The sequence below is a fragment of the Streptococcus sp. Marseille-Q6504 genome, from assembly GCF_965111625.1.
Window position 1 is genome coordinate 1 of record NZ_CBCOON010000006.1, and the last position, 57,671, is coordinate 57,671.

The 57,671-nt window shown below is 37.3% G+C and carries 41 protein-coding genes (1 of these 41 running past the window's edge); 11 read left to right on the forward strand and 30 right to left on the reverse strand.

Annotation, left to right across the window (positions count from 1 at the left end; all coding sequences use genetic code 11):
• From ACWPUA_RS06425 to ACWPUA_RS06455, 7 genes are all read right to left on the reverse strand, one after another.
• The coding region (locus ACWPUA_RS06425) for a Spy0128 family protein (protein ID WP_454379904.1) at positions 1-5,670 on the reverse strand (5,670 nt) is incomplete at its 3' end.
• 389 nt (positions 5,671-6,059) lie between these two features.
• On the reverse strand, positions 6,060-9,236 hold the full coding sequence (gene carB, locus ACWPUA_RS06430) for a carbamoyl-phosphate synthase large subunit (protein ID WP_454379906.1): 3,177 nt from the start codon (positions 9,234-9,236) through the stop codon (positions 6,060-6,062).
• Positions 9,237-9,436: 200 nt separating this feature from the next.
• Entirely contained in the window at positions 9,437-10,516 is a 1,080-nt protein-coding gene (locus ACWPUA_RS06435) for a carbamoyl phosphate synthase small subunit (protein WP_006151564.1), read from the reverse strand.
• Positions 10,517-10,565: 49 nt separating this feature from the next.
• Positions 10,566-11,489, reverse strand: a complete 924-nt coding sequence (locus ACWPUA_RS06440; protein WP_454379909.1) for an aspartate carbamoyltransferase catalytic subunit — start codon at positions 11,487-11,489, stop codon at positions 10,566-10,568.
• A 17-nt stretch (positions 11,490-11,506) separates the two neighbouring features.
• The gene (gene pyrR / locus ACWPUA_RS06445) at positions 11,507-12,028 is read right to left on the reverse strand and encodes a bifunctional pyr operon transcriptional regulator/uracil phosphoribosyltransferase PyrR (RefSeq protein WP_454379911.1); all 522 of its coding nucleotides are present in this window, start codon (positions 12,026-12,028) and stop codon (positions 11,507-11,509) included.
• Positions 12,029-12,237: 209 nt separating this feature from the next.
• Positions 12,238-12,867 (reverse strand): endonuclease III, encoded by a 630-nt coding sequence (nth, locus tag ACWPUA_RS06450; protein WP_454379913.1) that lies wholly within the window; start codon positions 12,865-12,867, stop codon positions 12,238-12,240.
• Complete coding sequence (locus tag ACWPUA_RS06455; RefSeq protein WP_454379915.1) at positions 12,868-13,410, reverse strand: YceD family protein; 543 nt, start codon at positions 13,408-13,410, stop codon at positions 12,868-12,870. It lies immediately after the preceding gene.
• A 168-nt stretch (positions 13,411-13,578) separates the two neighbouring features.
• Between ACWPUA_RS06455 and ACWPUA_RS06460 the strand changes: the two genes are divergently transcribed.
• Together ACWPUA_RS06460 and ACWPUA_RS06465 are read left to right on the forward strand one after the other, a co-directional pair.
• Positions 13,579-13,908: a helicase BlpT gene (locus tag ACWPUA_RS06460; protein WP_454379917.1), complete on the forward strand. Its 330-nt coding sequence runs from the start codon at positions 13,579-13,581 to the stop codon at positions 13,906-13,908.
• A gap of 229 nt (positions 13,909-14,137) precedes the next feature.
• Complete coding sequence (locus ACWPUA_RS06465) at positions 14,138-15,697, forward strand: ATP-binding cassette domain-containing protein (RefSeq protein ID WP_454379919.1); 1,560 nt, start codon at positions 14,138-14,140, stop codon at positions 15,695-15,697.
• Between the two features lie 42 nt (positions 15,698-15,739).
• Here the strand turns inward: ACWPUA_RS06465 and htpX are convergent, their stop codons facing one another.
• On the reverse strand, positions 15,740-16,639 hold the full coding sequence (htpX, locus tag ACWPUA_RS06470) for a zinc metalloprotease HtpX (protein ID WP_454379921.1): 900 nt from the start codon (positions 16,637-16,639) through the stop codon (positions 15,740-15,742).
• A gap of 1 nt (position 16,640) precedes the next feature.
• Positions 16,641-17,201, reverse strand: a complete 561-nt coding sequence (locus ACWPUA_RS06475; protein ID WP_454379923.1) for a LemA family protein — start codon at positions 17,199-17,201, stop codon at positions 16,641-16,643.
• Between the two features lie 93 nt (positions 17,202-17,294).
• Here ACWPUA_RS06475 and rsmG point away from each other — a divergent pair, with 93 nt between their 5' ends.
• Positions 17,295-18,008 (forward strand): 16S rRNA (guanine(527)-N(7))-methyltransferase RsmG, encoded by a 714-nt coding sequence (rsmG, locus tag ACWPUA_RS06480; RefSeq protein ID WP_254724342.1) that lies wholly within the window; start codon positions 17,295-17,297, stop codon positions 18,006-18,008.
• Positions 18,009-18,524: 516 nt separating this feature from the next.
• Positions 18,525-19,808 (forward strand): uracil-xanthine permease family protein, encoded by a 1,284-nt coding sequence (locus ACWPUA_RS06485; protein WP_036753427.1) that lies wholly within the window; start codon positions 18,525-18,527, stop codon positions 19,806-19,808.
• 43 nt (positions 19,809-19,851) lie between these two features.
• Here ACWPUA_RS06485 and ACWPUA_RS06490 read toward each other — a convergent pair whose 3' ends face one another.
• The 6 genes from ACWPUA_RS06490 to ACWPUA_RS06515 all read right to left on the reverse strand — a co-directional run bounded on the left by ACWPUA_RS06490 (position 19,852) and on the right by ACWPUA_RS06515 (position 26,506).
• Positions 19,852-20,610 carry a CPBP family intramembrane glutamic endopeptidase gene (locus tag ACWPUA_RS06490; protein ID WP_454379926.1) on the reverse strand — a complete coding sequence of 253 codons (759 nt, stop codon included), beginning with the start codon at positions 20,608-20,610 and terminating at the stop codon, positions 19,852-19,854.
• 113 nt (positions 20,611-20,723) lie between these two features.
• Positions 20,724-21,635 (reverse strand): DMT family transporter, encoded by a 912-nt coding sequence (locus tag ACWPUA_RS06495; RefSeq protein WP_454379928.1) that lies wholly within the window; start codon positions 21,633-21,635, stop codon positions 20,724-20,726.
• 9 nt (positions 21,636-21,644) lie between these two features.
• Complete coding sequence (locus ACWPUA_RS06500; RefSeq protein WP_454379930.1) at positions 21,645-22,577, reverse strand: serine hydrolase domain-containing protein; 933 nt, start codon at positions 22,575-22,577, stop codon at positions 21,645-21,647.
• A complete protein-coding gene (locus tag ACWPUA_RS06505) occupies positions 22,574-23,299 on the reverse strand; it encodes a CppA family protein (protein WP_223333214.1) in 726 nt (241 codons plus the stop codon). Before ACWPUA_RS06505 ends, ACWPUA_RS06500 begins: the two co-directional genes overlap by 4 nt.
• 148 nt (positions 23,300-23,447) lie before the next feature.
• Entirely contained in the window at positions 23,448-24,266 is an 819-nt protein-coding gene (locus ACWPUA_RS06510; RefSeq protein ID WP_006152055.1) for an endonuclease/exonuclease/phosphatase family protein, read from the reverse strand.
• 53 nt (positions 24,267-24,319) lie between these two features.
• Positions 24,320-26,506 (reverse strand): PTS transporter subunit IIBC, encoded by a 2,187-nt coding sequence (locus tag ACWPUA_RS06515; protein ID WP_454379932.1) that lies wholly within the window; start codon positions 26,504-26,506, stop codon positions 24,320-24,322.
• Between the two features lie 183 nt (positions 26,507-26,689).
• Here ACWPUA_RS06515 and ACWPUA_RS06520 point away from each other — a divergent pair, with 183 nt between their 5' ends.
• From ACWPUA_RS06520 to ACWPUA_RS06540, 5 genes are read left to right on the forward strand one after another with little or no spacing between them, the layout of a single operon-like run.
• On the forward strand, positions 26,690-27,646 hold the full coding sequence (locus ACWPUA_RS06520) for a TIGR01212 family radical SAM protein (RefSeq protein ID WP_247912887.1): 957 nt from the start codon (positions 26,690-26,692) through the stop codon (positions 27,644-27,646).
• Complete coding sequence (locus ACWPUA_RS06525) at positions 27,630-28,187, forward strand: class I SAM-dependent methyltransferase (protein WP_454379935.1); 558 nt, start codon at positions 27,630-27,632, stop codon at positions 28,185-28,187. The genes ACWPUA_RS06520 and ACWPUA_RS06525 overlap by 17 nt, the downstream gene beginning before the upstream one ends.
• Positions 28,180-28,434 carry a hypothetical protein gene (locus ACWPUA_RS06530; protein ID WP_006148185.1) on the forward strand — a complete coding sequence of 85 codons (255 nt, stop codon included), beginning with the start codon at positions 28,180-28,182 and terminating at the stop codon, positions 28,432-28,434. The genes ACWPUA_RS06525 and ACWPUA_RS06530 overlap by 8 nt, the downstream gene beginning before the upstream one ends.
• A gap of 11 nt (positions 28,435-28,445) precedes the next feature.
• Positions 28,446-30,500 carry a cation:proton antiporter gene (locus tag ACWPUA_RS06535; protein ID WP_454379937.1) on the forward strand — a complete coding sequence of 685 codons (2,055 nt, stop codon included), beginning with the start codon at positions 28,446-28,448 and terminating at the stop codon, positions 30,498-30,500.
• A gap of 39 nt (positions 30,501-30,539) precedes the next feature.
• Positions 30,540-31,403, forward strand: coding sequence for a YihY/virulence factor BrkB family protein (locus ACWPUA_RS06540; protein ID WP_036753455.1), 864 nt, complete (start codon positions 30,540-30,542; stop codon positions 31,401-31,403).
• A gap of 227 nt (positions 31,404-31,630) precedes the next feature.
• Here the strand turns inward: ACWPUA_RS06540 and ACWPUA_RS06545 are convergent, their stop codons facing one another.
• The gene (locus ACWPUA_RS06545; protein WP_454379939.1) at positions 31,631-32,572 is read right to left on the reverse strand and encodes an ATP-grasp domain-containing protein; all 942 of its coding nucleotides are present in this window, start codon (positions 32,570-32,572) and stop codon (positions 31,631-31,633) included.
• Positions 32,573-32,585: 13 nt separating this feature from the next.
• Complete coding sequence (locus ACWPUA_RS06550) at positions 32,586-33,836, reverse strand: dicarboxylate/amino acid:cation symporter (protein ID WP_225750514.1); 1,251 nt, start codon at positions 33,834-33,836, stop codon at positions 32,586-32,588.
• A gap of 246 nt (positions 33,837-34,082) precedes the next feature.
• Here ACWPUA_RS06550 and ACWPUA_RS06555 point away from each other — a divergent pair, with 246 nt between their 5' ends.
• Positions 34,083-34,442, forward strand: coding sequence for a DUF3397 domain-containing protein (locus ACWPUA_RS06555; RefSeq protein WP_454379961.1), 360 nt, complete (start codon positions 34,083-34,085; stop codon positions 34,440-34,442).
• A gap of 112 nt (positions 34,443-34,554) precedes the next feature.
• Positions 34,555-36,240, forward strand: a complete 1,686-nt coding sequence (locus tag ACWPUA_RS06560) for an N-acetylmuramoyl-L-alanine amidase (protein ID WP_454379942.1) — start codon at positions 34,555-34,557, stop codon at positions 36,238-36,240.
• Between the two features lie 36 nt (positions 36,241-36,276).
• Here the strand turns inward: ACWPUA_RS06560 and ACWPUA_RS06565 are convergent, their stop codons facing one another.
• The 13 genes from ACWPUA_RS06565 to vex3 all read right to left on the reverse strand — a co-directional run.
• Positions 36,277-36,591 (reverse strand): hypothetical protein, encoded by a 315-nt coding sequence (locus ACWPUA_RS06565; protein WP_223333230.1) that lies wholly within the window; start codon positions 36,589-36,591, stop codon positions 36,277-36,279.
• Between the two features lie 440 nt (positions 36,592-37,031).
• Entirely contained in the window at positions 37,032-43,463 is a 6,432-nt protein-coding gene (locus ACWPUA_RS06570; protein WP_373075898.1) for a S8 family serine peptidase, read from the reverse strand.
• A gap of 429 nt (positions 43,464-43,892) precedes the next feature.
• Positions 43,893-44,678, reverse strand: coding sequence for an ABC transporter permease (locus ACWPUA_RS06575; RefSeq protein WP_223333237.1), 786 nt, complete (start codon positions 44,676-44,678; stop codon positions 43,893-43,895).
• 1 nt (position 44,679) lies between these two features.
• The gene (locus tag ACWPUA_RS06580) at positions 44,680-45,498 is read right to left on the reverse strand and encodes an ABC transporter permease (RefSeq protein WP_223333240.1); all 819 of its coding nucleotides are present in this window, start codon (positions 45,496-45,498) and stop codon (positions 44,680-44,682) included.
• Between the two features lies 1 nt (position 45,499).
• Entirely contained in the window at positions 45,500-46,492 is a 993-nt protein-coding gene (locus ACWPUA_RS06585) for an ABC transporter ATP-binding protein (protein ID WP_454379945.1), read from the reverse strand.
• 365 nt (positions 46,493-46,857) lie between these two features.
• On the reverse strand, positions 46,858-47,790 hold the full coding sequence (locus tag ACWPUA_RS06590; RefSeq protein WP_454379947.1) for an alpha/beta fold hydrolase: 933 nt from the start codon (positions 47,788-47,790) through the stop codon (positions 46,858-46,860).
• Positions 47,791-48,145: 355 nt separating this feature from the next.
• On the reverse strand, positions 48,146-48,712 hold the full coding sequence (locus ACWPUA_RS06595) for a hypothetical protein (RefSeq protein WP_454379949.1): 567 nt from the start codon (positions 48,710-48,712) through the stop codon (positions 48,146-48,148).
• 123 nt (positions 48,713-48,835) lie between these two features.
• Entirely contained in the window at positions 48,836-50,560 is a 1,725-nt protein-coding gene (locus tag ACWPUA_RS06600; RefSeq protein ID WP_454379951.1) for a DNA/RNA helicase domain-containing protein, read from the reverse strand.
• Between the two features lie 12 nt (positions 50,561-50,572).
• Positions 50,573-54,007 carry a DEAD/DEAH box helicase gene (locus tag ACWPUA_RS06605; RefSeq protein WP_454379953.1) on the reverse strand — a complete coding sequence of 1,145 codons (3,435 nt, stop codon included), beginning with the start codon at positions 54,005-54,007 and terminating at the stop codon, positions 50,573-50,575.
• A 268-nt stretch (positions 54,008-54,275) separates the two neighbouring features.
• Positions 54,276-55,157: a class II fructose-bisphosphate aldolase gene (locus tag ACWPUA_RS06610; RefSeq protein WP_033688381.1), complete on the reverse strand. Its 882-nt coding sequence runs from the start codon at positions 55,155-55,157 to the stop codon at positions 54,276-54,278.
• Positions 55,158-55,304: 147 nt separating this feature from the next.
• Entirely contained in the window at positions 55,305-56,624 is a 1,320-nt protein-coding gene (gene vncS / locus ACWPUA_RS06615; RefSeq protein WP_454379956.1) for a sensor histidine kinase VncS, read from the reverse strand.
• Entirely contained in the window at positions 56,621-57,277 is a 657-nt protein-coding gene (gene vncR, locus ACWPUA_RS06620) for a response regulator transcription factor VncR (RefSeq protein ID WP_414287362.1), read from the reverse strand. Before vncR ends, vncS begins: the two co-directional genes overlap by 4 nt.
• Positions 57,278-57,348: 71 nt before the next feature.
• On the reverse strand, positions 57,349-57,671 hold the 3' end of the coding sequence (gene vex3 / locus ACWPUA_RS06625; protein WP_454379958.1) for an ABC transporter permease subunit Vex3. 1,057 nt of this gene lie beyond the right edge of the window; only the last 323 of its 1,380 coding nucleotides appear in the window; the start codon falls outside the window, past its right edge — the gene reads right to left on this strand; it ends in the stop codon at positions 57,349-57,351.

Here is a 57,671-nt window from a genome sequence, read left to right on the forward strand (position 1 = left end):
GTTTTCTGCTTCGTTGTTGTCAGTCTTATCTGCGTATGGATCTTTATTGGTATCTCCGTACTTGTCTGTCAACTCAGAATCATCATCGAGAAGCTTGTTATCAGTAATTGAGAACTTAGCTGTATCCAATACATACTTCTCTGGTTGGAACTTAGGTTCTTCCGGAGGAGTCACAGTGTTGTTGAACTCTGTATCTGGAGCGTCAGTCACTGTCTTCACAAGTGCTTTAGATTTTCCATTGTGTTCAACTTCTACTGTGATTTCAGCCTTCATGGTATCGTAAGTGACTGTAGCGTCAGATCCTTTAACTTCTTCTACAGTGTACTTATGAGTTCCAACTTGAGCCTTAGTGAATTCAAGTTTAGCGAATTTCACCTTACCATCTTTGTCGTTCTGAACTGTTTCGATTTCAGTACCTTTAGAGTCTTTCAATACGAAGCTAAACTCGCCAGCTTTCAACTCACGGCCTTCGAGTTTCTTAGTGAAGTTGAATTCGACTTCAATTGGAACTGAGTTGACACGTTTTTCAGTTGGTTTTTCTGGTTTCTCAACTTTCTTCGTAGATGGGTTGTAGTAGTTTACAATTTGCGCTGCTGTATTTTCGATGTCTACTCCACCTTCAACGTCTGTTTTAACAGTGGCTGGGATATCGAATTTATAGTAGCGACCAAACTCGAATTTAGTTGTGTCGATGATTTGTGTATTGTCTGCGTCTCCAAGTGACTTGGTGAAGCCAGATTTAAGAGTTGCGGTCATAACACCATTTTCAACCTTAATGTCGAACTTGTCTGTCACATCTGCACCAGTTACTGAATCGTAAGCCTTGATAGCTGAAGCATCTACATCAACCTTCGTTTCATCGAAGTCATCAGTGATTCCTACTGATTGAACGTTTTCTTTGTTAGTTGCTGAGAATTTAGTTGTATCCAACCATACTTGATAGTAGAGCTTAGCTCCACGCTTAACAGTCTTGGTATTGATGTTTTCTGCTTCGTTGTTGTCAGTCTTATCTACGTATGGATCTTTATTAGTATCTCCGTACTTGTCTGTCAACTCAGAATCATCATCAAGAAGCTTGTTATCAGTAATTGAGAACTTAGCTGTATCCAATACATACTTCTCTGGTTGGAACTTAGGTTCTTCCGGAGGAGTCACAGTGTTATTGAACTCTTTATCTGGAGCATCAGTTAGTGTCTTCACAAGTGCTTTAGCTGTACCATCGTAAGAAATTTCAACAGTAATTTCAGCCTTCATGGTATCGTAAGTTACTGTAGCGTCAGAACCTTTAACTTCTTCTACAGTATACTTATGAGTTCCTTCGTCACCCTTCATGAATGAAAGTGGTTCAAATTTCACCTTACCATCTTTATCATTCTTGACAGTTTCGATCTCGTTACCTTCTTCGTCTTTCAATACGAAGCTGAACTCACCAGCTTGCAGTTCACGACCTTCGAGTTTCTTAGTGAAGTTGAATTCGATATCAATTGGAATTGAGTTGACACGTTTTTCAGTTGGTTTAACTGGTTTTTCAACCTTCTTGGTTGATGGATTGTAATAATGTACTAACTGACTTGCAGTATTTTCAATATCAGCACCTGGTTTAACAGTATCTTTGACAGTAGCTGGGATATCGAATTTATAGTAACGTCCAAATGCGAACTTAGTTGTGTCGATGATCTGAGTGTTTTCCGCGTCTCCAAGTGACTTGGTGAAGCCAGCTTTAAGAGTTGCGGTCATGACACCATTTTCAACCTTTATGTCGAACTTATTAGTCACATCAGCACCAGTTACAGAGTCATATGCCTTGATAGCTGAAGCATCTACATCAAGTTTAGTTTCATCGTAATCATCTGTGATTCCAACAGTTTGGATATTATTCTTATTGTTTTCGTTAAACTGAGTTGTATCCAACCAAACTTGGTAAACGATTTTATCACCTTTATGAACTCCCAATGTGTTGATGTTATGTTCTTCGTTATTGTCATATCTATCAACATAAGGGTCGTTGTTTGTCTCTGTTACTGAATCAGCTAGTTCTTTATCATCATCTAATAATGACTTACCTTTAATATCAAAACCTTCTTGATCCAAAACATATTTCTTAGGTTGGAACTTAGGTTCTTCCGGTGGAGTTACAGTATTATTGAACTCTTTATCTGGAGCGTCTGTAACAGTTGCTACAATTGCCTTAGCAGTACCATCATGGGCTACCTTCACTGTAACTGTTGCAACCATATCGTCGTAAGTTACTGTTGTATCAGTACCTGCAACCTCTGAAACAGTATAAGTGTAGGTCTTGCCAAGATCATCTTTTCCAAACTTAAGTGTCTTAAAGGTAATCTTACCATCTTTATCATTCTTAACAGTTTCAACTGCAACATTGTCTTTCTTAAGAACAAAGCTAAATTCACCAGCTGCTAGAGTACGGCCTTCCAGCTTTTTAGTGAACTTGAGATCAACTGTAACTGGTACAGAGTTGACACGTTTCTGAGTTGGTTTTTCAGGTGTTTCTACAGATTTGCTTACTGGGTTATAGACATGAACGATTTGGTTGGCCTTATTTTCAATATCTACTCCACCTTTAACATCTGATTTAACAGTAGCTGGAATATCAAATTTATAGTAGCGACCAAATTCAAATTTAGTTGTGTCGATAACTTGAGTATTATCCGCATCACCTAAAGACTTGTTCATAGAAGCTTTAGAAGTTGCTGTAATAACACCATTTTCAACTTTAATGTCAAACTTAGCAGTTACATCTTGGCCAGTTACACTGTCATATGCCTTAATATCAGCAGCATTAACTGTCACTTTTTCAGCGTCATAAGTATCAGAGATACCAACAGATTGGATGTTATTCTTATCTGAGAAGTTTCTAGTATCTAACCATACTTGGTAAACTAATTTCTCACCACGTTCAACGGTCTTAGTATTGATATTTTCTGCTTCGTTGTTAGTAGTTTTATCAGCATACGGATCTGCATTGGTTTCTGTATACTCATTAGTCAACTCGTTGTCATCATCAACTAATTTAGTACCAGTGATGTCATACTTTTCTTTGTTAAGTACAAATTTTTCTGGTTGGAATTCAGGCGTTGCTGGAGGAGTGATTTTGTTGTTGAATACTTTATCTTCCTTACCATCAGTTGATGCTCCGTTATCATCTACACCACCAGTTGATGATAGGCTTGTTACTGTAGTAAGTGTATGACCGTTCTTAGCAACCTTAACTGTAATAGTTGCCTTCATCGTATCGTAAGTCATACCAACTTCTTTCGTTGTTGGAATAACTTCTTCTACAGTATAGGTATGTGTACCAATTTTCGTATTGTCGAATGACAATTCAGTAAATGTCACTGTACCATCTTTTTTGTTGGCAACAGTTTCAACTTCTTGACCTCTTGAATCTTTAAGAACAAAGTTGAATTCTCCGTCTTTAAGTTCACGTCCAGCCAATTTCTTCGTGAAGTCAAATTTAACTTTTACTGGTGCTACCACATAGTTGTTGAAGACCTTATCATCATCACTTGATTTGAATCCACCTTCAGCACTGTATTTAACAGTTGCTTGCAATTCACCTTTAGAATTCTCAGTTACAGTAACTGTCATGGTAACAGTCATTGCGTCGTAGTCAACATCTGTATCAGAACCCTTTTGTTCAGTGATCTTGTATTTATAAGTACCAGCTTTGTTAAAAGTAAGCTTGCTGAATGTAGCTTTTCCATCCTTGTTGGTAACAGTTTCTTCGTGCTTATCAGGAGTACTTTTCTCTTCTGTTAATTTGAAAGTAAACTCGCCGTCTGTCAAGACACGTCCCTCTAATTGTTTTTCAACTTCTGGAATGACTTCAACTGGCTTTTGTTTGACATAGTAATAAATTGGTTGCTTGTATGGTGTCAATGAGTTGAGCAAGTCAACGTTTGTACCAATACCATTTACTCCACGAACTAATTGTTCGTTTGGAGAAAGGTGACCAATGTTATCTCCCAAGAATGGAACAAAGACAGTCTTATACGGTGTATATCCTGCAGCTTTTTGGAAATCAAATGTAACTTCTTTACCGTTTGGATAATTTACACCTTTATTATCAGTGAAAGCAATTGTGTTAAGAGGTGATTTCTTAACATTTAATTCTTGTTTGTTATAATCACCAGGTTTAATCGGCTTGGTTTCTGCCAACAACATGTAGCCATCAGTGCTCAATGTACCATCAGAACGTTTGCTTTGTTGTTTTGGATCTAGTAAGTAAACACGAACGACTACAGTTCCATCTTCCCCTACGATTTCCTTGATACGCTTAATTCCTGCACGCTCAGCATCCATGAATTTGGTACCAACAGTATAAGGACGGCTTACATAACCAGATGTTGAATCTGGATCTGCCGTTTGATACAATTTGTAGCCATCAAATTGGCGCTCACCAGATGCTGTGAAGTTTTGTCCTTCCATGGCTTTAGTTGTATATCTAGCCAAGTCTACTTCATTACCATTTGGTACGTAATCTTGAACAGTTTTATCTGTTTTATTAGCGTTAAATGTTGGGTTATTTTTATCAACTACTCTGTAGTAAGTTGTTTTATCAACGAATATTGGAATTTTAGCATTTGTATCTGTGATTGTACGACCATTATAAGCTGGTTCTACAACGTTAATAATATCAGTTGATGTACGAGCGTTATAAACATCTTGATATAATTTTTGTTCAGCTTCATTCTTTGGATTTACTAAAGCTTGAATACTTGCACCAACTTCATAACCTAATTGGATAAATGGTTGGTCCGTTTTACCAGGTCCAGCTCCTGTACCTGGGTTGTAATCAACTTGCCAAGTTAATTCACCATTTGATGCCGTCTTAGTAGTAGTGAATTTTTGAATTCCACTTGTTGCTGTGATTTTTCTAGTCTCTACTACATTACCAGTCGTTTTATCAATCAATTCAACCGTTGTGTCTGTAGTAACATCAAAATTCTTATATGCACGTGTATAGTAGTTTGTATTATAACGTTCATTGAACTTAGTAAGGTCTACGATACTATAAGTATAGTAATCACCTTCTTTTCTTGCATATCCAGCTGGTACAGTTTGAGACCCAACCGTAGCTCCATTTGGGTTTTGTATAGTTGGATCAACTGTTTCACCATCTTTTAGATATGTACTAACACTGACTGGCTTAGAGTTGTGATCTCCAGAAACTGCATCTTCCGTTGTAGCACGACGATTACGAACTTTAGGTTTATCACCTTCTGAAACAGCTGGCTTAGTTTCTTCAGCTTTTTCAACCGGCTTAGCAGTTTCCTTACTAGCAACCTCAGCCTCAGTTGAAGCAGGTTTTACTTCTTCTGATTTTTCTGAAGACACTGGTTCAGATTTAGCTTCTTCTGTTTTAGCCTCAGAAGCTGCTTTCCCTTCTTCAACCTTGTTTGTCTCAGCAAGTTCAGTTGTTGCAACATTTTCTACAACATTCTCTTCCTTCTTAGAGGAATCCTCGCTGACACTATCCTTTTTCACCAACTCTGTTTTTTCTTCAGAACTTGGTTGCGTAGGAAGTTCAGAAGCTTTTACTGCACCACCATTTGCCAACATAAAGCTAAGAGTTGTTCCTAAAAATACCGATGCAACACCTACCTTATATTTCCGCAAAGAAAAACGTTGTCGTTCTTTTCTTATCATATGATAAGTTCTCCTTTATATTTTTTACTATCAGAAGGTAATATTTTTACAATAATTGTATCTTAGGTACAATTATTGAAGTGTATAGAATACCCACTCTAGCATCTCCATCATATCAAAAGCTCAAACGGTTTTCAAAGAATTATGTGCTCCTGAAAACGTTTTCTTTATTGAATTTTAGGGTTTTAAAAAAACAAAAATACTCATTATATATATTTATATGTATAGAGATTTAGTTCCCCTTATTTACGGGTTTTTATTTAACTATCTCATTATTTGTTATAATTTTATTACTTAGCATTTCATTTTGATTACATTTTAATGATTGTGAAAACATTATCATTTTCATAAAATAAAAAATGATTCCCTTACGAGAATCATTTTTTTATTTAAATCGCTTCTGTGACAAAACTTCTGCTTTCTAGTACTTTTAGCATGGCATCTGCTGTGTCTAGAGCTGTAAAGAGAGGAACTCCATGTTCAATTGCTGAACGTCTGATTTGCTCACCATCTTCATCAGCTGTCCGTTTGGTACCAACTGTGTTGATGATAGCTTGAATTTTTCCTTTGCGGACGTAGCTTGGGATATCGTGCTCATTATCACCAATCTTTCCAACGACTTGAGCCTGCAATCCATGACTTGCAAAGAAGTCTGCTGTTCCTTCAGTAGCAAGGATTCCGTAGCCAATATTTTGGAAACGACGAGCCAAATCTAGTGCTTCTTCTTTTGCATCATCTGCGATAGTGAAGACAACATTACCAAAGGTTGGTAAGTGAAGATAAGAAGCTTCAAAGGCCTTGTAGAGTGCTTTTTCAAGAGTGGTATCAGAACCCATGACTTCCCCTGTTGACTTCATTTCAGGGCCAAGAAGGCTGTCTACCTTAGCTAGCTTGGTAAAGGAGAATACTGGTCCCTTGATATGAACGCGAGTGCTTTCTGGGTAAAGTCCATCTTGGTAACCAAGTTCTTCAAGACTTTGACCGAGAATTAGATTAGTCGCTACCTGTGCCATAGGGATATTGGTTACTTTAGAAAGGAATGGAACAGTACGGCTGGCACGAGGGTTTACTTCAATGACGTATACTTTCTCATCCTTGATAACAAACTGAATGTTCATCATCCCAAGACAGTTGAGGCCGATTGCAAGGCGTTTGGTGTAATCTGCAATCGTTTCTTGCACTTTTTGCGACAAGGTTTGAGGAGGATAAACCGCCATGGAGTCACCTGAGTGGACACCAGCGCGTTCGATATGCTCCATGATACCAGGGATGAGGACATTTTGTCCATCTGAAATGGCATCAACTTCGCACTCTTGCCCAACGATATAAGAGTCAACAAGAACAGGGTGGTCAGGACTTGCCTTAACCGCAGTACGCATGTAAGAACGAAGATCATCTTCATTCTCAACGATTTCCATGGCACGTCCACCCAAAACATATGAAGGGCGAACGAGAACTGGGAAACCAATTTTACGTGCAGCAAGCACTGCTTCTTCTTCATTGGTTGCAGTCTGCCCAGGCGGTTGCGGAATATCCAAGTTTTTGAGGGCTTGTTCGAAGAGGTCACGGTCTTCTGCACGGTCCAAGTCAGCAACTTGAGTACCAAGGATAGTCACACCAGCTTTTGCTAATGGCTCAGCTAGGTTGATAGCTGTTTGACCACCGAACTGAACAATAACGCCTTTTGGTTGCTCCAAATCGATGACATTCATCACATCTTCAAAAGTCAATGGTTCAAAGTAGAGTTTATCTGATACAGAGAAGTCTGTTGAAACTGTCTCTGGGTTTGAGTTCATAATGATGGCTTCGTAGCCAGCAGCCTGAATTGCCTTAACAGAGTGAACTGTTGCGTAGTCAAACTCTACCCCTTGACCGATACGGATTGGACCAGAACCTAGGACAAGTACAGATTCCTTATCAGACTTGATAGACTCATTTTCCCATCCATATGTTGAGTAGAAGTACGGAGTTTCTGATTCAAATTCTGCGGCACAAGTATCTACCATCTTGTAAACTGGGACGATCTTATTTTCTAAACGAAGTTGGCGAACTTGATCAGCTGTAGTTCCCCAAAGTTCTGCGATTTTACGATCTGAGAAACCATTGAGTTTTGCTGTTTTCAGGACATCGATATCCTGAGGATGTGCGCCCAATTCTTGTTCAATCTCAAAGATATGCAAGAGTTTATCAAGGTAGAAAATATCAATCTTAGTTAAGTCAGCAATCTCTTCTGGTGTATAACCACGACGAATAGCTTCTGATACGTAGAAGAGACGGTCATCTTGAGCCTTGACAACTTTTTCAATCAAGGCATCATCTGAAACATCTGCAAGTTCAGGCATTTCATTGTGATACACCCCGATTTCAAGCGAACGACAAGCTTTAAGAAGTGACTCTTCAATGTTACGACCGATTGCCATAACTTCTCCAGTTGCCTTCATCTGGGTACCAAGACGACGTTCCCCTTTTTCAAACTTGTCAAATGGGAAACGTGGAATCTTAGCCACCACATAGTCAAGTGCTGGTTCAAACATAGCATAGGTTGAACCTGTAACTGGGTTAATAACTTCATCCAAGGTCAACCCTACCGCAATCTTAGCAGCCAATTTAGCAATTGGGTAACCTGTTGCTTTAGAAGCAAGAGCTGAAGAACGAGATACACGAGGATTTACTTCGATGACATAGTACTTAAAGCTGTGTGGATCAAGCGCAAGCTGAACGTTACATCCGCCTTCAATCTTGAGAGCGCGGATAATGCTTAAGCTAGCATCACGAAGCATTTGGTTTTCATAGTCGGACATGGTTTGCGCAGGGGCAAATACGATAGAGTCCCCTGTGTGAATTCCGACAGGGTCAAAGTTTTCCATGTTACAAACAACAAGGGCATTATCAGCTGAGTCACGCATAACTTCATACTCAATTTCCTTGAAACCGGCAATAGAACGTTCAATCAAACACTGGGTAACAGGTGACAACTTCAAACCATTTTCAGCAATTTCACGCAATTCTTCTTCATTGGCACACATACCACCACCAGTACCACCTAGAGTAAAGGCTGGGCGGACGATAACTGGGTAGCCAATAGTTGCTGCAAAGGCAACTGCTCCCTCAACTGTGTTGACAATTTCAGATTCTGGAATTGGTTGCTTGAGTTCTTCCATCAATTGTTTAAAGAGATCTCGGTCCTCCGCTTGGTCGATGGCTGACAGTTTAGTCCCGAGAAGTTCTACTCCGAGCTCATCTAAGATACCATTTTTAGACAATTCCATGGCCATATTAAGCCCCGTTTGACCTCCAAGAGTTGGAAGCAAAGCATCCGGACGTTCCTTACGGAGAATACGAGTCACAAACTCAAGTGTAATCGGTTCGATGTAGACCTTGTCTGCAATCTCTTTATCCGTCATGATGGTTGCAGGGTTTGAGTTTACCAAGACAACCTCATACCCCTCTTCTTTCAAAGACAAGCAGGCCTGGGTTCCAGCATAGTCAAACTCAGCAGCCTGACCAATAATAATCGGACCAGAACCAATCACCATAATTTTTTGAATATCAGTACGTTTAGGCATAGTTTATGATACAAAGCCCGTAAAGAACACAGTGAAAATAGGAAACTCGATGCAGACGCCTTCAGCGTCAAGACGATGTTTATCTTTTTCACACAGTTCTTAGGGCGTGTTCACTTCCGCGAACAATGTATCTTCTCCTTTCTATTCGGCAACTCTCTGATTGCCATTAAATAAATTCTCCGACGATTTCTCACTCGTCTTTAGTTTGCTTGTTTGAAAGCTTCCATCATCTCAATGAACTCATCAAATAGATAACTTGCATCATGTGGCCCAGGAGCTGCGTCTGGGTGGAATTGTACAGAGAAACCTGGTAGATATCTGTGACGTACACCTTCAACTGACTTGTCATTGATTTCTTCGTGGGTGATGATTAAGTGCTCTGGTAAATCCTCACGGCTAACTGCGTAACCATGATTTTGACTAGTGAAGTCCACGCGCCCAGTTGCAATTTCACGAACAGCATGGTTAAAGCCACGGTGACCAAACTTCATTTTATAGGTCTTAGCACCATTTGCCATCGCAAAGAGCTGATGCCCCATACAGATACCAAAGATTGGAATTTTCCCGAGAATACCACGGATCATCTCAAGAGCTTCTGGTACATCTTCTGGATTTCCAGGACCATTTGACAACATAACTCCGTCAGGGTTTAAATGCAAGATTTCCTCAGCCGTAGTTGTGTATGGAACTACAGTTACGTTACAATCACGTTTAGATAGCTCTCGTAAAATAGAGTGTTTAAGGCCGAAGTCTACTAAAACAACGCTTAAGCCAACTCCTGGAGCTGGATAAGCAGTCTTTGTAGAAACTTGTCTGATATTATCAGTCGGTAAGACAGTTGCTTGAAGTTGATCTGCAATGTGATCCATACTATCGCCAGCATGTGTCAAAGTTGCACGCATTGTTCCATGTTTACGGATAATTTTTGTAAGAGCTCGAGTGTCAATGCCTGAAATTCCAGGAATTTTCTTAGCCTTCAAGAATTCGTCCAGCGTCATTTGGTTACGCCAGTTGCTGGCTCTACGAGCCTCTTCGAAAACCACAACTCCTTTACAAGTAGGACTGATAGACTCGTAGTCGTCACGGTTAACTCCATAATTCCCTACTAGTGGATATGTGAAGGTCAAGATTTGTCCATTATAAGATTGGTCTGTAATGGATTCTTGATATCCTGTCATCCCTGTGTTAAAGACTATTTCCCCTGTTACATCAATATCTGCACCGAAGGCCTTACCTTCAAAAACTGTGCCATCTTCTAAAACTAGAAGTCTTTTTGTCATATTTTCACCTCTCGTGGACGCTCACTGGCGTCTTTTAACGTTTTGTGTCTTATTTGGCTTTTCTACTTGCCAATACGGATTCTAAGATTGCCATTCGAACAAATACTCCATTGGTCATTTGTTGGACAATGCGTGATTTTGGTGCTTCAACAAGATGATCGGCAATTTCCACATCCCGATTCACTGGAGCCGGATGCATAATGATTGCTTTTTCTTTTAAGCGATTGTAGCGCTCTTGGTTCAAGCCATGTTGAGCATGATAGCCTTCCTTTGAGAAGATCGCTCCACTTTCGTGACGTTCATGTTGAACTCGAAGCAACATCAGAACATCCACCTGATCAACAATCTCATCAATGGTTACAAACTGTCCGTAGTCTGCAAACTCTTGACTTCTCCATTCCTCAGGTCCTGCAAAGTAAAGTTCCGCTCCCAAGCGCTTCAGAATTTGCATATTGGACTTAGCCACACGTGAATGGTCCAAATCACCAGCAATCGCAACCTTGAGCCCTTCGAAACGGCCAAATTCTTCGTAAATTGTCATCAAATCAAGCAGACTCTGACTAGGATGTTGCCCTGAGCCATCACCACCATTGATAATCGATGTCGTAATGGTTGGGCTAGCAATCAATTCCCTGTAGTAATCAACCTCTGGGTGACGAATAACACAGACATCTACACCAAGTGCAGACAAAGTCAGAATGGTATCGTATAGTGTCTCCCCCTTGTTGACTGAGCTTGTATTCACATCAAAGTCCAGTCGCTCCAGTCCCAGTTTAATCTCAGCAACTTCGAAAGATTTATGAGTTCTTGTCGAATTTTCAAAGAAAAGGTTGGAAACAATAGGATGGTCTTCGTAGGGTAACTGGGCTCCATTTTTAAACTCGATCCCTCGTTTAATCAATTTTATAACCTGATCTACAGTGAGATCTTCCATGGACACCACATGTTCCAGTTTTTGTTGATTTTCTGACATGGCTACTCCTTTAGCTTTTAAGCTTCTTCAGTAATCAATACTCTATCTTGGCCATCAAGTTCTGTCATCTCAACGATGATTTCTTCAGAACGACTGGTTGGAATATTTTTCCCAACGTAATCTGGACGAATTGGCAATTCTCTGTGTCCACGGTCCACTAGTACTGCTAGACTTACACGAGCAGGACGACCATGCCCGACAATGTTATCGATAGCAGCACGGATTGTACGGCCTGTGTAAAGTACATCATCAACCAAAATAACTTCGCGATCTGTCACATTGACAGAAATCAAGGAAGTATCCTCACCACTTTTGACATCATCACGGAAAGGTTTGGTATCTAATTCTACAACGGGAACAGAGATATTTTCCAATTGTTCCAAGCGTTCTTGGATACGGTGAGCAATAAAGACACCACGTGTTTTAATTCCCGCTAAAATGATTTTATTCAAATCTTTGTTGCGTTCGATAATTTCATAAGTGATACGCGTAATTGCTCGCTTGACGGTTAATTCGTCTACAACTTCTTTTGTCTTCATGACAAACCTCCAAAAAGAAAAGTCTCCTTAAACAAGGAGACTTGAGAATGTATAACTAAGCGAGCCATACTGGAAACAGTATAGACTTACCCTTCTACTTTATCGAGCTCCTTGCCTGCCTCACGGGACAGGTTTAAAGGAATATTTTATTGTCCTTACTATATCACAAAGCCTAGTGCAAAGCAAGTAAAAACATTAAATGCTTGGCCTTATAATGAACTAAAATCGTATAACTGTGGATAGTGTTCGCATTCTGGATTTTTGGGATGACAGATAGCACGACCAAAGTAAATCATGGCTTGATGCGCCGCCAACCACTTTTCTGGTGGCAAGACATCCATGACACGTTTTTCAACCTCTAGTGGTGTAGCTGATTTTTTAACGATATCGTGATGTTTACAGATACGCTCAACATGAGTATCTACCGCAAAAGCTGGAATTCCAAAGCCCACACTCATGACTACATTAGCTGTTTTACGCCCAACTCCCGCCAAACTTTCTAATTCTTCTCTAGTCTGAGGAACTTGACCATCAAAATCTTCTAATAACTGTTGCGCACATTTTTTAAGAAATTTTGCTTTATTTCGATACAGACCTAAACGAGAAATATGTTTTGCAATGTCCTTTTCACTTGCGCCCGCCATGGCTTGTGGTGTAGGGAAAGCTTCAAAAAGAGCTGGAGTCGCCTTGTTTACTGCCGCATCTGTCGTCTGAGCAGACAACATAACTGCAACTAAGAGTTCAAAATGATTGCGAAAATCTAGACTAGGTTTTGCATCTGGAAAAAGAGCGATGATTTCCTCAATGACATGACGGGCACGTTTCTTGGATAAAACCATCTATTCGTCTCCATCAAACAATCCTTGCAAGCCAGCAAAAGGACTACTTTCTTCTTTCTTAACCGCTTGTTGAGCTTGATATTCTTCCTCAGTCATGATTTGCCAGTCATTTCCAGAAACAAATCCCTGACCAGCTTTTTCTTCTGCTGTTAAGACCTTGATTGGAATGTTAAGCAAAATATTATCTGAAACACTTTCAGCCAGGTCGATTTCACCATTTTCGATAGGTAAAACCAAGTCATCATCAAGAACTTCTTGGTCCAGTTGATTGGTAGCACCTTCCATAAAGACTTCTGTCACCGGATAAGACTCTGCTAACTCAACAGGCTCCATACTACGACTAGAAGCAAGTACGATGGTATAAGACAGTTGGTAATCTAGGAAAAACATACGGTCTTCATACTGAATCTTCCCAACTGCTAGAATATCTTTTACATCTAAAATTTCTTGGTTACGCTCACGTAAGTCGGCTGCTAAGTCTAAGGCTACTTCAAAATGCAAGCCTTCAGGCTGCTTACGAATTTCTTGAATATTTAATTTCATACTTCCTCCATAAAAATTTACTCACTTGATTATACCATGAAAGGAGGTCAAGTAAAGCCTCTAAACTTTTAAAACATCTTTCTGTATTTTTTGATATATTTATTATGACAAATTTGTTTTTTGTGCTATACTATAGGCATCAATACATGAGCAAAGGAGGACGCTCATATGGAAGACAAAGCTCTTTTAACAGAAGCCTATCAGCTCGTTTCAGAATTAAACCAAACTATACAAAACTGTAAACAAGGGTTACCTGATGATCTACGCTTACAGCAAAATATAGACGAAATTCTCAGAGCACTTAAAAAAGCTGAGAAACTAGACAACGCCATCTTAATTGAACTGGAGTCTTTTTACCAACGTACTAGTCTTTTGATTGGACTTGGTTCACTGAAATTAAATGACCAAGCCCGCACTGCTTGGAGAAACTATGACAAGTTCCACTACGATCACGTTAAACATACGCTGACACTCTATGGACCTGTTTTTGGATTTTAAAACTAGAGGATTTTCTGGATTAATCTTGACAAATTTTCTCAAAAAGAGTATGATGATTGCAACAATATTCGGAGGTAAGGGAGACATGAACAACTAAGTCTATCAAATAAAGAACCTTTATTTAGTAGATCTTGTTTCTGTCTCTTTTTCTGCTGGATTTTCAGCCCTTTTAAAAGAGTTTTTTTGACATAGACGATTGGCTCTACTAGGTAAAGTAGAGCTTTTTGTTATGCAATATGAACATTCTAGAAAGGGCAATAATATGATAAAAATCAATCATCTGACCATTACACAAAACAAAGATTTAAGAGACCTTGTTTCCGATTTAAACATTACCATCCAAGACGGAGAAAAGGTCGCTATTATAGGCGAAGAGGGAAATGGAAAATCAACCTTACTTCGAACTTTAATGGCAGACAAATTAGCTGATTTCTCTATCAGGGGAGAAATCCAGTGTGACCTTCAGTCCATGGCCTACATTCCCCAACATCTTCCTGAAGAACTGAAGAAAAAATCTCTACAGGACTACTTCTTTTTGGATTCTGCTGATTTAGACTACACCATTCTCTATCGCTTGGCTGAGGAATTACACTTTGACAGCAGTCGTTTTGCAAGTGATCAAGAAATTGGTAGTCTCTCGGGTGGTGAAGCTTTGAAAATTCAGCTCATCCATGAATTTGCCAAACCCTTTGAGATTTTATTTTTAGATGAACCTTCAAATGACCTGGATATAGAGATGGTTGATTGGCTAAAAAAACAGATTCAAAAGATGAGGCAAACCGTTATTTTCATTTCTCATGATGAAGACTTTCTCTCTCAAACAGCAGACACCATTATCCATTTACGACTGATCAAGCACCGGAAAGAAGCGGAATCGCTAGTCGAGCATTTAGACTACGATAGCTATAGTGAGCAGAGAAAGGCTAGTTTTGTCAGACAAAGCCAGCAAGCTGCTAACGACCAGAGAGCCTATGACAAAACCATGGAGAAGCATCGTCGCGTCAAGCAAAATGTAGAAACTGCACTTCGAGCTACCAAAGACAGTACTGCCGGTCGCCTATTAGCTAAAAAGATGAAAAATGTCCTTTCTCAAGAAAAACGTTACGAAAAAGCAGCTCAGTCCATGACCCAAAAGCCACTTGAAGAGGAACAAATCCAACTTTTCTTTTCAGATATAGAGCCATTAGCGGCTTCAAAAGTCTTAGTTCGACTAGAAAATGAGACTTTATCCATTGGCCAACGAATTCTGTCTCAAGGGCTACAATTGACTATCCGAGGTCAAGAAAAAATCGGCATTATAGGTCCCAATGGCGTTGGCAAATCCACTCTTTTAGCAAAGTTACATCAACTACTAAGCGGCAAAAGAGAGATTTCGCTTGGATTTATGCCACAAGATTACCAAGAAACACTACAATTGAATCTATCCCCAGTAGAATTTCTCAGCCAAACTGGACACAAAGAGGAAATACAGAAAATCCAATCTCACTTAGCCAGTCTTAATTTCAGCTATCCAGAGATGCACCACCAAATCCACTCCTTATCTGGAGGTCAACAAGGTAAACTCCTTCTTTTGAATTTAGTTCTGCGAAAGCCAAACTTTCTCCTTCTGGATGAACCCACACGAAATTTTTCTCCAACTTCTCAACCAGAAATCAGAAAACTCTTTGCCAATTATTCTGGTGGTCTTGTCACTGTTTCGCATGATCGACGTTTCTTAAAAGAAGTTTGTACGAGTATCTATAGTCTGACAGAGCATGGTTTAGAAGTAGTTGATTTACAAGATCTTTAACTTTTGGAAATAAAACATCCAGAGAAAACCTCTGGATGTTTTTTACATATGTTTCAAACGCTCAATCCGTTCTGAAATGGGTGGATGCGTATAAAATAGTTTTTTCAAGAAACCTGGTTTTTGAGGATCATTGATATAAAGTGCACTACTAGCATCATCCACATGATGACTCATGGGTTGACTATTGTCTAATTTTTGTAAAGCATTGATCATCCCTTGCGGATTACGAGTTAATTCCACACTTGAAGCATCTGCTAGAAATTCTCGTTGGCGAGAAATGGCTAACTGTACCAAAGTTGCTGCAATAGGTGCTAGAACAATTGCTAGGAGAGAAATGACTAACATAATCACTTCAAGTCCTCCACTGTCACGGTCACTATTCCTTCTACTACGTGATGCTCCACCCCACCACATCATACGACCAGCCATACTTGATAAAAGGGTAATGGCACTGGCAAGAGCAACAGCAATCGTAGAGATTCGAATATCCAAGTTGCGTATGTGACTAACTTCATGCCCAATTACCGCTTCTAACTCCTCACGATTCATGATCTCTAGAAGTCCTGATGTCGCTGCAACAGCAGCATTTTGAGGATTCGAACCTGTGGCGAAAGCATTTAAGCCAGCATCATCAATGACATAAACACGTGGCATAGGAATTTGCGCCACCATAGCCATATCCTCAACAACATGATAGAGAACAGGTTCTTCATTCCTATCAACTTCACGCGCACCATTCATACTCATGACAATCTCTGTAGATTGAAAAATCATGGTCAAGGCATAGATAAAGCCAAGAATCATGGCTATAGTCACGCCCCCAAATCCTGAGTTCATGAAAAGATATCCAACTGCATAACCTACAATAGCTAACAAAAGAAAGAAAACAATTAATAAAACCCAAGTTTTGCGTTTATTACTAGCGATTTGTTCGTACAGCATCTTAGTCACCTAAACCACTAAAATCAACTCTAGGAACAGCCTTTTCTTCTTCTGAAGTCTGAAGGAAATCCGCTGCCTTGAAGCCAAAGATAGCCGCAATCAGATTACTTGGGAAAGTTTCTAATTTAACATTATAGTTGCTAACGACACTGTTATAAAGTTGGCGAGAATATGATATTTTGTTTTCTGTGTTAGTCAGTTCTTCTTGTAAGTGAGCAAAGTTGCCACTAGCCTTCAAGTCAGGATAGTTCTCTGCAACCGCAAAGATACCAGATATCTGACGAGTCAGTGCATCACTAGCTTTCATGGCTTCTGCAGGTGTAGTTGCTGCAGCTACTTGTCTACGGAGTTCAGTCACCTTTTCAAGAGTAGAACTTTCGTATTTAGCATAACCTTTAACTGTTTCAATCAAGTTTGGGAGGAGATCATTACGACGCTTCAACTGAACATCAATCTGGCTCCAAGCCTCCTTGGTCTGCATACGATTTTTCACCAAACCGTTATAGCTAACAATCACAAAAATAACAATCAGAGCCAAAACTCCAAGAATAATCCAAGTCATAATCTTATCCTTTCTGCTTTTAGATTAGTACAAGTATATCAAATTTCCATGTTTTTGTGGTAAAATAAGATGATATACAAGAAGGATATAACTATGAAAACAGAAACTTTTTACTCACTACTTGACCAACAGAATATTAATCTTACTGACCAGCAAAAATTTCAATTTGAGCGCTATTTCGAACTCTTAGTCGAGTGGAACCAAAAAATCAACCTGACTGCCATTACTGAAAAGGAAGAGGTTTACCTTAAACACTTTTATGATTCTATCGCTCCTATCCTACAAGGGTTGATAGAAAACCAAGAAATTAAGTTACTGGATATTGGCGCTGGTGCAGGATTCCCAAGTCTTCCTATGAAGATTCTCTACCCTCAGCTAGATGTGACTATCATTGATTCTCTGAACAAGCGCATTAACTTCCTTCAGCTTTTAGCTGAGGAGCTTGATTTAGAAGGGGTTCATTTCTACCATGGACGTGCCGAAGACTTTGCCCAAGACAAGAACTTCCGTGCCCAATTCGACATTGTGACAGCTCGTGCAGTTGCACGCATGCAGGTCTTGTCTGAATTAACCATTCCTTATCTAAAGGTAGGAGGAAAACTTTTGGCTCTTAAGGCAAGTAATGCTCCTGAGGAATTGACGGAAGCCAAAAATGCTCTCAACCTTCTCTTTAGTAAGGTTGAAGATAATATCAGCTACACACTTCCTAATGGAGACCCTCGCTACATCACCATTGTAGAAAAGAAAAAGGAAACTCCAAATAAATACCCACGTAAGGCTGGTATGCCCAACAAACGACCACTTTAGGATATTTTAAATAGATACTCACAAGATTAGACCTCGCGTCTTTATTTCCTTGCTCGGGAAAAGGGAGTGGGACAGAAATCGATTACCATTTGGAATGATGATTTCGTCGTCCCTCCCCCGCAAAGTTGAGTAGGTCCATCAAAGCTCGAATCGAAGCGTAAGATGGGCCACTCAACCACTGCGTCTATCATTCAACTCTATCCTGATTCAAAAATATATTCCATAGTGACTCACACCTCGCTTTTTTGTTTCTTGGCTCGGGAAAAAATGATTTACAAAATCATGCCTCGCTCTCTTATTTCTAGGCTCAGGAAAAATTCGTTTACAAAACGAATTTTTTCTGCTATACTATCCTAAGCAAAGGTTTTTAATGTCATCCCGTGAGGTGACGAAGACGCAGATATATATGAAATTCTTTAAATATTGAGCTAACCATGTTTTAAAGATGTCTTACTCTGAGAGCCTATTGCTGTAAAATAATGGGCTCTTTTTTGATGCCCAAAAAGTGAGGTATTTATGAAACAAGAATCAACTGTTGATTTGTTACTCGACGTTGACCAACGTCCTTCTTTTGGTAAGGGAATTCTACTCAGCTTCCAGCACGTGTTTGCCATGTTTGGTGCTACCATCTTAGTGCCATTAATTTTGGGAATGCCTGTATCTGTTGCCCTGTTTGCATCAGGTGTCGGAACACTGATTTACATGGTATGTACTGGATTTAAAGTTCCAGTCTATCTCGGTTCTTCTTTTGCCTTCATCACTGCAATGTCTCTTGCTATGAAGGAAATGGGTGGCGATGTTTCTGCTGCTCAAACAGGGGTTATCTTAACTGGTTTAATCTACGTTCTTGTTTCAACTAGCATCCGCTTTGCTGGTACAAAATGGATCGATAAACTCTTGCCACCAATCGTTATCGGACCTATGATTATTGTAATTGGTCTTGGTCTAGCAGGTTCAGCGGTAACAAATGCTGGTCTTGTTGCTGATGGCAACTGGAAAAATGCTCTTGTAGCTGTGGTTACCTTCCTCATCGCTGCCTTTATCAATACAAAAGGAAAAGGATTCCTTCGTATCATTCCTTTCTTGTTTGCCATTATTGGTGGATATATCTTTGCAGTCTTTCTTGGTCTAGTAGACTTCACACCTGTTCTTCAAGCTAACTGGTTCGAAATTCCAGGCTTCTACCTACCATTTAGCACAGGTGGTGCCTTCAAAGAATACAACCTTTACTTCGGTCCAGAGACAATCGCAATCTTACCAATCGCGATCGTAACAATCTCAGAACACATTGGAGACCACACGGTCTTGAGCCAAATCTGTGGCCGTCAATTCTTGAAAGAACCAGGTCTTCACCGTACCCTTCTTGGTGACGGTATCGCAACATCTGTATCTGCCTTCCTTGGTGGTCCTGCTAATACTACCTACGGTGAAAATACAGGGGTGATCGGTATGACTCGTATCGCTTCTGTCTCAGTTATCCGTAACGCTGCCTTTATCGCAATTGCCCTCAGCTTCCTTGGTAAATTCACTGCTTTGATTTCTACAATCCCTAGCGCCGTACTTGGTGGTATGTCAATCCTTCTTTATGGGGTTATCGCCAGCAACGGTTTGAAAGTTTTGATCAAGGAACGTGTAGACTTTGGTCAAATGCGTAACCTTATCATCGCTAGTGCAATGCTCGTGCTTGGACTTGGTGGAGCAATCCTTAAACTTGGTCCAGTTACACTTTCAGGTACTGCCCTATCAGCAATGACAGGTATCCTTTTGAACTTGATCTTGCCATACGAAAATAAAGACTAAAAGCATTCATAAAAAAATCCACTCATTTGAGTGGATTTTTTGCTTAAGTTCTCCAAGTAATCAAGAGGTACAAGAGACTTGAACCAAACATATCTGCAAGAGCATGCATAAGAAAGAATGGCAGTAAATTCTTGACTACATATTTGTACAAGAAATAATAGAATAGTCCATATACAAGCCCAATAACTAAGGCCCAGAGTAATCCTTGGTAGGTATGGAAAGAAATCCGTATGATTACCGAGTATACTAGAACCAGCCACTGATGCTTTTCTTTTACTGAAGTCAGTAATCCCAAGAAGAAAAATTCTTCGTAAAAACCATTTAAAAGCGCATAGCCAATAGCCATTGGCGTTAAGGACATGAATTTTCTAATGATTTCCATTGGGTCTATAAAAGGAATCAACTGAGGATTAAAATAATTGTACTCACCACTAAGGGTTGTTACAATATCACCAAAAATACCAACAATAGCAAAGATAAGGGGAACCCAGATGAAAACAGACCAGGAAAAGCGTATAGGAAGTTGTTTAAAATCATAATTTCGAATCAAGAGATAAAGGAAAGTAATCCCTAACATCATCAATTGAAAAGTAAAATTACTAGAATAAGCTGCCCCATCACTTGCTACATTTGTTGTAGTTTCCGCAACACTAGCAAGAGTTGAAGGTGATAGACTCTCCATAAATTGTTGAGTAGAACGGATGATAAACTCTCCAAACATTAAAACAGTGATGATTAAGATGTCGAACCATTTTAAGTATCTTAAAGGTTTAGCAGGATGAATACTTTGTATAAAATTCATATTTCCTCCGTTTAGCTTATTTTTGTACCTTTATTATAAACTTTCAATCTTAAAATTAATTAAATTGATACTAGAGCATAAAAAGACAACCTCTTTATAAGGTTGTTCTGTTCTTAAATGGACTTGTGTTTCTTTTCTAGCATTAAATCCTTTAAAGAAATAATAGTCACAGCCAATAAAATCATTGCCATACCAAGAAAATCTACAGGATAAAAGATATCTCCCATAATTATGAAAGCAAAAAATACAGCAGAGATTGGTTCAATAGAGGCCAAGAGACTAGATTTGACTGGCCCAACCAGACTTGCCCCCTTAAGAAAGGCCGTGTAGGCAAAAACAGTCCCTATGAGAATAATTCCAGCAAATGCTAAGAAAATATCAAAAGACATAAGTAGACTAGCACCGATAATCCCAGTAAATGGCACTGCTACAAAACCTGAAATGGTCATACCGACACCAATAACCAGAATGCCCCCCCATTTTTGAATGAGCTTAATGGGTAAAATGATATAAAGAGCATAGGTTAAAGCAGAGAACAAGCCCCAAAAGAGACCTGCTGGTGTCATAGAGAGCTGATCCATTTGACCGTGAGTCGCAATTAAAAAGGTTCCACCTATTGCTAAAATCATAGAAAGGATTTCGGCTATAGTAGGTGCTACCTTATCCTTTATACATGTGTAAGCCAAGATTCCAACAGGACAGACATACTGAAGCACTGTAGCTGTACCTGCATTTGTCTCCTGAATAGCCGATAAATAAGCCAATTGATTCAGAAAGAGGCCAAATAAAGAAAATAGTAAGAGAGAAAACAGACTTGATTTATCTTTTAGAAAAGCCAAAAATTGTTCCTTAGACTTTATATAGGACAAGAGAACTAAGAGCAAACCTGCAACAATTAAACGAATATTGGTTAGGACTAGAGCCGATATCCCATGAACCATTAGGTACTGACCACTGGTCCCAGACAATCCCCAAGCAATACCAGCAATCACTGTAAAAAGAGTTCCTTTAAGAGTTTTTGTCATACTTCCTCCCTAGTCTGCTTCACGAATTAGGTCCATGACCTGATTACGGTCTATGATCCACTGCGCGCGCTGGTCTTTTTCGTAGGTTCTATTGGACAAGAAAATCGCAGCTTCCTGCTTCTTACGATTCCACATGATAAAGGTTCCAGTATAGCCTGTATGGTCTAGCCAATCACCTTCAAGATTCCAGGCCAAGGATCGTTCCTTATCACTCAAATCTGAAAAATTCTGGCTTAATCCGTCAGCAAAATCATCCTGTAAATAATGCTCAAGGAAGATTTTTAAATCCTTCACAGTTGAAAACAAGCCTGCACTTCCAGCATGTTTACCTAGTAAACGTGCCTTAGGATCATGCACCACTCCTGCTTTCTGTCCCCGAACAGTAGGAACAGCACTGCTAACTGGTCCAAACTGAGTTTCCTTCATCTTCCATGGATCGAAAATTTGCTCTTGTAAAATCTGGTCTAAGTCTTTCTCAAAGTAGTTCTCTAGGAGAAAACCGAGTAAGAGAAAGTGCACATCCGAGTATAGAAAAGCCCTCTTCTCTCGTCGATTCAAATGAAACATGGCTTCTTTTAATTCTTCTGCACTCAACTGGTCTCTATTGATAATAAACGGGTCCAAGTCCGTAGAATGTGTGAGGAGTTGACGAATGGTGATATCTAGATAATCAGAGTCAGGTAAAAATTCTGTCACTGACTTTTCTATATCTAATTCCCCTTGATGCCACAAAAAAGTTAAGACAGTTCCAACTCCGACGACTTTGCTCACACTTGCCAAATCATAGACTAAACCTTGACAAGTCTGCTCTCCAATTTCTGGATTTGCTTCTCCGAGGTAGCAATCAGACCATTCACCATCCCGATAATACGCAAAAGAGGCACCAGGATAAATCCCTGCCTCAATTTGTTGCTCTATTTTTTGAATGATTTCTTGTTTCATACTTCCTCAAACCACAATTCGATATTGTTGGCATCCTTGGTTAGGAAAAACTTCTCAGACTTAGGAATAAAGTAACCTGCAGTTTCAAAACGTTGACGCAGACTAGCCAATTCAAGTTCTTTTACTTGGAATTTCAACATAGACAAATCCCAAGTTACATTATTTTCAACAAGCAAATCACTACCTTGGGCTTGTTTAAAAGTTATGCTAGTTTCGATTTCCTCTTTTTCAAGCAGGCTCGCCGTTTCAGCAGGCAAGTTAATTTCTGCTGAAATATCAAATGCTGTCAAATATTGCACTTTCTCATCTTTTGTGAAAGTAACAGTTTCATCAAACTTTCTCAAATCTTTGATGTCATCTTCCGCATGGATTAGGACAAGATCCCCTTCTGGTGAAAGGATTTCAAAAGCATATCCCTTATTTCCTTTATAGAGTTGAGGAAGTTTTTCCATTCTAGCTAGCAGTGCTTCAACCTCGGATGGATTCGCTACTTTTACAATCAATCTAGCTAATTTTTTGATCCCTTCAACCTTACGGCTTCTCATACTTGGTGATTCTTCTAAAACCAATTTTTCAATGCCTGACTGGTCTCCTAGCGATAAGAAAGCCGACTCTTCAAGCAAGGGTTTCATACCCAAGGTTTGGATATAAAACAATTCATTTAATCTTCTATTATTTATCTTTAGCGTCGGGATCATACGCACAATTTGATTTACATTCATAAATTCCTCCAACACATTTTATTTTAAAGGATTTTATTTCATTTTACAAGTTATTCAACTAAAAACTTTAACTATATTAACCCCTTGAATAAGGAACCCCCTTCGCATATCCGAAGGGGGACTCGTTTTATTTTAGTAAAATTCTTTGTTAGTTCTTCCAAGAAAGTTCTGCTTGAAGACCGTAGTGATCACTGACCTGCGGACTTGCTTGGCCATCAAAAACTACCTGTAACTTTTCTACCTGAAGATCTTTTGTCGTAAAGACGTAATCAATTCGAAGAGGTTCTGTATTTCCCTTCCAACCATCAATTTCTGGAGGAACAGTGTAGCTTCCACTTCTCTCTTTTGCAACTTCATAGGCATCCTGTAAGCCTAGCGGACTAGTTAGGATAGCTTGATATCCTTCCTGACCTGCAGGGTTGTTGAAATCTCCTGCTAGTAATAGAGGTTTATTCAACTCTTTTAGAACTGCTTCAAATCTTGCCCATTCCTCTTGGAATCCTTTATCCCACCAAGAGAGATGCACACTCGCAACTGCAAGCTCTTTACCTTCTACTACTGTTTCTACTAGTGCAACTCGACGAGTGTGATAATCAGTTGGATCATCTACATCTGAAACCAAAATCTCACGCGCCTCAATAGGTGTTTTAGATAGAATTGAAACTCCCTCATGATAACGGTCATATCCGATATGATTATAAGCCCATGTCCAATAATAGTCCAGTCCTTTTTCAGACAACTTCTCTACCAAAAGACGAACATAGTGGTCTTGGTGAATGGGTTCTGCTGAAGGTAACGGATTGTAAAGTGGTCCAGACTCTACTTGAGTTGATGTAATTTCTTGGTTGATTTCTTGAAAACAAATCAAATCATAACTGTTTTCAAGTATATCTTGAAACAAGAGCTGAAATTTTTCTTCAGGATTTTTTTCCATCCAACTATGAGTATTGAGTGTTAAAAACTTCATGTTTTTCTCCTATAAACAAGAGGTTGGAAAACAGCTTCCAACCCCTTAGTGTATTACAATTCTACTTTTGCAACTGCTGTTTTAGCTGCAAGAGAACCGGTTTTTTCTAATTTAACTGACTTGATGGCATCTCCATTTGTAAAGACTACTACAGTTGTAGTTTCACGCTCAGCAGCCTGAATAGCTCCGAGGTCAGCTTTGACCAAGAGATCACCAGCAGCTACTGTTTGACCTTCTGAAACCACCACTTCAAATGGTTTTCCTTCAAGACTTACAGTATCAAGACCAATGTGAACAAGAACTTCAAGACCTGCTTCAGTTACAAGACCAAGAGCATGTTTAGTTGGGAAGACGCTTGATACAGTACCAGAAACTGGAGATACAATGTTTCCGTTTGCTGGTTCTACTGCAAATCCATCACCCATCATTTTTTGTGAAAAGACTGGATCCTTAACTTGTTCCAATTCAATGACTTGACCGTCAGCAACTGAATAAACTTCTTCAGTTACACCTTTGTAGACAACAGTATCTTTTTGAGCTGCTGCCATTTGACTTGGAAGAGTTTCAGGAATAACTTCTCCAGAATCAAGAATATCTTGGATATCTGATTTCAAAACGTCAGCTTTAGGTCCGTAGATAGCTTGGACACCTTGTCCTTTCATGACAAGTCCCATAGCTCCTTCAGCTTTCCATTGTTCTTCTGTTCCAACTTTTTCTGCATCTTTTACAGTAACGCGAAGACGAGTCATACATGCGTCGACATCAACAATGTTCGCACGTCCACCGAGAAGGTTGATGATGTTAACTGCTTGAGAAGCTTCTGCAACTTTAGTTTCACCGGCAGCTGAAGATTCAGAAGAACCATCTGCATTTTCATAGTTACCGTTACGTCCTGGAGTTGCATAGTTGAATTTCTTAATCATGAAGTTAGCGATGAAGTACATGATAAATCCAAAGAGTACTGTCACCCAGATAAAGTTAACAATATCCATACCAATACCAGCGTTGATAGCTAGCGGAGTACGAGTCAAGAATTCGATTGAACCGAATGAGTGTACACGAAGGTTCACAATATCAGCCATTGCAAAGGCAGCACCTTGAACAAGAGCGTAAACAAGGTAAAGAGGTGTTGCGATGAACATGAACATGTACTCAATTGGTTCAGTTACCCCTGTCAAGAATGTTGCAAGAGCTGTTGCAATCATCATACCTTTGTATTGGTGTTTCTTATCTGGATCAACGTTACGGTAGATAGCCACAATTACACCCATCAAGATACCAAATGAACCAATCATTTGTCCAACTTTGAAACGAGCTGGATGTACTGTATCTAACAAGTGTTGGTATTGAGCTGCGTCAGTACCTTTAAGGTTTACAAGGTCAGTTACCCATGCAAGCCAAAGTGGATCTTGACCAAATACTTGAGTACCTTTTGCCGCACCAGTCATGACATCATAAGTACCACCAAGAGCTGTATAGTTCATTGGGATAGTCAACATGTGGTGAAGTCCAAATGGCAAGAGTAAGCGTTCCAAAGTACCATACAAGAATGGTGCTAGAACTGGAGCTGTTTCTTGAGAGTTAGCGATCCAGATACCAAAGCTATTAATACCTGTTTGAACAAGTGGCCAGAAAATTGAAAGCAAGATTGCCGCAATTACTGAACGAAGAATAACTACAAACGGTACAAAACGTTTTCCGTTAAAGAATGAAAGTGCATCAGGAAGCTTACGGAAATTGTAGTATTTGTTAAAGGCAGTCGCCCCAATAAAACCAGAAATAATCCCTACGAAGACACCCATGTTAAGCGCTGGAGCTTCAAACACGCTGATAAAGTAATCAGAAACTTTGATAGAGTTACCAAAGATTGTTGAAACCATTGCATTAGGATCTTTCAACATATCACCACTAACACTAAAGATAGCACCAGTGATACGGTTGATCAAGATAAAGGCAAGTCCTGCTGCAAAAGCACCACCTGCACGTTCTTTAGCCCAGCTTCCTCCGATAGCTAGAGCAAATAAAATGTGAAGGTTAACGATAACTCCCCAACCGATTTGCTCAAGAATTCCACCTGTAATAACAAGTGGGGCAAAGTTAGGATTAATCATTGCAAGCGTCTTACCGATTGAAATCATCAAACCAGCCGCTGGCATAACAGCGATAACCACCATTAGAGCCTTACCGAATTTTTGCCAAAACTCGAAAGACAAAACATTTTTGAATGTATCTTTCATCATTCAAATCTCCTTATTTTTATTTTAATGCAAACGATTTACGAAAACGTTTGCACCATTAACACCTCTATTATACCACTTTAATTTTTTTTGTAAAGGATTTATATAAAATTTTTTCATTTTAAAAATTTCTTACTTCTCTTCAATTGTTTACTAACTTTGAGTTTACTGGGGTTTTCTGATATAATGTTAGCTATGAAATCCTATAATACCTTGAATGATTATTATCGAAATTTATTCGGAGAAAAAACTTTCAAAGTTCCTATCGATGCCGGATTTGATTGTCCCAATCGTGATGGTACAGTAGCTCATGGAGGTTGTACTTTCTGTACGGTTTCTGGATCTGGTGATGCTATTGTTGCGCCTGATGCTCCTATTCGTGAGCAATTTTATAAAGAAATTGACTTTATGCACCGCAAATGGCCAGATGTAAAAAAATATCTAGTCTATTTCCAAAACTTTACTAATACTCATGAAAAGCTCGAAGTGATTCGTGAACGCTATGAACAAGCTATTAATGAACCCGGTGTTGTTGGAATCAATATTGGTACACGACCAGATTGCCTGCCTGATGAGACTATCGAATACTTGGCAGAACTATCAGAACGAATGCATGTTACTGTAGAGTTAGGTTTACAAACAACCTATGAGGAAACTTCTGAATTGATTAACCGTGCCCACTCCTATGAACTCTACGTGGAAACGGTTAAGCGCTTGAGAAAATATCCAAAGATTGAGATTGTAGCCCATTTAATTAATGGTTTGCCAGGTGAAACTCATGACATGATGGTGGAAAATGTTCGTCGTTGTGTGACTGATAATGATATTCAAGGGATTAAACTTCACCTACTTCACCTTATGACAAATACTCGGATGCAACGTGATTATCACGAGGGTAGACTGCAGCTTATGAGTCAAGATGACTATGTGAAAGTTATCTGTGACCAACTTGAAATTATTCCCAAACATATAGTCATCCATAGGATTACGGGTGATGCGCCTAGAGATATGCTGATTGGTCCTATGTGGAGTCTCAATAAATGGGAAGTTCTAAATAGCATAGAAGCTGAAATGAGACGTCGGGGTAGTATCCAAGGATGCAAGGCTGTAAAACAGGAGTTTATGAATGAAAAAACCACTTGAAATGGCGCATGATTTTCTTGCCCAAGTCATCACAAAAGATGATGTTGTTGTAGATGCAACAATGGGAAATGGACATGATACACTTTTCCTTGCCAAATTAGCTAAACAGGTCTACGCTTTTGATATACAAGAACAAGCTCTTGAAAAAACTAGTCAACGTCTACAAGAATCCGGTTTGACCAATGTCGAGTTACTTCTACAAGGTCATGAAACCGTAGATCAGTTTGTAACTGAGGTGAAAGCAGCCATCTTTAATCTAGGTTATCTTCCTACTGCCGATAAGTCTATCATTACTAAACCTCACACGACCATTGAGGCACTTGAAAAACTCTGTCAGATGCTCGTTAAAGGCGGACGAATAGCCATCATGATTTATTACGGGCATGAAGGCGGAGATATAGAACGGGATGCAGTTATGGATTATGTTAGTCAGTTACCGCAACAAGAATATACTGCAACTATCTATCGCACCCTCAACCAAATCAACAATCCACCATTTTTAGTTATGATTGAGAAATTAGAAAGGTATCGACATGGATAAACAATACCTAAAAGATAAAATCGAAGCTCTTCGTCACAACTTTGTCGAGTCGACCCAACATGAACGTGCAGTTGGTATTTTGGATGAAGCACATATGAGTAAAAAAATGCTGAAAATCAAGAAGAAAATGATTTCACTTGAAATGGAGCGTTGTCAGAAGAAAATCGAGCATAAGGACTGCTCAAAGATTGATCAAAAAATCCAAGAACAAAAGGAACTTTTTGAAAATTGTCGTAAACAAAAATAGGGAGGTGGAAAATGAATTTACTTTTTTATCTCTTGGTATTTTTACTAGTTCTTATTGTCTCTAGTACGACCAATAAGCTTCTGCCCTTTTTACCCATGCCTCTGATTCAAATTTTGTTAGGGATTGGAATTGGGCTTTGCTTACCCAACAACCAATATCATTTGGATACTGAGTTATTCCTAGCTTTAGTCATTGGCCCGCTACTATTCCGAGAGGCTCAAGAAGCAGACATTACTTCTATCCTAAAACACTGGCGGATTGTCCTCTACTTGATTTTCCCAGTTATCTTTATATCAGCGCTGAGCATGGGGGGAGTCGCTCATGTCCTTTGGGCTAGCCTACCATTAGCCGCCTGTGTAGCAGTTGGTGCCGCCTTAGGGCCAACAGACCTAGTCGCCTTCGCATCCCTTTCTCAACGCTTTTCCTTCCCAAAACGGGTCTCTAATATCCTAAAAGGAGAAGGTCTTCTGAATGATGCTTCTGGACTAGTAGCCTTTCGTATGGCTCTCATCGCTTGGACAACAGGAACATTTTCGCTCACCCAAGCCGGAACTTCATTGATCATTTCCATCATTGGAGGTTTTGCAGTCGGCTTTATAACAGCCCTAATCAATCGCTTCCTTCATACCTTTCTACTCAGCGTCCGTGCAACAGATATCGCAAGTGAGCTCTTATTGGAACTTAGTTTACCACTTCTAACATTCTTCATTGCTGAAGGAATTCATGTTTCTGGAATTATTGCAGTCGTTGTCGCTGGTATTTTAAAAGCTAGTCGTTTTAAAAAAATAAATCTACTTGAAGCTCAAGTTGACACTGTCACTGAGACCGTTTGGCAGACTGTAACCTTTATGCTCAATGGTTCAGTCTTTGTCATTCTTGGGATGGAACTGGAAATGATCGCGGAACCAATTCTTAAGAGTGCATTTTACAACAAAGTACTTCTCTTACTCAGTGTTTTTCTCTTGACCTTCCTGCTTTTTGCTATCCGCTTTGTCATGATCTATGGATTTTACGCATTTCGGATTAAGAAGCTTCATAAAAGTTTAGACAAATATGTCAAAGACATGCTTCTCCTTACCTTTTCTGGTGTGAAGGGAACTGTATCCATTGCCACTATCCTTTTGATACCGTCTAATCTGGAACAAGAATACCCTCTTCTTCTCTTCCTCGTAGCCGGTGTAACTCTGGTAAGTTTCCTGACGGGATTACTAGTACTCCCACACCTTTCTGAAGAGAAAGAACCGTCTAAGGATCAGCTCATGCACATCGCTATTTTAAATGATGTCGCCATGGAGTTGGAGAAGGATTTAGAGAACACAAAAAACAAGGTTCCACTCTATGCGGCTATTGACAATTATCATGGACGTATTGAGAATCTTATTCTTAGTCAAGAAAACAAAGAAATTCAAGAGGACTGGGAAGCTCTTAAACTCTTGATTCTCAGTGTTGAAAGCGATGGTTTGGAACAAGCCTATGAAGAAGGAAAGATTGGAGATCGTGCTTATCGTGTCTACCAACGCTACTTGAAAAGCATGGAGAAAAATATTAAGCGAAACTTTGCTTCTCGACTAACCTACTACTTCCTTGTCTCCATACGCATTCTTCGTTTTCTACTTCATGAATTGCTCACATTTGGGAAAACATTCCGTTCATGGAAAGACAAGGAAAAACAGCGACTTCTTGCCATTGATTATGACCAGATTGCGGAACTCTACCTAGCCAACACTGAAATTATCATCGAGAGTTTGGAAAACCTCAAAGGGATTTATAAGAGTTCTTTAATCAGCTTCATGCAGGAATCTCGTCTTCGCGAAACCAGTCATATTACGAGTGGTGCCTTTGTGGAACGGGTTATCAATCGTATCAAACCCAATAACATCGATGAAATGCTTAGAGGATACTACCTTGAGCGTAAGTGTATCTTTGAATACGAAGCTCAAAAACTCATCTCAGCTCAATATGCCAAAAAGCTACGCCAAAATGTCAATAATTTAGAAACCTATTCCTTAAAAGAATCTGCTAATACCTTACCTTATGATATGATGGAATTAGTTCGAAGAAATTAAAGTCTATAGAAAACAAGAGAAAAACTGGAGGATTGTAACATGAAAAAGTTGTGGAAACAGCTGACTGATAGACCCTTATTAAAAGCTTTTTTGCACTACTATCAAGCCTCCGATAGTGAGTTAACTAGCGTTGCTGTTGCCTACTATTGGTTGATTTCAATCTTCCCTTTACTCATGATAGTGGTCAATATCTTACCCTACTTTCAAATTCCCGTCTCAAACTTTCTATTAACAATCAAGGAATTTTTACCAGATACTATCTATGAAGTAGTCGCGAAGATTGCCAGAGAAGTTCTGACTCAGCCATCAACTGGCTTACTGAGTTTTGCTATCTTATCAGCTCTTTGGACATTTTCCAAATCCATGGATTTTCTTCAGAAGGCCTTTAATAAAGCCTATGGAGTTGCAAAAAATAGAGGAATTATCTCACACCAGCTGATGAGTCTCTTGGTTAGCTTTGGCCTTCAAATTCTCTTTGCCCTTGCCTTATTCCTCAGTATGTTCGGCCATATGTTATTGGACCTGCTTAAAAACTACTGGAAATCCGAGAGTGCTCTATTTTCTTATCTACAGGATTTTACAGGACCGCTGATCTATGCCTTTCTTTTTGCTACCGTGATTATGCTCTATTATTTCCTACCAAATGTTAAAGTAAGTAAGATTCGATACGTCATACCTGGAAGTCTCTTTGTACTAGTTACGACGATTGCTTTATTAAACATCTTTGCAGCCTATTTCAACAATTATGTCAATTATCTCGTTGACGTCAGATTTTTCAGTTCTATCGTCGTTGTTGTGATGATGTTCTGGTTCATTATCATTGCCAAGATATTAATTATCGGTGCTGTCATCAATGCCAGTGTTCAAAGCCTAAAAGACCCAGACTTTAAAGCAAATCAATAATTTTTTATCGATTAATACTCAATGAAAATCAAAGAGCAAACTAAGAAGCGAGCCGCAGGTTGCTCAAAACACCGTTTTGGGGTTGTGGATAGAACTGACGAAGGCAGCTCAAAATACTATTTTGAGGTTGCAGATGGAAGCTGACGTGGTTTGAAGAGATTTTCGAAGAGTATAAACAAATCAATCCCCCAGTCATTTGATACTGGGGGATTTTTGAATTTCCTACTTTATTGTCCACTAGTCAGGGCTTGCAATTCTGTTTTTAGATACTGAGCCAAATGTTGGTGAGCAAAAATATTGCCATTTTTTTCTGCGGTAGGATTGTAGTTGGTGTTGGTATTTACATCATAGACATAAATGTCTCCACTCTCTGATTGAACCCATTCAATCGCCGCAACTTCAATCTGAGCATTTTTCAAGAAATTCTCATAAGCTTCTCTCCGGTCATCTGGTAGAGGTTCTGTAATCTGGAATTTTTCAGACGTTTCTAGTTGCTCTGGTCTCTTGCCGATTTGGCAACCATCTGCTGGACACAGTTGGAATCCATCTGAAGAATCAATCGAAACAGTATAGAGAAACTTCTGATTGATGAACTCTGAACGGCGGATACGTCCATCACTTGGCTTGATGTAAGCTTGTAACAAGGTAATCCCGTCCACTGATGGTTCAAAGAGGGGACTATTGACGTAAGCTGCCAGTTCCTCTTCATTTTGGAAGAGTTGAACGCCTAATCCCTTACCTGCACGATTGTGCTTGGTAATCAAAGGATAAATGTTTAATTTTCTTGCTGCTTCAATAATATTCTCTTGCCCTAAAACCGCAACTGTTGCAGGAGTCTCGATACCAGATTCGTTTAACTTCAAATATTGTTTGATTTTACTAATTTCAAGGTTGATAGCACCGGTACCATTCACAACTTTGCGTCCGTGTGCTTCTAACCAAGTAATCACTTGCTCTGTAAATTCTGGCGCATAACGATGTCCTCTTGTGTGTGAAGAGGCAGACATACGATTGTAAAAGATACCTTGCGGCGGTGGGCTTTGCAAATCTAAAATCCCACTAGACAAATCCCATAGTTCATAAGGGACTTCTAATTCTTCCAACCATTTCACTAAATGTTGAGTCCATTCTAGATTCTCATGAATCACATAAACTTTTGCTTCACTCATTATTTATATCTCCTTAAGAAAAGCTGACTGATAATTGGCTTTCCTTTTCTTCCTCTAAAATATATCCTTCTGTTTTTTCAATAACGCTGACTGTTAAGATTTGACCCAAAACATTGATCATGGTACGGCCTGCATTGACAAAGAAATCAACTGCAAAAATCAAGGCCACTCCTTCAACTGGCAAGCCCAATTGAGGTGCTGCAGCTAATAAAACTACGATAGCTCCTGATGGTACGGTTGCTGCAGTTTTTCCAATCAAGGTCAACAATAAAACAGTAAACAAGAGACTTGATAAAGAAAATTGAATACCATAGGCGTGGGCGATAAAAATTGTCGCTACTGAGAAATAAACTGCTGCTCCTTCTAAGTTAAAAGTATATCCTAAAGGAACAACTAAATCAATTGTATGCTCGTCATGCCCCTGTTTTTTCAAATCTTTAAGTAGTGATGGCAAGACCACACTAGAACTTCCAGTAACAAAAGCCAGAGTCAAGAGACTCCAATTTTCACGAAAGGCTGATAAATACGGCACTTTAAAGAAGAAAGCAATCAAAGGAAAAATAAGGAGAACCAAAACAGCATAAGCCAGATAAGTTCCAATGACAAACTGACCAAGACCAATCAACTTGTCAACACCAGTAGTTGCAACGTCTTTGGCGATAAATCCAAAAATACCAATCGGTGATAGTTTGATAATTACTGCAACAATCTTGTAAATGGCTTCAATCCAGATTTGGAAACCTTCGATAATCTTCTGAGATTTATCAGACTTAAGATTCCCAATTCCGTAACCAAGAAAGATTGCAAAAACGATAATTGGCAATAGAGCGCCATCTGAAAGAGATTTAACGATATTTGATGGAATGAAACCAAGCAAAAATTCGCTGAACTTGACATTGTTAGCAATCCCATCAAGGTTTCCACCAGTTTGACCGATATTCACTCCTTGACCAAAGCCTAAATAGTAACTAGCAAATACAAACAAAAGAGTAATGGCAGTTGTTACGGCAAAAAAGTAAACCAAGCTCTTGGTCAAGATTTTTCCGAAAGATTTTTTTCCGATAACTCCAGCTACTGCAACAACGATGGTTGGGAAGATTAGCGGAATGATAACCATATTGATCAATTTAATAAAGGCTTGACCTAAAAATTGATAAAAACCTGCAAATTGTGGCCAGATAAGGGCAGCGATAACACCCAAGACCAAAGCCACCAATAATTGAATACCTAGTGAGAGTTTTGACCATAAAGTAACTAATTTCATAAGAAACTCCTTTGTTTTATTTGCTACTCATTCTACTACTATTCTTGCTTTCTGACTAATATATATTTTCTATGGTCACCATAAAAAAGATTTATATTGAAGACTCAAACTATTACCTTTTTTTGTATCAAACATACACTGAATTTGTATAAAGTATAAAAAATCAGTTTCTAAACAAAGATTTTTAGAAAAACACTGTTAAATCAAGGAATATGCTTTCCTTTTATTCAAATTTTATGATACAATATTGTTATGATTTTAATGAAACTCGCTTCCGTCTTGCTTTTAGTACTAACCTTGACTTTGGCTATTATCCTAAGTAGATTTTTTAAGTTAAAGAAAAAGGGAATTAACTTTGCAGATTTGGCTTTTCCTTTTCTGATTTTTGAATACTATTTGATCAGTGCAAAGGTTTTTACACACAATCAACTTCCCATTTTGGGGGCAGCCTTATCTTTGTTGGCAATCATTCTAGCCTTTTTCTTCCTGAGCAAAAAACGTAGTTTTTATTATCCAAAATTCCTGAAATTCTTTTGGAGAGCTGGATTCCTACTCACCTTGCTCATCTACATCATCATGATTGTTCAAATCTTTATGATGAAATAAAAACAAACCATGCCAGCACCTCAACAGTTGGCGACTAGTTCTTCCACTTGAGGTGCTTTTCTAATGACATTTAAAAACGAGATTATTAAAAAATAAATAGGAGATTAAACAAGTGAAAAAAACGCTCTTGGCAAGTGCCATCACGCTTACTTTTCTAGGATTCGCAACAAACCCAGCTTTAGCTGAAGAAAAACACCTTCAAACTACTACAGCAGAAACGACACAAGAAACTACAACTACAGAAAAAGAAAAAAAGAGCACCCCTTCAACCAAGGAAACTGCTCCTTCTACTGAAACAAGTTCAAGCCTGCCTACAACATCTACTACAACTCCAAGTACAAGTTCAGACAAAAAAGAAGAGATAAAAGCTCCAGAAGTCAAAAAAGAAGGTTGGGTATTTGAAGGAAATATCTGGCGCTTCTATGAAGCTCATAAACCTGCTGTTAATTGGAAAAAAATTAATGGAAAATGGTACTACTTTAATAAGGATGGTATCATGCTCAGCGATACAATCTATGATGGGTACATCTTGACTAGTAGCGGTGCTATGGTTGATAGCGGCTGGGGTAAAATCAAAGATAAATGGTATTATGCAAATCCATCTGGAAGAATTGTTAAAAAGGATTGGAAAAAGGTTGGTGGAGTTTGGTACTACTTTGATAAAGACGGTATCATGCTCAGCAACACTATTTTCAATGGTTATCTCTTTTCTAACAGTGGTGCCATGGCTGAAAATTCCTGGGTAAAACATGATGGTAAGTCATATTACGCTCTAAGCTCTGGTAAAGCAGCACAACAAAAATGGGAAAAAATCTCTGGTTCATGGTACTACTTTAACAAAGATGCCAGCATGGCAAACAACCAATGGCAAGGGAGCTACTACCTAAAAGCTAACGGAGTTATGGCTGAGAAAGAGTGGATTTTCGATAAAGGCTATAATAGTTGGTTCTACTTGAAATCTAGTGGTACTTATGCTGCGCGTGAATGGATTGGCTCCTACTACCTCAAGTCAGGTGGTTACATGGCTAAGAGTGAATGGATTGATGACAGCTACTACAATGCCCGTTACTATGTGGATGAAAATGGTATCTATGTCACAGGAACTCGTAAAATCGATGGGAAGGGTCATCAGTTCCAAAGCAACGGAAAATGGATTGGCGAAATTCCTGTCAGTCGTGGATTTGAAAAAGGAAAATATACGAAGACTGTTTTCTTAGATCCAGGACATGGCGGTAAAGATCCTGGTGCTGTTTATTACAACACTAATGAAAAAGACCTCACCTTGCAAGTTTATCAAAAACTACGCAAAGAGCTAGAAGATCTTGGTTATACTGTTCTTTCTTCGAGAGATAGTGATGTCTATGTTGACTTTATTACTGAACGTTCAAAAATGGTCAATAATACTAACTCAGATATCTTCATAAGTATTCACTTCAATGCTAGTGGAAATCCAGCTTCAAATAGAGCCGGGATTCAAACTTATTCTTATGAAGCAGACTCTAGATATCCTTCTAGGATCAATAAATACTGGCATAATAATCCTGACCGAATCAGTGAAAGCAATCGCCTTGCCGCTGATATCCACTCTTCTCTTCTAGCTGAAACAGGTGCTAAGGATGCTGGCCTCCTCCAAAGTAGCTTTGCTGTTCTTCGAGAAACAGATAAACCAGCAGTTCTCCTAGAGCTTGGTTATATGGACAATTTCAACGAAAACCAACAAATTCGTAGTGATGCTTACCAAAATAGATTGGTGGCAGGTATTGTCAAAGGTATTCAAAAATATTACGCAGGCAAATAAAGAAAAAGCCTCGAGGAATCTCGAGGCTTTTTTGTATTATGCTTCTTTCTTATTAGCGTCAGGAAATAGAAATCCAATCCCCACACAAGCCAGAACACCAGCACCGATTACCAACCCACTTGAAAGTGGCAAAATATCAAGAATAGCATTTGCAATAATAAAAGCAATAATCAAGCACATGAGACTAGCTTTATAATCTTTTTTCACTAGATTCTCAAGAGTAAAGAATAGAAATAGACCTACTGGAAAGAGTGCCCAGATGTTAACATCCAAACTTGGCCATCCAACTAAACCAAAATACAAAACTGCTGCTGCAACGACTAAAAATCCGATACCTACTACTTTTTTCATGATATAACCTCATTTTCTATTTTGTTAGGAAGTTTAATCCCCCCTTGACAATTACTACTATAACAGAAATAAAAAAAGCAAACAATAGGTTTTGCCTATCTGGTAGTCATGATAGACTATGTGGTCAGAATTTTATAAAAGAAAAAGGAATTAAGTAACCAAACGCTACTTAATTCCTTGAAATTGTCTCATCACCTCTATTAACCTTTAAATTTTGATAGACTCTATTTTCTAATCAATATGACCAATATTGTCAAGACTAACCCTTTCAATCAATTCATTACTTACCTAAACTAAGTCCATTCATAAATCCAAAAAGGGTATCAATATCAAAGCAAACTAACTAATTGAGTTAAAAATGACTATTTTCACAAAACTGTTTCATTATCACACTAGCTAATCTCAGTACATAAACCAATTTTTTATCTATAGCTTTTGTCCTAATCTTGATCTTTTTTCTTCAATCCAAGGAGTGATCCTACTATAAACAATATTCCAGCAATGAATGGTGTAAGAACTGCTCTAACTGTTCCAGTTTTTGGCAACCTATCAGAATTGTTAGTAGTTGATTTACTATCGATATCGGTATGTTTATTAGCTATGCTCTCTTGTTCATTAAGATAAACTTCCTTCTTATTTTCAAAGTTTTTATCATTTTTACCAGAAACAATACTGTTGACATCATTAGTTGAATCAGGTTGTGTTTTTTCTTTCTTTTTCGATACATCAAAAGTAGGTTTATTTTCCTCCTCCTTTTTCTCCTCTATTTTCTTGAATACAGGTTTTATAAGGGTATCTTTTGACACATTAATAACATAACCAGCATCTTTTTTACCTTCGAAACCAGAAATTTCCCAGCCATCAAATTGATATCCTTTTTCTAATTCACCCTCATAGACAGGTAAAATGAAATCTTCTTCCGACACTATCTTAGAACTCATTTCTTTTCCATTTTGAATGGTCACAGTCACCGTATGAGGTTTTAATTCGCTTACCTCTCCCGTATCCTTGTTTAAAATGAATTCTTTTACGGTCGTATTTCTTGCGAAATCTTTTACAACAATCTTAATGTTTAGTGTCTTATCTGTTAGTTGTTTAATATCATCAAATGATTTATATTCTTTTCCATTTACATAAATATGTTTGTCTTGAATCTCACCATCGAATCCATTATTTCTTTTATCATTGATGTTAAAGACAACAGATTTTCCGTCAGCATATTCAATACTAGTATTTCCCTTAGGATCAATGTTTACTTCTGGTTTAACATTATCATATAAAAATTGATAGTGTACTCCAACCGCTTTCGCATTCAAATCGCTATAGCCAGTTTTAAGATAAACATTTCCATCCATATCTGTTACCTTATCTGGAAATCCGTTTGCTTTATAGTCTTTCATTCCCCAGTCCATGATGTCACCGTCTTTAACATTAAGCTTAATGTTAAAATCTCTAGTGTTATCAATGTGTAAATCTCCGTAGATTAAATAATTATCTACAACCGATTCATTCACTCGCAACTCCCAGTTAAAACCACCCTTATCAGAAATCTTACCTCTTAAATAAAATTCTGGATTTCGTACATAAATTTTATTAGATTTAGATGGATTAAAGTAGTTCTTGTCCATTGAAAGATTTACTGGTTTTGCATCAATAAATAACGTAGAACCATCTTCTTTTATAGCTTCTACATTGGATTTATCCTCCCCAGTGTACTCTTTACCATCCTTACCAAATAATACAAGTTTAGAAGAATCTGTTACAAGATTTCCATCTTTATCGATTGCCTCCCCTTTATCGTTCATTTTAAAGGTAAACACTTGATATTTTACAATGTTAAAGCCGTCCAAAGCCGACATTAATACGGATTGAGTACTTCTTCCATCTTCAACATTTCTACTATCAGCATAAATTATTTTTTCTGAAAGGACTCTTAGATTAGGATTGGCCTTTTGTATTTTTGCTATATCTTCCTGGCTATAGACTCCATTTCCTTCTAACATATCCGTTTTTCCAGGATTATAGGTAGTCACTTTTAGTGCATAGCCTTTTCTTAGAATGATGTTATCCTTTAACAGATATTGTTGTTTTTCTGAATCAGAATAGATTTTACCAGATTCCATTTCAGTTAAATTGTTTGGTTTGTTTTTTGAAAGATCTCCTTCTCCTAATTCTATTACATTCCCATAACTTGATGCATAGGGATATTCTGTTTTAGTTTCCTTATTTTTTTCAGGCATTCTAATTTTAGTTTCAGCTTTTATCTGATCATCATCTTTAACAAAGAATCTCATATCTCCTGCAAAAGCTAATCCATCCACAATATCATTAATATTAGCGTATAAATCAAATGTCATCGTTTTTGAGTGGGAATCATACTTGGTCGTTTTGATTTCTATAGATTTATAATTATTTCCATAATATACCTTGGCATTTTTAGAAACATTACTGATCTTTCCAAGAATTTCAAAGTGTCCATCTTTAGACGGGCTTAGAACACCATAAATTTTTGATTTTATTTCGTCAAGTTTTTCAGTTTCATATTCTAAGGCACTACCATCGTCATAAGCAATGATATTTCCCTTATCATCGTATTTATAATCGTATTCCTCTGTTCTCTTACCAGTTTCACTTGTAAAGTCATCAACTTCTCTAAATTTCTTTTTAATGAGTTTCTTTAAGTCTTTACTTTCAAACTCTCTAATTGTTGAAATCGTTTTATGAATAGTCAAGCTAGATTTTTCTTCGATAGACTCTTCATTGTCTTGATGATTTTCTTCCTCAGTTGTATCTTTTTTAAGACTATCCTCTTTTCTATTTTCTAAATTTTTAAATTTAGATTCGGCAATCTCGCCAAGCTTTTGGTATTTAGATGAATCCTGATCAGGATCTACTAGATAATAGGAAATCATCCCCTTTTCATCAGCATGATCAGCAAATTTAATTCTATGAATCTTTGTGAAATTGCTAGAGCCATCTAGTGCAATGACTTCAATGATTTTTCCTCTTAAATCTCCCGCACCATTAATTTCATAAATGGTATTTCCATCTTTGTCAAGTTTTCTGTTTCTTCCTTGACCCTCACCTGCATAAGTTACTTCAAGATTTTTCTCAACCTCTCCGTCTTCATTAACCAGAGCGGCGCCAGCATACCAAACTTCGTTTGCAATCTCGTCAAATTTTTCAGGATGTTCTTTTTGATCTCTCGCAAATAGCGTTTCATTCTTATACTGATCTTTTACCTTGTGATAAGTATCCTTTGTAATCAGCTTAATTTTTTCAGGATTTGAAAAATCAATTGAAACAATCTTAGGAGCTGTGTTATCAATTTTTACAGGAATATAGGAAACCTGCCATGGATAATCTTTAGTTAATCTATATTTAAATTTATAGAAATATTGACCTTCCGCAATCGGTTCAAATTGACCTCTTATCCTAGTAGCAGGATCTTGGTTATCCTTACTTTCAGGTGCATTTTCTTCTCTACCTCTAGGGTTATAAATGAGTCCATCCCACTTCAAGTCACCCCAAACTTTTAGCTTAGAAGATTTGATTCCCTTTGCATCATTTCTCTTAGAGTTTAAAATTCCTTTAATAAAGTGTTCTCTCGAAATGACTTTTAAGTCGATTTGATTTTCTCCCTCTTTATTTGTATTTACTATTGAAATCAATCCTTCTTCTGCACTTCTTAATACAAGTGGAGAAGGTGTTAATCCTCTCTCAAGTTGAGCATCTTGAGGATTTCCATTTGAATCTAAAGGATAAATTTTAGCAATATTAGAACCACTTGATGATGGTGCGTTGATCCCTTCGTTATTGAAAGCAAATAATTCTGGATTTTGATCTAGGGATGTTGTATTTTTATCTTTTCTATTTTGTATAACTCCTGCTGGATTAAATTTATCTATACCATGTTCTCCACCAATTCCCTTATTTAAGGTTCCTGGAATTTTTGGTTTACCATCATCATCATAACCTTCCATTGTTTTTGATTTTGATCCTTCTTCCCAAGCCCATTTATCAAGGATTGGTTCGTGGTTCCAATTCCCAGCAAATCCCATTAGAGGCATCGATAAAGAAGGTTGGAAATTTGTTTTCTTCCCGTTGGAGTTTAGAGCTTCTATTTCTTCCACTGACTCAAAATGAATAAATGATTCTACAAATTTATTTTTGTTTTTAGCCTCTCCAACATTTATAACCGCATTTAAATCAAAGCTAGAATTTGCTCCTATGGTAATAGTGTCATGCTCAAATGTAATATTTGCTCCTTTGATTTTTTCTGGATGGATTTCTGGAACAATTTGCTTCCCATCTGGAGATTTTTCGTCTTTATATGTTTCATCGAGTTTTAGTCTGTCAGTTAGAGCATCTGTAGTTATAGCAGATGCTGAAACTTTAAAGGTCAAAGGTCTGTTTGATGTATTGTGAAGCTTAATTGTAAAGTATTTTTTATCTCCTTTTATTTCTTTAAGAGAAATAGAACCATAAGAGTTTACCAAACCTTTAGAATCCGTGTTTTTGAAAGTCGCTACAACCTCATTTCTCAAAGCATTGGCAACATTAATTAGACCTGCTCCCTGTTGTCTAGGTGATGCAAAGTATTGACTTTTTTCTTTCCAAGAAGTCGCATCCATCATAGGCCGTGCAGTATTTTGTAGGGCTATTTTTGTAAGACTTGTAAGGTCTATTTTGTCATCTCCCTTAAGATTTTTCAATACAGGTCTTTCAAGCATTTCCTTTAACTTTGGTCTAATCAAAACAGTAGAAGCTGCCACGATTGGAGTTGCCATACTAGTCCCTGACATATAACCATAAGTTGATTTCCCATTAATGACATTGAGAGTGGATTTAATATTTTTACCTGGTGCTGAGACATCAGGTTTTAAAAGCAAATCTGTTCTCGGTCCCCAAGATGTGGATCCTGCTGGAACTATAACATCTTCTTTATACAATTCTTTGTCTGTGTCAGGTGCAAACTTAAAGTCAATTTCTTTTTCGTCACCTACATTCGGTTTATTAGAATTATAGCTGGCCATATCAATTGGATAGTATTGATCCAATTTATCTTTGAAATCTTCCTTACTATTTCGTTTAACCTCAGTTTTTTTATCAGGATTAATCATGTTCCATAGCTTTACACCATCATCTCCTGAAATTGAAAATACTTGACTTTTAGTCCCTTCATCCGCTTCATATCCCATGGCTGGAAGCTCTGTCCAATTATCTCTATTGTAGTAATTGACAGTATTTACAACCATAATGGCGCGTGCGCCCTTATCCGTTGCTCTTTTAAAAGCATCTTTTAAATCCTTGGTATAAATTCGATCCATTACTGCAATTTTGCCCTTAAGATCCAATCCTATCAAATCTTGGTCTTGACCTTTACCTATATATACAAATTTCAATTTACTAGGAGCTTTTGAACCGTCTTCATTTGTTGTGATTTTATTCTTATCGAAAAAGGCCCCTATATTTCTGTATTTAAAATTTTCTCCACCTATGTTGACTTTATCAAACTCAACTGTCTGATTTTTAGCAGAAGCGACCGCTATCGCATCTTCATGTGCTGCAGTTCGTGTTACATTTCCAGTGTCGGTCATTTTCAGATTATTATTTGCCACCAAATCCCATGAAGAACTTGAAGCAGAAGTTGCATAGTTACCCGTAGCTACAACCATTGGAATGCCTGCTTTTCTTAACGCCCTAATAGCTTGCCAATATTTCTCACCTACAAGGCCCGTTCCTGTAAAGCCAGATGATACTGAAACAACATCGACATTGTGTTTGATTGAATCTTCAATAGCATGAAACATTGTTTCATCCCCTGCGAACCCAGATCCTGCGTCAGAGTACATTTTATAAGAGAAGATCTGTGCATTAGGAGCAATTCCATCTATTCCGTTAAAGTTTTTAATATCTTTTTCAGTATCATTTCCCGCAAGAATCCCTGCAATATGCATCCCATGTGGATCAAAATAATCGCTTCCATCATCAGCTTTTTCTACAGTGATTTTACCACCATTATAATAATTGAAAGCATGAGGGATTTTATCACTCAACCAGAAATTTTTATCAGTACCTTTTAAGTCTTCTTTTTTGAATCTCATTGAGCCTTTAGCATCATCATCAATTCTCATGGCCTTATGCCTATAATCTGTCCCGGTATCGATATTTGAAATGACCATACCTCTACCATCAAAATTTTTACCAAATGGAGCATTGATAGACTTTAGGTAATCAATTGCCTCTTCAACTCCAATTTCCTTTCTAGCATGATTCATCATTGGCTGGACTTTTTGTGATCGTTCAACCGATGAGATACCTTCTATTAGTTTAATTTTGTCCAGATTATCTGGGGTTGTTTCAATAGCACTACCGTTAAAAATCCTATCATAAGTATATAAAACTTTTGTATCCTTAAGATTGGATAATTCCTTGATTGCTTTTTCTCCAGATGCTTTATCTTTAAATTCAGCAATATAGACAAGTTTATCCTCTTTTTTGGGACTTTCTGGGTCTTTACTTGCAGACGAGTCCGCTTTATCTCCTTGAGATTGATTGGAATCTTCTTTGATTGTTGCTTCTTCATTGCTAGTTTTATTATCTATCTCAGGATTTTTACTAACAACTTCTTTTTCCTCAATAATTGTTGTTTTCTTCTCTTCAGTATCCTTTGAAGTTTCTATAGCATTAGGAATATTTTCATGTTTTTCTTTATTTTCTGTTTCCTTCTCTACTACTACTTTTTCTTTATCAGAGATATTTAAAGCATCTTCAGAGTTAGATGTATCTGCTAAGACTACCTCATTAGGGACATATGCTGCTAAAATAACTGCAGCTGCAGTTAGTGACAATACTGTACTTTTTTTCATTTTAATTCCTTACATATTTATTTAACTTCCAATAGATAGAAAACTTTAACTTTGCTAGCCTTTGTTATAAAAAGTTTTACTAAGTATTATCTAGGAAATAGAGTAGTACATTTATATATAATTGTTAGCTCTCTGAAAAATAGTATATCAATTAAAAAAATTTAAGTCAAGAGAAATTAACGCGGGTTAATTTTTTTTTTAATCCATGTTAACAAATGATCTAATCGATAAATATTATAGTTAACTGGGTACAATATAGACTCATTCCTACCATCAAAAATATTATCAATCAACTGGAATAACTACCAAAATCGCAAAAAGTGGTATGGATAGAATTTATGTCTTCATAAACATGCAAAAACAACCGCAATAATTTTCAACGGTTGTTTGTAACATACTTAATTTTTAAATCTCATCCTATATTATCTCTTACGATCCCGCACTTTCGTAGGCATCTAAGCCCTTGTCCCATAGTTTCAAAGAAATGACAAAGAAGACAAGGGAAATCAGAATCAAACCACCAATATTAAAGAGTCCATCCTTGTCCTGCAAGAAATAGCTGGCAGGATAGTAGGCTGTAAAGGCGAAAGGTACAATAAAGCTAATTAACCAACGAAGGAGCGAATTGTAAATAGAAATCGGGTACTTGGCAAAATCATTAAACATATAGAAAATGTAAATCATGGCACCTGACTGCTTGGTCCAAAAAGCGATGCTGGCTGTCGCGATTTTTAAGGAAGTATAGATCAAGGTCGCAAAAGGAATACAAACTAGAAAAATCAGGAATTTTGGAAGAGTCCAAGCAATGCTAGTCGCCGTTGTCGCTAGTAAAATTCCACCGACCAAAAGTTCACCCAAGGCATCAATCTGAAAGGTCTCAACGAGGATGTGAAAGAGAGGATTGATAGGACGAGTCAGATACTTGTCAAACTCCCCTTTTCGAACTAGTCGTTGACCTAAAGCCCAGAGATTGTCAAAAAAGAGATGGTCCAGTCCCTTGGGAATCAAGGAAAATCCATAGATAAAGGCGATTTCTTGAAAAGTCCAGCCTTCTAGCGAGGGGATGTGTTGAAAGAGTACATTAAGAAACAAGAGGTTCAGGCCTTGAGTCAGAAAAACTCCCAGCACACCAACCACAAAATCTACCTTGTATTCCATGATTTGTTTGATGTATTGTCTGATAAAAATGAGATGCATGCGTTGATATTTTTTCATCCTAACCTCCCTGAATGGTGATAAATGACTGGACTCGTTTCCAAATCAACTGAGACAAGCCCACCATCACTATAAGCCAGAAAAACTGAAGCAAAAGTGCTTGAAGAATCTGACTGGCATCGTATTTCCCAACAATAATCATGACCGGAGTGTAAATTAAGGATGAGAAAGGCAATAAGGACAGAATATCTGAAACGATTTTCGGAAAGAAAGCCAAGGGAATTAAACTTCCAGACATAAAGGCCACTATTGAAGTCTTGAGTAGGTTGGAACCCCATAGATTTTTAAACACAAAAGCTGAAAATCCAAAGCAGATATTAAAGAAAAAGTTAATCAGATAAGCCAGAGTTAAGCTAAAGAGATAAAGGACAGTTAATCCCAGCACTTCTACAATACCTTGCCCAGATAAGATTTTCATCAAAACAATGACACTTAAAAATGGCAGTCCAACAGAGATAAAAATCAACCACTTGGAGCCAAGTTCGGTAAAGAGGTAAGAGGCCGCAAAATGCACTGGTCGCAACAAACGCATGATAATGGAACCATCCTTGACCTCCTCCCCAATCATAAAGGAGCTATCCGACCTGGTCAACAGATTGGTCACAAAACTCATGATGATGTAGAAAGTGATATCTGCCATACTGAAGCCCTGAATCAAGGACTCTTGCGAAGAATCAAAGACAGCCTTCCAGAGATAAAAGGCCACAAAAACCCCCATGACATCACCAATCCGATAGAGAATAAAGTTGACTCGATAGGTAATCAATTCCTGAATCCCCGCATTGATAAAGGGTTTATAACGTCTCCACAATTTGACCATCCTAGAGCTCCTTTCGATAGAAGCGACGGATAATATCTTCAATATCCGTATCTACCATCTTCAAATCACGGACTTCAAAATCAGATAGGATTTGCTTGATAATATCAGCTGACTGGTAGCGGGAACTATTGAATTCAATAGTCAGGTTGTTTCCTTGTCTATCAATGGACATATCAGACAAGCCTTCATAATGGGAGACTAGATGACTTTGACCTGGCGTCAACTCAAAGGAGAGAGTCTTCATCTTGCCAAAGGTTTCCTTGAGCTGGCTCACCGTTCCATCAAAAATCTCTTGCCCCTTGTCAATCATAAAAATCCGATCACAGAGTTGCTCAATATCACTCAAATCATGAGTAGTCAAGAGAATAGTTGTCTCTTCCTCTTGATTGATCTGAGTGATAGCACGTCGAATGTTATCCTTGACCGACACATCCAAACCAATAGTCGGCTCATCTAAAAAGAGAACCTTAGGATTGTGGAGCAAGGAAGCCGCAATATCCGCCCGCATCCGTTGACCTAGTGAAAGAGTCCGCACAGGATCCTTGATAAATTCCTTCAAATCCAAGACTTCATTCAAAAAGTCCATGCGCTTATGGAAAAGCGAGTCCGGTACATCGTAAATCTCCTTCAAAACCGTGTAGGTTTCTTGCAGTGCCAAATCCCACCATAGCTGGGTGCGTTGTCCGAAAACGACTCCAATATCCTTGACATAATCCTGGCGATTATCCTGTGGAATCTTGCCATTAATCCGACAAAAACCAGATGTCGGTTTTAAAATTCCTGTCAGCATTTTAATGGTGGTCGACTTCCCAGCACCATTTGCCCCAATAAATCCTAAAATCTGCCCTTTTGGAACTTCAAAAGTTAAATCCTTGACCGCTTCAAAGGTCTGCTTTTCAGGATGAATAAAGGAGCGCAAAGCTCCCTTCAAGCCCGGTTCCTTAACAGTCTTCACAAAATTTTTCTGAAGATGTTGCACTTCTATCATTGCCATATCTATCTCCCTTTAGTAAGAAACAACATTGTATTTTTGACTACAAATATTCTAAATCCTTACTTTCTACACCTTCTCAATATTATTACAGAAGGATTTATACCAACCTATTATAATCCAATAAAAAAAGGAATGCAAGCGTTTGCTTATAAATTATGAAATTAGAGATTTCTCTCTTAAAATAATACTTTTGAATCAGAAATTCTGGTTTAATAGTTCCTTAAAACACCAAAAAACCTGCCCCTACTGGCAGGTTTTTTGTTAAGAAAAAGAATTTTTTAATTGAAAAAATTAACGATACTACTGTTAATCCTTCAGCATTTAATTATTGTCATCAGTCTAAAATTTAAATGATCTCTAAACCATCAATGACTCTTTAAAAAATCTTCAATCTGAGAAACTATTTCATGACTTTGATAATGATAAAGTTCGTGAGGCGCATTCATATAGATGACTTGAACATTAGACTGGTCACTAGAAAATTTCTCTGCATAATGCTGCCATTCTGATTGGCTAAAGGTCGTACCTTCACCGTTAGAAACCAGTAATAAGGTGGGAATTTTCAGATTAATGCTAGAGGGAACTTTCTTGGCATTTTCCTTTACCAAACGGGATTCATGAAGCATGGCTTGTGACATTAACTGCTTATATGCTAGTAATTTATATTGTTGTCGTTCAGTTTCAGTCAGAGTTGGATTTTTTATATAAAAGGACTCAGGGAAAAAGCGTAATAAGCCAATCTTACTGCTCCAATAAGCCACAGTAAGCAAGGCCTGATTATCCTTTAAATCTTCATAACTTGCTGGTAATGCCCAATCCAGACCAACCAAGGCTTTCACTTCATCAGGATACTTTTCCTGCCAAGCCAGACTTTCAAGACTAGCGATTGAATGAGACAGAATGATAAAAGGACCTGTTACATTTGCTTGTGATAGAGCTTGACGTGTCTCAGACAAAACTTCCATCACATCTCTGGATTGATTACTATCCTCGCTATAACCATAGCCAGCCCGCTCCACGATGACTACCTTATATTTTTTTGATAAGGAATCTGAAACATTCTTAAAGTCCAAGATTGGGGAAGCAATTCCAGCACCTGATAGAACTACTATTGTCTCTGGACCATCCCCTTCAACGTAAACATTGATTTTGTGCCCATTAACGAGAACAGTTTTACCCATAGGAGTTAGAGAGGCTTGTTCCTTTTCTAAGCTGACACGATGAAAGATAAATGTCCCTACTAAAAACAAGATAAGGAAACTAAGAAGGACAAGGGCTGATTTTTTCAGTGTTTTCATAGCATTATTGTACAAAAATTAGACTCTTTTAGCAACTTAAGTTTAAGAATTTTCCAGTATAATCTGTCTATATCCAGAAACAAAAAACCCACCCTCAGGGGCAGGTTTCTGTTTTGTATGGTTAAGCTAGATTAAGCTTTACCTTCTGAACATAATTGATTAACATCTACACTACCTCGTAGACTGAAAACACTTTAAATAAATTTTTAATCAGAAGTATCATATAGGATGGCAGCTTCAGCAATACTCTTTTTTCTTTAAAGAGAGTTGCAGGATGAGGGAAAAATTTATTTTTAGTTTACTACAAATAATAAGTTCTGTTTTTATAGAATTATTTAATTAAAGTAAATATAGACTATTTTTGGAAATCTAATTTTTGACAATTTAAAATAATTTCTTCCCAATTATTTGCTGATTTAATGATTTTACATATTTCTGGATATTTGAATTTGGTTTTAAATTCAATAAGGGTAATATTTGAATTTTGTGTCATTGTTTCCCAATACTTATCAGCTCCAAGTAAGCCTTTCTTTATCTCTTTTTTATGGAATAATTCATCTTCAGCTTTAACTATATAATTATAAGCATCTTTTAAAACTGATTCTGGTATTTGAGTAATCTCTGCAATCCACAGCATCAACTGAGGACATCGAATTCTACCTAATTCGCAGTCTTTAAAATACTCCTTGTCTTTCATCTTGCTAAATTTATATTCAAAATACGCTTCTGTGAGATGAAATCTTTGTGATGGATTAGGTACATTGTCATGTTTAAAGTATCCTTCAGCATTTTGACCATATCCCATAAATGATAATTTATCCGCTAAAAATTCACATTCATCGACATCTCTAAAATTACTTAGAGAATCAGGGATATGCTTAAAGTTTTTCTTTATTATTGTTTGAAATTCTTTTTGGTTCAATTTTTCTCCTTCCATTGTAATAATTAATCTTATACTCCTTACTTGTTTTAGCAGTGTACAAAATAACATAAAGCTACTTTTTAATAAGATTAATAAGACATGTTTACTTTATAAATAGTATCGCTACTTTAATGTGACCTTCAAATATGAAGCTAATCTCATTCTTTTTTCGTAGCTACCATTTGTAATGGCTCGCACCATTTGTTTCTCTTCTACTTCACTTACAACAGAAGTAATAAATAATCTGTTTCTAGCTCTTGAAGCACCAACATAAAATAATCTTTTTTGTTCTTCATCTCTAAACGTTTCAGCATCAACATCTACTAATAAAATAAAATCTGACTCCAAACCTTTAAATTTTCTAGCAGTTGTGAACAATATTTTCCCCGATTCCTTTTCAGAAGAAATGGAATAATTTCCAATTTTTGTTCTATTCGAATAAATAGATTGACCTTCGCCTTTGACAGATAAAATAGTAATTTGATCTTTTTTGATCCCATTATCCGTCAGCTCACGTATTTTTTTATTAATCCATTCAATAGAATCATTTTCATCATCAGAAATATTCATCAAGGGGATTTCTCCTTTTATTGGCATTTTAGTCTTTACACCATTGATCCCTAAAGGACTTAATGCTGTTTCTGCAACACATTGTGTATTACGACAATTTATTGACAGAATTAAACGACAGTCCATATTTTGTAACCATTCTAAATTATTTCTTTGTTGGACTAACTGATTTTTATCATAAAAGATATAAAAACTTCCTTCTTCATTACTAATTTCTTGGAATTCTTTTAATTCAGTAATTTCATCATTTGAAAAATCTTGTCCTTCATCAATTATAACTGAATCATAATTCCAAATATCCGGATAATCCTCTAAATGTTTTAAGAAATATAAAATATCTTGTTTTTCTACTTTAACTTTCTTTAATGCTTTTGCTGTTAAAGAATATAAATTAGTAAAATCAACATTTGGTAGTTCTTCATTATACTTTTTCTTTAAGTATTCAACTAACATTCTATTGAAACATAAATAAACTACTTTTTGATTTTGGCTTAGTCTTCTTGCTTTTTCAACTGCCAAGACTGTTTTCCCTGTCCCTGCTCCACCTTGAATAGCAGCAATCTTTTGTTCTTCCAAATAATCTAATAAATATCCTTGTTGTGTGGTCATACGATCTATAAAATAATTTTCATCTTCAATTTCAGTATGTAGAGCAGGAATCGCATTAACTTCTGGAGCAATCAAATTTATCGTTTTAGCAATAATCTTATTGTCCTTCTTTTGGGGAAGAACTTTATAAAATTCAAAACATTTTATCAATGTCTCTTCTACATTTTCTAAATCTTCATGCAAAAATGTGTTTTGTCTTATATGATAGTCGTGTGGAAATTTTCCTTGTATATCCTTAGATGACACATCAGTTAACCAAACCATCGAATGAACTGGATATCTATCATCAGAATTAGTAAAATGATTCGTCAATATACTCCGAAACATAAACTTAGAAGCATCCGCTTGATCCATTGGACTCTTACATGATACAACCTCATTAGTATCTCTTCTAATCTGCTTTAATCTATTATCTTCTATTACAAAACCACCCGATTTTACTTCTAACGTCAATAGTCCATATTCTGGATAAAAGATAACAAAATCAGATTCACTTTGCTTGAAACAATCTCTATTCAAGTCACTTCTATATACAATTCTTGACCATTTAATAGAATGAAATATATACCATTTATCTGATAGTTTTTTGAATTCATTATAAAGACGCATTTCTCCAGACGAACCATGAAATTCTTTGACATCTCTATTTTTAGGTATTAAATGAACCACTGCTAATCTCCTTTACATAAAATCAGATAATTTTAATTCCTGTTCAGAAATAATTTTCCATTCACAGTTTGTGTTCTTGATAGATTTTTCTGTTTCTTCAGGATTATACACAATCATCTTTCTATCCTCCCAAACATATGAAAAAGGATATGTCTCATTATTTAATGTGAACTCCCCGCCAAAATAAGTAGGTATCGGTATTTCATTAATAATATAAAATTCATCAGGTGAAATACTACTTGCCTCTTCCCAGTTAGAATATGGAAATTTAACTTTATTTGTTATAGAGATATTTTCTTTTTTAGACTGACTCTGAATGTCCTTTATCTGTTTTATATCTGTAGTGTCTAAATGTCCCAAGAAATATTGTTCAATAAAATCCCAACGATCTTTCTTTGTTGAAAGTTGAGTAAAGAAGTACTCCATTATTCTAGTTGAATTATCATGTTTCTCTTTAACCTGCTCAACCGTTTTACTCTTATAAAATTTATCGTTAATAATTTTTTCAATCGCATTGGAGTTATTAACACGTACAAAAAATTCCGGATTATCTCCTGTACGTATATTTACTTCTGCTAATTCTAGAATTTCAATAATTTGAGCTAATAACACTCTAATATCTTTGTTGCTGTTTCTATTTCTAACACTGATCTGTATAGCATTTATGTTGCTAGTTAGTGATAATTTTGCCTGTCTTATTATTTTTTTTATTCTAGTCTCATAAGAAGCTGTCTGAATATTCCACTTATCTGTCTGTGAATTATATGTTGCAAAATCTTGTCTTACAAAATTACCCGTATCAATATTGTTCAAAATATAAATCATTGATTGTGCTAAGAGATCTGGAGTATATGTGTTTTTAAACGACAAACGTTCTCTAAGTTTATTAGCCAGCTCTCGAACTGTGAAATGCTTTCTAGATTGCCTAATATCATCAAAAATGTCTTTTAATGCATTTAAGATATTAGACATCTCAACAATTGCATCATCAAAATTGATTTTATCGAATTTTATTTCAATTATTGTTTTAGGAATTAATTCTTCATTAACTTTAAAATTAAAATTGCTTAATTCATTGTTATAAAATGAATACTTAAAACTTGCAAAAGATAAATCCTTATATTTTTCTTCCCACATCTTTTTGAAATCAAGAACATACGTTTCCCCGTCATACTCAACTTTAACCGGTTTTGTGTAAGTTTCATATGTATGATTTCTTGGCATCTGTATTTTTCTAAAATATTTAAAATTATCACTAGATACTAACTTATCAACAAAACTATCTTTAATCATAAAATACGCATTAGTAAACATACTTCTTGGTTTAAAAATCAATGGAATATAATTTGAAGAATTTAGTAATTCAAAGTCTTTTTTTATAATCAATAATGCTGTTTTTAACTGAGCATCTATTCTGCTTGTATCTGATTCGTTTGCAAAAATATGCGAGAACTCCATCGGCGAAACCAAAAAATTACGCTTCTTATGTTTCTTATATAGCTCATTAATTTTGCTTAATACAGCGATAACTTGCCATTGTTTAATAGCAGACATTCCAAATAATTGATTAATGTAACGAAAATCCTCTTTAAAGAAATCAGTTAGAGCAACACCGTTCATTCCTCTTTCACGAGCAGCTCTTCCTATTTCCTGTAAATAATCTGAGATATTCCCTGTTGGAGCAAAATGGTATACATACTTAATATCATTAATATCAATCCCCATACCAAAAGCTTTTGTTGCTAACACGACATTTTTCTCACCATTAACAATTTTTTCTAGTGTTTCATTTTTTTCTCCGGAGAACATCTCACCAGAGTATTTACCAATTTTATCCTGATTTTCTAATCTGGAATATATGTCATCTATATGGCTTCTGTACGGAACGTAGACAAGCGTTTTTTCTCCTGTCTTTTGAAGTTTATTAATGTTATCGACTGCTACTAATAATTTTTCATCTTGATAATTTATCTCTTTAGTTTTATTAGTAATCTCAAAATCGATATCGTCTCGTCTCACCCTACCTAAAAATGTTTCTGCAGTCATTTTCAGTGATTCAATTATGTCGAAATACATATTGTCTTTACTACCATATGTTGCTGTTGCAGTAAAGGTTGCAATTGGAAAGTTCTGATTAGATTTCTCACTTTTTCTAAGTCTTGAAATAAATTCTCCTAGATACCAATAGTCTGGACGAAATGATTTCCCCCATGTAGAGACTATGTGTGCCTCATCAACAACTAATAAACCAATTTTCCGATCTCCAATTAGATTTGTAATATCTGTATTAGACAGCAAAGTCTCTGGTGAGATATAGAGAATGGATTTATCACCATTCTTTATTTGTTCTAAAACATTTTCTTTTTGTGATGGTGTATAATCTGAGTTAATTGTTTCAGCTAGTTTCGTCATTGATTGTATATTATTGACTTGATCATTCATAAGACCGATCAAAGGACTTATGACTATTGTTACTAGATCACTTTTTTCTGCCAAATAAATTGCTGGAATCTGGAACATTACAGACTTCCCTGAACCGGTAGGAGCTGTAACAAAGATATCTCGGAACTGCTCCTCCTTTTGAGCTTTCATACAATTCTTCACTATTCTATCAATTATAACAGCTTGGCTTATTTCTTTTGTTTCAGTATTTTCTTCTGGCTCATGATATATTTGAATATCTAAAAAATTATATGACGGATTCTTTCTTTGTAAAATTTCAAGGTATTCTTTATAATCACTCTCTTCAACATCATGCTTATTAAAATCATCTTTAACTGTAATAAATATATTTATAGATTCAAATTTTTTTCTGATTATTCCTATACTTTCACCATGTTCTTTTTCACATAAAATTTTCCCTTTACCAAAATTTAAAATCTCAAAAATAATTCCCTGAAGTGCCAAGTGATTTATGTTACTATATAACTCTATTTCAAGACTATTATCTACTTCAAAATTTATTCCTACTTTTGTCAACTTAATAGTCTTAAACTCTTTATCAGGAATTTCATTAAAATTCATAAATAAAGTGTTATCTATTTTTTGAATATCACAATAGAATTTTTGAATTATATTATCTTCTTCACTTTCAAAATCTTTTTTAATTGTTTCTAAATCAGTACGAAATCCTGGATAATAGCTATCAAAATAATCATTTTCAATTATAATGAATTTATATTGTGTAAAAAATTCAATAGATCCCAACGCATTTTGATCGTATAAATAAAGAAGATTTTCATACAATAAAAACATTGCTCTAGTTGTACTAGATAATCCTTGAATAGATTCTTTTAAATTCTTATATGAATTTACAGTTTTGCCCCCTAAAAATAAATCTGCATCAAGAGCATCTAACCAATAGTTAAATCCTTTTAATACATAAATAGTATTTTCTTCATTTAATGATTTTAGATATGTTTCCAATGCTTGTTTAAACGTTTTCATAAAAACCTCCTCTTATAGTGTTATTATAGCAAAAAATAATGGAATTTCCATTGTTTTTATGTTCAAGTTCAAAGGTTTTTTAACTTTCCGAAAAATTAACTTTCAATAAAGATGTAAATCACTTCACAACATTTCCTATCCTACACTTGTAGCATTCATTCGATATATTAGAGTGATAGTTAATCAACAAGAAATGTTTGGCAAAACAAAGAAAAAAAGGGTTATCCAAATCGGATAACCCCTGTTATATCAATCCTTTACAAGCTTCTTAAGCTTTACCTTCTGAACCGAATACGTCGATACGTTCTTCAACTGATGCTTGGATAGCTTTTACACCGTCAGCCAAGAATTTACGTGGGTCGAAGAGTTTCTTCTTGTCGTATTCTGCTTCGTTTGCTTCGTAGTCACGAGCAAATTTACGAGTTGCGTTAGCGAATGCGATTTGGCATTCAGTGTTAACGTTAACTTTAGCAACACCAAGTTTGATAGCTGCTTGGATTTGCTCATCAGGAATACCTGATCCACCGTGCAATACGATTGGGAAGCCTGGAAGAGCTTCTGTCAATTTTTGCAAGTGGTCAAGGTCAAGACCTTCCCAGTTTGCAGGGTAAGGACCGTGGATGTTACCAATACCAGCTGCCAAGAAGTCAATACCAGTTGCAACCATTGCTTTAGCGTCTTCGATTGGAGCCAATTCACCTTTACCGATGATTCCGTCTTCTTCACCACCGATAGTACCAACTTCAGCTTCTACTGAGATACCTTTAGCGTGTGCTTTTTCAACAACGTCTTTAGCCAATTTAAGGTTTTCTTCAACTGGAAGGTGTGAACCGTCAAACATGATTGAAGTATAACCAACTTCGATACACTCAAGTGCATCTTCGTAGTGACCGTGGTCAAGGTGGATAGCTACTGGTACAGTGATACCCATTGATTCTACAAGGTTAGCGATCAAGTTGCGAGCAACTTTGTAACCACCCATGTATTTAGCAGCACCCATTGAAGTTTGGATCAAAACTGGAGCTTTTTTAGCTTCTGCTGCGCGCAAGATAGCTTGAGTCCACTCAAGGTTGTTTGTGTTAAATCCACCAACTGCATAACCGTTGTCACGAGCTGCTTGGACAAATTTTTCTGCTGAAACGATTGCCATTTTATCAGGCCTCCTGTATATTTTTATGGGATATCCCATTTACATTGTTCATTTTATCACTTTTTGACAAAAAAATCTAGTTTTTCCTGTAGTTTGAATTGAATTTCTTCTATCTTAAAATATGTAACTCTCCTCAAAGTCCTAATTTTACAGGTCTTTAGGTAGGTTCATATAAAAGGCTAAGTGGTCTTCATAGCGTTCAAATCGATAGTCAATTTCTTCGTTTTCCAATAAACTTTTAACTACGAATAGTCCCAAGCCAGCTCCCTTACTTTGTCGACTAGAAACCGTAAAGGATTGTTCAAACTTATCTTGCTCCTCAGGTGTACAGGCGTTCTCAATGAAAACCCAGCCATCTTCTGTCCCAATTTTTAGATAACCACCTTGAACAGAGTGTTTCACAGCATTACTGATAAGATTGGAAAGAATCAGCTTTAGTACCGAAGGATTTAGATAAGTTTGTTGGTCAGTCAGTTGATTCACAACTGAGATTTCCCTCTCTTTGGCCAACAAGTCATAGTCCTTCAATAGAAAATCTGTCATTTCAAGGAGGTTGACTTTTTCCTTCTTATCTCGTAATTCTTGCACCGAAGAAAGGGATAGAATTTGCTGAACGTGCTGACTTAAATCATCTACGATACCCAAAGAAACTCCCAGGTAATAGTCACGGTCTTTGTAGCGTCCAATATTTGCTTGCATATTTTCCAGAAGGATTTTCAGACTGGCTAGAGGTGTTTTCAGTTCATGGGAGGCTCCTCGCAAAAACTCAACCTTCATCTTTTCCAGCTGGAGAATGGCCTCGTTCTTTTCATGCAAGTCTGCAATGACCGTCAAGAGATGCTGATAAAGGCTGTTGATTTGTTCTTTGAGATCGCCAATTTCATCCTTAGAATCCACGCGCAACCTCACTTCTGCATCCAAATCCATCATCCGTCGAGTCACTCGTTTGATTTCCAAAATAGGAGCAACAATGGTTCTAGCATAGATAAAGGCGATGAGGAGCGAAATGATGAAAGACGCTAGTAAAGTATAAGGCAGAAATTGCAGACTGATGTTTTCTGCTTCTTTCTGCAAATCCATAGAAGCTAAAAACTGCAAGGTCATCGTCTGACCATCCTTAGTTTGAACTTCTCTTTCCTCAATAACCAAGGAGGCCGTTTGTCGTTGTTTATCAATGGGAAGATTATCATTGACTTCCAACTTATCCTGAGTCATCTCTCCCTTAACAGCTCCCTTAATATCACTACTTTTAGAATAAAGTTCAAGGACTTCCTGAATAGCTTGACTGTCTTTGCCTTGGAGAGACTGGGCAATTTCTGTAGCCTTTTGCCCGATGCTTTCCTGACGGTGACTGAGATAGGTCGGAGGAAAGAGGAAATAGATGGCCAAATGCAAACAAATGACCAAGGTAGAAAATACCGAGAAGGTATAGATAAAAATTTTTTTAAATAAACCTGAACGTCTCATTTTCTCTCCAATTTATAACCAACATTGCGCACGGTAAGAATACAGTCTAAATCCAATTTTTTCCGTAGTTCCTTGATATAGACATCGATCACTCTGTCAAAAGGAACCTCATCTGTCATCTTCCATACAGCATCGATAATCTGCGACCGTGTTAAGGCTCGACCTTCATTTCTTACCAGATAATCTAAAATTTCCAGCTCTTTTGCATTCACTGCAACTTCTTGACCAGCCACTTTGGCGCTATAGCTGTCAAAGTCTACCTCGGTGTCCCTATAGGTAAAAATACGACCAGTATCATAATAGCGTTTAAAGATGGCATCCACTCGTACTTTTAACAAAGATAGAGAAAAAGGCTTTTCCAAATAACCATCTGCTAATGCAGCAAAGGCACTCATCTTATACTCCTCATCCTGAAAGGCTGTCAACATCAAGACCGGAACTTGGCTACTTTTTCGGATTTCTGACAAAACCTCTAAACCATTGAGTTTCGGCATTTGAATATCTAGGAGAATCAGAGCAACTTGGTGATTGGAAAATTGTTCTAAGGCCTCAAGGCCATCTGCTGCCTGAATGGTTTCATAGCCACAATCCGTCAAATAGTCACTAATTCCCTCGCGGATCATGTCTTCATCTTCTACAATTAGAATTTTCATATAAATCCTTTTCTATCAAAAATGCTACCTATATTATATCTCATTTGAGTGAGAATAGGTAGCAGGTTTTTTTATTCACTATCCAACAAGAGTTCTTTTGGTTGTTTAAAGAGGAGATTGCTTGAAGCAAGTGCCATAACTAGTACCACTAGAACTAATCCAAGTACAAAAATGATGGCAAAGTCAGAAGGTTGAATGGAAATGTCCAGACTTGAAAGTGTCTTGCTAAAGCCGTCGACTTCTGCACCACCACCAAGATTAGAGGCTTGGGCTGCCTTACTTGCCTGTTTAGCCACATCTGATGTGACATTTGCAAGAACTGTATTTCCAATGGCACGAGCAGTATAGTTGGCTAGGAAATAAGCTGAAATTAGTGCTGGAATTGCAATCATTA

Excerpts from the sequence above, each read along its gene's own strand:
- ACWPUA_RS06565 (WP_223333230.1), bottom strand. The coding sequence starts at position 36,591 with ATGAAAAAAGTAGTAGGTATCGGATTTTTAGTCGTTGCAGCAGCAGTT.
- ACWPUA_RS06520 (WP_247912887.1), top strand. The coding sequence starts at position 26,690 with ATGTTAGCTATGAAATCCTATAATACCTTGAATGATTATTATCGAAAT.
- nth (WP_454379913.1), bottom strand. The coding sequence starts at position 12,867 with ATGGTTTTATCCAAGAAACGTGCCCGTCATGTCATTGAGGAAATCATC.
- ACWPUA_RS06530 (WP_006148185.1), top strand. The coding sequence starts at position 28,180 with ATGGATAAACAATACCTAAAAGATAAAATCGAAGCTCTTCGTCACAAC.
- ACWPUA_RS06605 (WP_454379953.1), bottom strand. The coding sequence starts at position 54,007 with ATGAAAACGTTTAAACAAGCATTGGAAACATATCTAAAATCATTAAAT.
- ACWPUA_RS06505 (WP_223333214.1), bottom strand. The coding sequence starts at position 23,299 with ATGAATGTAAATCAAATTGTGCGTATGATCCCGACGCTAAAGATAAAT.
- ACWPUA_RS06475 (WP_454379923.1), bottom strand. The coding sequence starts at position 17,201 with ATGACTTGGATTATTCTTGGAGTTTTGGCTCTGATTGTTATTTTTGTG.
- ACWPUA_RS06570 (WP_373075898.1), bottom strand. The coding sequence starts at position 43,463 with ATGAAAAAAAGTACAGTATTGTCACTAACTGCAGCTGCAGTTATTTTA.
- ACWPUA_RS06535 (WP_454379937.1), top strand. The coding sequence starts at position 28,446 with ATGAATTTACTTTTTTATCTCTTGGTATTTTTACTAGTTCTTATTGTC.
- ACWPUA_RS06435 (WP_006151564.1), bottom strand. The coding sequence starts at position 10,516 with ATGACAAAAAGACTTCTAGTTTTAGAAGATGGCACAGTTTTTGAAGGT.
- ACWPUA_RS06440 (WP_454379909.1), bottom strand. The coding sequence starts at position 11,489 with ATGTCAGAAAATCAACAAAAACTGGAACATGTGGTGTCCATGGAAGAT.
- ACWPUA_RS06500 (WP_454379930.1), bottom strand. The coding sequence starts at position 22,577 with ATGAAACAAGAAATCATTCAAAAAATAGAGCAACAAATTGAGGCAGGG.
- vncS (WP_454379956.1), bottom strand. The coding sequence starts at position 56,624 with ATGAGACGTTCAGGTTTATTTAAAAAAATTTTTATCTATACCTTCTCG.
- carB (WP_454379906.1), bottom strand. The coding sequence starts at position 9,236 with ATGCCTAAACGTACTGATATTCAAAAAATTATGGTGATTGGTTCTGGT.
- ACWPUA_RS06510 (WP_006152055.1), bottom strand. The coding sequence starts at position 24,266 with ATGAAGTTTTTAACACTCAATACTCATAGTTGGATGGAAAAAAATCCT.
- ACWPUA_RS06580 (WP_223333240.1), bottom strand. The coding sequence starts at position 45,498 with ATGGTCAAATTGTGGAGACGTTATAAACCCTTTATCAATGCGGGGATT.
- pyrR (WP_454379911.1), bottom strand. The coding sequence starts at position 12,028 with ATGAAGACAAAAGAAGTTGTAGACGAATTAACCGTCAAGCGAGCAATT.
- ACWPUA_RS06485 (WP_036753427.1), top strand. The coding sequence starts at position 18,525 with ATGAAACAAGAATCAACTGTTGATTTGTTACTCGACGTTGACCAACGT.
- rsmG (WP_254724342.1), top strand. The coding sequence starts at position 17,295 with ATGAAAACAGAAACTTTTTACTCACTACTTGACCAACAGAATATTAAT.
- ACWPUA_RS06465 (WP_454379919.1), top strand. The coding sequence starts at position 14,138 with ATGCAATATGAACATTCTAGAAAGGGCAATAATATGATAAAAATCAAT.
- ACWPUA_RS06545 (WP_454379939.1), bottom strand. The coding sequence starts at position 32,572 with ATGAGTGAAGCAAAAGTTTATGTGATTCATGAGAATCTAGAATGGACT.
- ACWPUA_RS06575 (WP_223333237.1), bottom strand. The coding sequence starts at position 44,678 with ATGAAAAAATATCAACGCATGCATCTCATTTTTATCAGACAATACATC.
- ACWPUA_RS06540 (WP_036753455.1), top strand. The coding sequence starts at position 30,540 with ATGAAAAAGTTGTGGAAACAGCTGACTGATAGACCCTTATTAAAAGCT.
- ACWPUA_RS06590 (WP_454379947.1), bottom strand. The coding sequence starts at position 47,790 with ATGAAAACACTGAAAAAATCAGCCCTTGTCCTTCTTAGTTTCCTTATC.
- ACWPUA_RS06515 (WP_454379932.1), bottom strand. The coding sequence starts at position 26,506 with ATGATGAAAGATACATTCAAAAATGTTTTGTCTTTCGAGTTTTGGCAA.
- ACWPUA_RS06610 (WP_033688381.1), bottom strand. The coding sequence starts at position 55,157 with ATGGCAATCGTTTCAGCAGAAAAATTTGTCCAAGCAGCTCGTGACAAC.
- ACWPUA_RS06495 (WP_454379928.1), bottom strand. The coding sequence starts at position 21,635 with ATGACAAAAACTCTTAAAGGAACTCTTTTTACAGTGATTGCTGGTATT.
- ACWPUA_RS06460 (WP_454379917.1), top strand. The coding sequence starts at position 13,579 with ATGGAAGACAAAGCTCTTTTAACAGAAGCCTATCAGCTCGTTTCAGAA.
- ACWPUA_RS06550 (WP_225750514.1), bottom strand. The coding sequence starts at position 33,836 with ATGAAATTAGTTACTTTATGGTCAAAACTCTCACTAGGTATTCAATTA.
- ACWPUA_RS06490 (WP_454379926.1), bottom strand. The coding sequence starts at position 20,610 with ATGAATTTTATACAAAGTATTCATCCTGCTAAACCTTTAAGATACTTA.
- vncR (WP_414287362.1), bottom strand. The coding sequence starts at position 57,277 with ATGAAAATTCTAATTGTAGAAGATGAAGACATGATCCGCGAGGGAATT.
- ACWPUA_RS06585 (WP_454379945.1), bottom strand. The coding sequence starts at position 46,492 with ATGGCAATGATAGAAGTGCAACATCTTCAGAAAAATTTTGTGAAGACT.
- htpX (WP_454379921.1), bottom strand. The coding sequence starts at position 16,639 with ATGCTGTACGAACAAATCGCTAGTAATAAACGCAAAACTTGGGTTTTA.
- ACWPUA_RS06455 (WP_454379915.1), bottom strand. The coding sequence starts at position 13,410 with ATGAAATTAAATATTCAAGAAATTCGTAAGCAGCCTGAAGGCTTGCAT.
- ACWPUA_RS06525 (WP_454379935.1), top strand. The coding sequence starts at position 27,630 with ATGAAAAAACCACTTGAAATGGCGCATGATTTTCTTGCCCAAGTCATC.